The 42,491-nt window shown below is 68.6% G+C and carries 37 protein-coding genes and 8 pseudogenes; 18 read left to right on the top strand and 27 right to left on the bottom strand.

All coding sequences use genetic code 11. The features are described from left to right. Window positions 1–88: 88 nt before the first annotated feature. Window positions 89–1,027 (top strand): annotated as a pseudogene (locus tag SYNGFB01_RS16130) (class I SAM-dependent methyltransferase); the annotation flags it as partial. 162 nt (window positions 1,028–1,189) lie between these two features. Here SYNGFB01_RS16130 and SYNGFB01_RS16125 read toward each other — a convergent pair. From SYNGFB01_RS16125 to SYNGFB01_RS02810, 4 genes and pseudogenes are all read right to left on the bottom strand, one after another. Next, window positions 1,190–1,813: pseudogene (locus SYNGFB01_RS16125) on the bottom strand (hypothetical protein); the annotation flags it as partial. Window positions 1,814–1,819: 6 nt separating this feature from the next. Further along, on the bottom strand, window positions 1,820–2,104 hold the full coding sequence (locus SYNGFB01_RS02820; RefSeq protein ID WP_053068275.1) for a CAAD domain-containing protein: 285 nt from the start codon (window positions 2,102–2,104) through the stop codon (window positions 1,820–1,822). 231 nt (window positions 2,105–2,335) lie between these two features. Then, window positions 2,336–3,315: pseudogene (gene cysK, locus SYNGFB01_RS02815) on the bottom strand (cysteine synthase A). Between the two features lie 62 nt (window positions 3,316–3,377). Continuing rightward, window positions 3,378–3,641 carry a hypothetical protein gene (locus tag SYNGFB01_RS02810; protein ID WP_048016836.1) on the bottom strand — a complete coding sequence of 88 codons (264 nt, stop codon included), beginning with the start codon at window positions 3,639–3,641 and terminating at the stop codon, window positions 3,378–3,380. A 148-nt stretch (window positions 3,642–3,789) separates the two neighbouring features. Here SYNGFB01_RS02810 and SYNGFB01_RS02805 point away from each other — a divergent pair, with 148 nt between their 5' ends. Continuing rightward, the gene (locus SYNGFB01_RS02805) at window positions 3,790–4,002 is read left to right on the top strand and encodes a hypothetical protein (RefSeq protein WP_048016835.1); all 213 of its coding nucleotides are present in this window, start codon (window positions 3,790–3,792) and stop codon (window positions 4,000–4,002) included. Between the two features lie 15 nt (window positions 4,003–4,017). Here SYNGFB01_RS02805 and SYNGFB01_RS16120 read toward each other — a convergent pair whose 3' ends face one another. The 6 genes and pseudogenes from SYNGFB01_RS16120 to SYNGFB01_RS13630 all read right to left on the bottom strand — a co-directional run. Then, window positions 4,018–4,449, bottom strand: coding sequence for a dienelactone hydrolase family protein (locus SYNGFB01_RS16120; protein WP_369795466.1), 432 nt, complete (start codon window positions 4,447–4,449; stop codon window positions 4,018–4,020). Window positions 4,450–4,686: 237 nt separating this feature from the next. Beyond that, complete coding sequence (locus SYNGFB01_RS02795; protein WP_048016834.1) at window positions 4,687–5,427, bottom strand: hypothetical protein; 741 nt, start codon at window positions 5,425–5,427, stop codon at window positions 4,687–4,689. Between the two features lie 26 nt (window positions 5,428–5,453). Then, entirely contained in the window at window positions 5,454–6,554 is a 1,101-nt protein-coding gene (locus tag SYNGFB01_RS02790; RefSeq protein ID WP_053068274.1) for a cell wall metabolism sensor histidine kinase WalK, read from the bottom strand. Continuing rightward, entirely contained in the window at window positions 6,547–7,239 is a 693-nt protein-coding gene (locus SYNGFB01_RS02785; RefSeq protein ID WP_048016845.1) for a response regulator transcription factor, read from the bottom strand. Before SYNGFB01_RS02785 ends, SYNGFB01_RS02790 begins: the two co-directional genes overlap by 8 nt. Before the next feature lie 83 nt (window positions 7,240–7,322). Then, the gene (locus tag SYNGFB01_RS02780; RefSeq protein WP_048016844.1) at window positions 7,323–7,961 is read right to left on the bottom strand and encodes a Crp/Fnr family transcriptional regulator; all 639 of its coding nucleotides are present in this window, start codon (window positions 7,959–7,961) and stop codon (window positions 7,323–7,325) included. Window positions 7,962–8,096: 135 nt separating this feature from the next. Further along, window positions 8,097–8,429: pseudogene (locus SYNGFB01_RS13630) on the bottom strand (ArsR/SmtB family transcription factor); the annotation flags it as partial. Between the two features lie 49 nt (window positions 8,430–8,478). Between SYNGFB01_RS13630 and SYNGFB01_RS02775 the strand changes: the two are divergent. Continuing rightward, window positions 8,479–9,204 carry a hypothetical protein gene (locus SYNGFB01_RS02775; protein WP_048016833.1) on the top strand — a complete coding sequence of 242 codons (726 nt, stop codon included), beginning with the start codon at window positions 8,479–8,481 and terminating at the stop codon, window positions 9,202–9,204. Here the strand turns inward: SYNGFB01_RS02775 and SYNGFB01_RS02770 are convergent. Together SYNGFB01_RS02770 and SYNGFB01_RS02765 are read right to left on the bottom strand one after the other, a co-directional pair. Further along, window positions 9,162–9,527, bottom strand: coding sequence for a CPBP family intramembrane glutamic endopeptidase (locus tag SYNGFB01_RS02770; RefSeq protein WP_048016832.1), 366 nt, complete (start codon window positions 9,525–9,527; stop codon window positions 9,162–9,164). The genes SYNGFB01_RS02775 and SYNGFB01_RS02770 overlap by 43 nt on opposite strands. 289 nt (window positions 9,528–9,816) lie before the next feature. Further along, window positions 9,817–9,993, bottom strand: a pseudogene (locus SYNGFB01_RS02765) (arsenical-resistance protein); the annotation flags it as partial. Between the two features lie 179 nt (window positions 9,994–10,172). Here SYNGFB01_RS02765 and SYNGFB01_RS02760 point away from each other — a divergent pair. From SYNGFB01_RS02760 to SYNGFB01_RS02745, 4 genes are all read left to right on the top strand, one after another. After that, a complete protein-coding gene (locus SYNGFB01_RS02760; RefSeq protein ID WP_048016830.1) occupies window positions 10,173–11,222 on the top strand; it encodes an ArsJ-associated glyceraldehyde-3-phosphate dehydrogenase in 1,050 nt (349 codons plus the stop codon). Window positions 11,223–11,231: 9 nt separating this feature from the next. Next, window positions 11,232–12,485 carry an organoarsenical effux MFS transporter ArsJ gene (arsJ, locus tag SYNGFB01_RS02755; RefSeq protein ID WP_048016829.1) on the top strand — a complete coding sequence of 418 codons (1,254 nt, stop codon included), beginning with the start codon at window positions 11,232–11,234 and terminating at the stop codon, window positions 12,483–12,485. Beyond that, entirely contained in the window at window positions 12,482–12,865 is a 384-nt protein-coding gene (locus SYNGFB01_RS02750; RefSeq protein ID WP_048016828.1) for a CrcB family protein, read from the top strand. Before arsJ ends, SYNGFB01_RS02750 begins: the two co-directional genes overlap by 4 nt. After that, the gene (locus SYNGFB01_RS02745; protein WP_048016827.1) at window positions 12,862–13,233 is read left to right on the top strand and encodes a CrcB family protein; all 372 of its coding nucleotides are present in this window, start codon (window positions 12,862–12,864) and stop codon (window positions 13,231–13,233) included. The genes SYNGFB01_RS02750 and SYNGFB01_RS02745 overlap by 4 nt, the downstream gene beginning before the upstream one ends. Before the next feature lie 77 nt (window positions 13,234–13,310). On the opposite strand, the gene pstS is transcribed toward SYNGFB01_RS02745, so the two are convergent. The 6 genes from pstS to corA form a co-directional block, all read right to left on the bottom strand. Next, window positions 13,311–14,291 carry a phosphate ABC transporter substrate-binding protein PstS gene (gene pstS, locus SYNGFB01_RS02740; RefSeq protein WP_048016826.1) on the bottom strand — a complete coding sequence of 327 codons (981 nt, stop codon included), beginning with the start codon at window positions 14,289–14,291 and terminating at the stop codon, window positions 13,311–13,313. 272 nt (window positions 14,292–14,563) lie between these two features. Continuing rightward, window positions 14,564–16,039 (bottom strand): iron uptake porin, encoded by a 1,476-nt coding sequence (locus tag SYNGFB01_RS02735; RefSeq protein ID WP_048016825.1) that lies wholly within the window; start codon window positions 16,037–16,039, stop codon window positions 14,564–14,566. A 131-nt stretch (window positions 16,040–16,170) separates the two neighbouring features. Then, window positions 16,171–16,368: a hypothetical protein gene (locus SYNGFB01_RS02730; protein WP_048016824.1), complete on the bottom strand. Its 198-nt coding sequence runs from the start codon at window positions 16,366–16,368 to the stop codon at window positions 16,171–16,173. A gap of 29 nt (window positions 16,369–16,397) precedes the next feature. Continuing rightward, window positions 16,398–17,366, bottom strand: a complete 969-nt coding sequence (locus tag SYNGFB01_RS12305; protein WP_152669480.1) for a CHAD domain-containing protein — start codon at window positions 17,364–17,366, stop codon at window positions 16,398–16,400. Between the two features lie 22 nt (window positions 17,367–17,388). Then, window positions 17,389–18,420 (bottom strand): PstS family phosphate ABC transporter substrate-binding protein, encoded by a 1,032-nt coding sequence (locus SYNGFB01_RS02720; protein WP_082325819.1) that lies wholly within the window; start codon window positions 18,418–18,420, stop codon window positions 17,389–17,391. A gap of 78 nt (window positions 18,421–18,498) precedes the next feature. After that, a complete protein-coding gene (gene corA, locus SYNGFB01_RS02715; RefSeq protein ID WP_048016823.1) occupies window positions 18,499–19,611 on the bottom strand; it encodes a magnesium/cobalt transporter CorA in 1,113 nt (370 codons plus the stop codon). Window positions 19,612–19,964: 353 nt separating this feature from the next. On the opposite strand from corA, the gene SYNGFB01_RS02710 reads away from it, so the two are divergent. Next, window positions 19,965–20,195 (top strand): hypothetical protein, encoded by a 231-nt coding sequence (locus tag SYNGFB01_RS02710; protein ID WP_048016841.1) that lies wholly within the window; start codon window positions 19,965–19,967, stop codon window positions 20,193–20,195. Between the two features lie 43 nt (window positions 20,196–20,238). Here the strand turns inward: SYNGFB01_RS02710 and SYNGFB01_RS02705 are convergent, their stop codons facing one another. After that, window positions 20,239–20,469 carry a Nif11-like leader peptide family natural product precursor gene (locus tag SYNGFB01_RS02705; RefSeq protein WP_048016822.1) on the bottom strand — a complete coding sequence of 77 codons (231 nt, stop codon included), beginning with the start codon at window positions 20,467–20,469 and terminating at the stop codon, window positions 20,239–20,241. Between the two features lie 112 nt (window positions 20,470–20,581). On the opposite strand from SYNGFB01_RS02705, the gene SYNGFB01_RS02700 reads away from it, so the two are divergent. After that, window positions 20,582–21,649 (top strand): acetate/propionate family kinase, encoded by a 1,068-nt coding sequence (locus SYNGFB01_RS02700; RefSeq protein ID WP_048016821.1) that lies wholly within the window; start codon window positions 20,582–20,584, stop codon window positions 21,647–21,649. Here the strand turns inward: SYNGFB01_RS02700 and SYNGFB01_RS02695 are convergent. Continuing rightward, on the bottom strand, window positions 21,627–22,865 hold the full coding sequence (locus SYNGFB01_RS02695; RefSeq protein WP_048016820.1) for an FAD/NAD(P)-binding oxidoreductase: 1,239 nt from the start codon (window positions 22,863–22,865) through the stop codon (window positions 21,627–21,629). The two genes, SYNGFB01_RS02700 and SYNGFB01_RS02695, sit on opposite strands and share 23 nt — an antisense overlap. Before the next feature lie 131 nt (window positions 22,866–22,996). Between SYNGFB01_RS02695 and pyrC the strand changes: the two genes are divergently transcribed. From pyrC to SYNGFB01_RS02675, 4 genes and pseudogenes are all read left to right on the top strand, one after another. After that, a complete protein-coding gene (gene pyrC, locus SYNGFB01_RS02690) occupies window positions 22,997–24,064 on the top strand; it encodes a dihydroorotase (RefSeq protein WP_048016819.1) in 1,068 nt (355 codons plus the stop codon). Between the two features lie 69 nt (window positions 24,065–24,133). Beyond that, on the top strand, window positions 24,134–25,639 hold the full coding sequence (locus SYNGFB01_RS02685; protein WP_048016818.1) for a bifunctional orotidine-5'-phosphate decarboxylase/orotate phosphoribosyltransferase: 1,506 nt from the start codon (window positions 24,134–24,136) through the stop codon (window positions 25,637–25,639). A gap of 42 nt (window positions 25,640–25,681) precedes the next feature. Further along, on the top strand, window positions 25,682–25,927 hold the full coding sequence (locus SYNGFB01_RS02680; protein WP_048016817.1) for a DUF3136 domain-containing protein: 246 nt from the start codon (window positions 25,682–25,684) through the stop codon (window positions 25,925–25,927). A 46-nt stretch (window positions 25,928–25,973) separates the two neighbouring features. After that, window positions 25,974–29,164, top strand: a pseudogene (locus tag SYNGFB01_RS02675) (efflux RND transporter permease subunit). Here the strand turns inward: SYNGFB01_RS02675 and SYNGFB01_RS02670 are convergent. Further along, on the bottom strand, window positions 29,118–29,840 hold the full coding sequence (locus SYNGFB01_RS02670) for a potassium channel family protein (protein ID WP_048016816.1): 723 nt from the start codon (window positions 29,838–29,840) through the stop codon (window positions 29,118–29,120). The pseudogene SYNGFB01_RS02675 and the gene SYNGFB01_RS02670 sit on opposite strands and share 47 nt — an antisense overlap. Before the next feature lie 160 nt (window positions 29,841–30,000). Here SYNGFB01_RS02670 and SYNGFB01_RS02665 point away from each other — a divergent pair, with 160 nt between their 5' ends. Beyond that, window positions 30,001–31,122 carry a DUF389 domain-containing protein gene (locus SYNGFB01_RS02665; protein WP_235299877.1) on the top strand — a complete coding sequence of 374 codons (1,122 nt, stop codon included), beginning with the start codon at window positions 30,001–30,003 and terminating at the stop codon, window positions 31,120–31,122. 58 nt (window positions 31,123–31,180) lie between these two features. Here the strand turns inward: SYNGFB01_RS02665 and SYNGFB01_RS16115 are convergent. Continuing rightward, a pseudogene (locus SYNGFB01_RS16115) lies at window positions 31,181–31,354 on the bottom strand (AAA family ATPase); the annotation flags it as partial. Between the two features lie 44 nt (window positions 31,355–31,398). Continuing rightward, on the bottom strand, window positions 31,399–32,142 hold the full coding sequence (locus tag SYNGFB01_RS15150; RefSeq protein WP_255347516.1) for an AAA family ATPase: 744 nt from the start codon (window positions 32,140–32,142) through the stop codon (window positions 31,399–31,401). A gap of 589 nt (window positions 32,143–32,731) precedes the next feature. On the opposite strand from SYNGFB01_RS15150, the gene SYNGFB01_RS02655 reads away from it, so the two are divergent. Beyond that, window positions 32,732–33,241, top strand: a complete 510-nt coding sequence (locus SYNGFB01_RS02655) for a hypothetical protein (protein ID WP_048016815.1) — start codon at window positions 32,732–32,734, stop codon at window positions 33,239–33,241. Beyond that, on the top strand, window positions 33,238–34,125 hold the full coding sequence (locus SYNGFB01_RS02650; protein WP_048016814.1) for a hypothetical protein: 888 nt from the start codon (window positions 33,238–33,240) through the stop codon (window positions 34,123–34,125). The genes SYNGFB01_RS02655 and SYNGFB01_RS02650 overlap by 4 nt, the downstream gene beginning before the upstream one ends. Window positions 34,126–34,190: 65 nt before the next feature. On the opposite strand, the gene bchL is transcribed toward SYNGFB01_RS02650, so the two are convergent. Continuing rightward, window positions 34,191–35,114: a ferredoxin:protochlorophyllide reductase (ATP-dependent) iron-sulfur ATP-binding protein gene (gene bchL / locus SYNGFB01_RS02645; protein WP_048016813.1), complete on the bottom strand. Its 924-nt coding sequence runs from the start codon at window positions 35,112–35,114 to the stop codon at window positions 34,191–34,193. Window positions 35,115–35,314: 200 nt separating this feature from the next. Between bchL and SYNGFB01_RS02640 the strand changes: the two genes are divergently transcribed. Both SYNGFB01_RS02640 and SYNGFB01_RS02635 read left to right on the top strand, forming a co-directional pair. Further along, window positions 35,315–36,433: an efflux RND transporter periplasmic adaptor subunit gene (locus SYNGFB01_RS02640; protein ID WP_082325818.1), complete on the top strand. Its 1,119-nt coding sequence runs from the start codon at window positions 35,315–35,317 to the stop codon at window positions 36,431–36,433. A 144-nt stretch (window positions 36,434–36,577) separates the two neighbouring features. Then, window positions 36,578–37,180 carry a GUN4 domain-containing protein gene (locus SYNGFB01_RS02635; protein WP_053068269.1) on the top strand — a complete coding sequence of 201 codons (603 nt, stop codon included), beginning with the start codon at window positions 36,578–36,580 and terminating at the stop codon, window positions 37,178–37,180. Here the strand turns inward: SYNGFB01_RS02635 and SYNGFB01_RS02630 are convergent. From SYNGFB01_RS02630 to SYNGFB01_RS02620, 3 genes and pseudogenes are all read right to left on the bottom strand, one after another. After that, window positions 37,158–37,433: a hypothetical protein gene (locus SYNGFB01_RS02630; RefSeq protein ID WP_072061519.1), complete on the bottom strand. Its 276-nt coding sequence runs from the start codon at window positions 37,431–37,433 to the stop codon at window positions 37,158–37,160. The two genes, SYNGFB01_RS02635 and SYNGFB01_RS02630, sit on opposite strands and share 23 nt — an antisense overlap. Continuing rightward, entirely contained in the window at window positions 37,430–40,666 is a 3,237-nt protein-coding gene (locus SYNGFB01_RS02625) for an efflux RND transporter permease subunit (protein WP_048016812.1), read from the bottom strand. The genes SYNGFB01_RS02630 and SYNGFB01_RS02625 overlap by 4 nt, the downstream gene beginning before the upstream one ends. A gap of 211 nt (window positions 40,667–40,877) precedes the next feature. Next, window positions 40,878–42,469: pseudogene (locus SYNGFB01_RS02620) on the bottom strand (ferredoxin:protochlorophyllide reductase (ATP-dependent) subunit B). Window positions 42,470–42,491: the final 22 nt, after the last annotated feature.

Genomic DNA, 42,491 nt, shown 5'->3' with positions numbered 1-42,491 from the left:
GGGATCTCCAGCTGCACGATCCGGCCGTGATCGGGGCCGTGATGCGGCGCGGCTCGCTGGGCCTGGGCGACACCTATGTGGATGGGCTGTGGACTGCCAGGCCCTCGATGCCCTCTTCACCCGGCTGCTGCTGGCCCGTGCCGACGACCGGCTCGGTCAGGGCGGCTGGCCATCGGCCGTGGGCCACGTGCTGCGCGACCGACTGATCAATCTGCAGTCGATCGCCCGCTCCACCCAGGTGGCCCGGCAGCACTACGACATCCACCCCGAGGTGTATGCCGCGATGCTCGATCCCTGGCGCCAGTACAGCTGCGGCTACTGGGAGCAGGCCGCCGATCTGGCCGAGGCACAGGAGCACAAGCTGCGGCTGATCTGCGAGAAGCTCGAGCTGGCGCCCGGCCAGCGCCTGCTCGACATCGGCTGCGGCTGGGGCGGACTGGCCGCCTATGCCGCCCGTCACTACGGCGTGGAGGCCGTGGGCATCACCCTGTCGCAGCAGCAGCTGGATGGGGCCCGCCGGCAGTGGGGCGATCTGCCGCTGCGCTTCGAGCTGTGCGACTACCGCAGGCTCGATCGGCTGGGCTGCGGACCGTTCGATCGGGTCGTGTCGGTGGGGATGTACGAGCACGTGGGGGCGCGCAATGCCCGCACCTTCTTCGCCGCGGTGCGGAATGCCCTCCGGGATGAGGGNCTGTTCCTGCTGCACACGATCGGCTACCGCTGCCGCAGCTCCCGCACCGATCCCTGGATCGATGCCCACGTGTTTCCCCACGGCCGCCTGCCGTCACCGGGCGAACTGGCCGGCGCCCTGGAGCACGACTGGCTGATCGAGGACTGGCACAACTTCGGTCCTGACTACGACCGCACCCTGATGGCCTGGCACGCCAACGTGGAAGCCGCCTGGCCCGATCTGGACCCGTTGATCACCGAGCGCAGCGGCGGGGGGGCGGCGGGGCTGGAGGCCGCAGAACGCTTCCGCCGCTTCTGGCGCTACTACCTGCTCTGCTGCGCCGGCTTCTTCCGCTCGCGACAGGGCCAGCTCTGGCAGCTGGTGCTGACCAAGGCCAACGTAGCCGGCGCCGTCAGCCGCCCCCCNNTACCGCTCGATCAGGGCCGGTGCGTGCGCCCTGGCCGGCGACTCGGCCCGCAGCAGGATCCAGACCACCAGGGCGGAGAGCACGGCACTGAAGTAGCACCACACCGAGCTGAAGGCATAGAGAAAGCCCAGCTGGGCCACGGCGAAGGCCAGCGCCAGGGCGGCGGCCAGCAGCCACACCCGCCGGCTGGGGGTGAGCAGCAGCGGCAGGCAGATGATCGTGGCGTAGACCAGGGTCACCAGTCCGTGGCTCACCAGCGCCGATCCAGGCAGGATCACCTGGTAGTCGATCGAGCCCTGCCTCACCACCGGAGTGATCCGCTCCGGGTCGGCCAGCAGCGGCAGCCACAGCAGCAGGGCCAGCACCAGCCNGAGGGCCCAGAGGATCCGGATCACCCGGCGGCGCCAGGGAGCGCCGCCCACGCCGCAGATCCGCAGGGCACTCCAGGGGATCCACACCGGCCAGAGGGCAAAGGCGAACCACAGGTAGGGCAGCGCGACCGGCCTGAGCTCAGCCAGGTCGCCGCTCTGGCCCCCACCGAAGCGCAGCCAGACCAGACCCTCCACCGCCTGCTGCACGGCGAACAACAGGGGCGTGAAGGCCAGCGGCAGCCAGCGGCCGGGATCCCGCGCCGGGCGATCTGAACGGCGGCCAGTCCAACAGGTGTGAGTACCGCCGCGGCACCGAAGCTGGCTGTGGCGGAAAAACACATGCATGGCCTCTCAGCCAAGCAGCCTAGATCGCAGCTGGCGGATGCGCTCCAGCAGCTCAGCCCGTTTCTGCTGACGCAGGGCGTGGCGGGCCAGGAACTGGAGCAGGCTCACGAGCCCCACCAGCTCCAGCAGACCGCCGAGCAGGGGGAGGTCGTTGATGGCGCCGAGGGTGGCCCCGGTGAGCCGCAGGGCCAGGCCGGCCAGCAGCGCCAGCATCAGGATGCGACCGGCGGCCAGCAGATCGTCGAGGGAGCGCAGCGGACTGGCCGAGAGCAGGCCCAGCAGCTGAGCCAACAGCCGCTCGAGCAGGGCCAGCGGCTGCCGCGGGGGGCGTCCTCCCCAGCGACGATGCCAGCCTGGCCTGGCCGGGATTCCTGCAGCACGGCCAGGGGTGCCGCCTCGGCAGCGGCGATCGGATGGGTCTGCAGCGGTTGCGGCGCAGGCTGACCCACGGCGGCGCCGGGCTCAAGCGTGGTGGGGGTCACGGCTGGGGCGGCGCAGTCCGTAGCGGTTATAGGCCGACCATCAGGGCGCGGCCAAGCCCTTCTCGTCGAACATGCCCTCGAACAGCACCGAACTCAGGTAGCGCTCGCCGGAATCGGGCAGCACGACCACGATGGTCTTGCCGGTATAGGCCTCCTCGCGGGCCAGCCGCAGCGCTGCCGTGGTGGCGGCTCCGCAGGAGATGCCGGCCAGGATGCCCTCCTCCTTCATCAGCCGCCGGGCCATCGTCACAGCCTCCTCATCGGAGACCGTCTCGACGCGATCCACCAGCGCCAGATCGAGATTGGCCGGCACGAAACCGGCGCCGATGCCCTGGATCTTGTGGGGACCGGGCCTGAGTTCCTCGCCGGCGCGGGTCTGGCTGATCACCGGACTGCTGGCCGGCTCCACCGCCACCGAGACGAGCGGCTGGCCGAGGGTCTGCTTGATGTAGCGGCTCACGCCGGTGATCGTGCCGCCGGTGCCCACCCCCGCCACCAGCGCATCCACCTGACCCTCGCTGTCGTCCCAGATCTCCGGGCCGGTGGTGTCGTGGTGGATCCGGGGATTGGCGGGGTTGGCGAACTGCTGCAGCAGCACGTAGCGGTCGGGATCGGAGGCCACCATCTCATTGGCGGCACCGATCGCTCCCGCCATGCCCAGCCGCCCCTCGGTGAGCACCAGATGGGCGCCGTAGGCGGTGAGCAGCTTGCGCCGTTCCAGGCTCATCGTCTCCGGCATGGTGAGGGTGAGCGGGATGCCGCGCGACGCCGCCACGAAGGCCAGGGCGATGCCGGTATTGCCGCTGGTGGGTTCCACCAGTTCCTTGCCGGGGCCGAGCAGGCGTCCTGCTCCGCCTGCCAGATCATTGCCGCTCCGATCCGGCACTTCACCGAGAAGGCCGGATTGCGGCCCTCGATCTTGGCCAGCACCCGCGCCTTGCATCCCTGGGTCACCCGGTTGAGTTGCACCAGGGGTGTCCGGCCGATCGTGAGGCTGTTGTCGGCGAAGATGCTGGCCATGGTTGTGGCTTGCGGGCTGCCTGCTGCGGGGCACCCTAAGGGCACCCCCCGGTCGGGCCGGCTCAGAGCTGGGCCGGCTCCCACTCCACCTTCACCACATCCACTGGGCCCAGACCGTTCTGGTTGAGGTCCTGGGCGGCGCGGAGGGCGGCCTCATGGGTGTGAAACAGGTAGGCCTCTGCGGCGCTGCCCACTTCCTGCAGCCGCTGGTCCTCGGGGTTGATGGTGAGGAAGCGGGCGTTGTCGAGGCGACGCACGGCATATCGCTCGGCCTGGGTGCACTCCATCGGGTGGGCCGGGTCGATGTCGGGAGCCCAGAAATGCATGGGGATAGCGGGCGACCATCAAACGCTAGCCAGATCGATCCGAGCCGGCAGCAGCACTGACCCGGGAGGGGCGGCGAACTGTTAAGCAGGCGGGCCAGCGCCACCGACGCCTGCTCAGACTGACCCCAGAACCCCTGGAGGGTGGTCCATGTTCCTGAAGATTCAGCACGACGATGACGCGAGCCTGCTGGAGGTGCTCGATCTCAAGCAGCTGTTCGATCCCTTCGCCACCGACGTGCTGGGCCGCATCCATGCCGGCGAGGAGATGCAGGATCCCCAGGCCGTGGCCAAGGCCTCGCTGCGGTTCCCATCGGGCGAAGCGCTGCCCCGCTGCTGGGTGGATCCGGGCTATGCCCGCTGAGCCGTCGGCGGCGGCTCAGCGACGCCGCTCGGTGAGGTTCTGAGCGAACCAGTTCCGCGCCTGGATCGCCACGTCCTCCAGGCTGCCCGGTTCCTCGAACAGATGGCCGGCACCGGGAATCACCACGAGGCTGTGGGNCGCCTGCAGACGGGCGGCGGCCCAGGAATTGAGCTCCAGCACATCCAGATCCGCCCCGCCCACCAGCAGCAGCACGGGGCAGCGCACCCGGCCCAGGGCCTCCAGTGCCAGGTCGGGCCGGCCACCACGACTCACCACGGCCCGCACCCGGTCCGGCCGGCCGCCGCACCGATCAGGCCGCGGCGGCGCCAGTGCTGGCTCCGAACAGACCGATCGGCAGCGCCGCCAGGGCCGACTCCTGCCGGGCCCAGTCGATCGCGGCCACCACCCGCTCGGCGAGCAGGGGAATGTCGAACCGCAGCGAGCGATCCCGCCGGTCGATCCGCTCCTCCTCGGCGCTCAGCAGGTCGAAGAGCAGGGTGGCGAGAGAGCCCTGCTGCAGCGTCGCGGCCACCGCCTGGTTGCGGGCGCTGAAGCGGCTGCTGCCGCTGCCATGGGCAAACACGACCAATCCCGCGGCGCCCGGCGGCAGCATCAGCTGACCGGGCAGGTGCCGGCCGCCTGCCGGCACCTGCACCTCGATCGGCCCCGCGGGCAGAGGGACAGTCACGGGACGGCCTGACCCGGCACCAGGATCGGGCGGCGATGGGGCAGGTTGCCGAAATGCTCCCGGGCCAGGGCCAGCAGCGACTCCTCGCTGGGACTGGCGTGATCCAGGGTGACCACGCCCACGATCCGATCGAGCAGGTCGCGGCGGTGGGTGCCGAGGTAGGTGAGCAGCACCTGCCGCATGTCGCTCTCGCCGGTGCCATGGCCCATCAGCAGCGTCGCATCGGCCGCCGCGATCGCCTCGGTGATCCGGGCCAGGTAGTCGGTGTCGATCGGGGCTCGCTGACCGGCGATGTCGCGGTCGTGGCGGTGGGTGAGGTTCTCGCCGCTGCCCCAGAGGCCATAGGGCCGCAGCACCGCATGCTCCACCTCATCACCCTCCAGCTGGAACGCATCGGTTCGGGTGTGGGTGAGATGCAGCACCAGCCGGCGGCTCTGGTCGCCGCGGGGTCCGGCCGGCTCCGCGTCCGGGTGGTCGGGCGTGACGCCGGCTTCCTTGAGGAAATGGCGCACCCGCATCACCGCATCGGCGTCGAGGTCGGGCTGACCGACACCGCAGCCGGTGTGGATCCAGGTCTCCGCGCCATTGGGCATCTGGATGCGCAAGCGCCGGCCATCGAGCGGGGTCACCTCCGCTCCGAGGCTGCGGAACAGGGCCTCCACACGGGAGCTGCGCACGCCGTGCTGCAGCGGATGGGCGAAGAGGGCCTGAAGCGTCTTGAGGTTGTGGTGTTTCATCACGCGCTGGATCTCCTGTCTGGACCCTATGCAGGGCCCTGCAGCCCGGAGAGGGGCTGTAACGATTGCAGATGCAACGGCAGCAGCAGCTCCACCACAGCGCCGCCGTCGGGATCGTTGCGCGCCTGCACGCGCCCCCCGTGGCTCAGGGCGATCTGCTGCACGATCGCCAGCCCCAGGCCGCTGCCGGCCCGGGGGCTGCGCACCCGGGCGGGGTCGCCGCGGTAGAAGCGCTCGAACATGTGCTCGAGATCCTCGTCGCTGAAGCCGGCCCCCCGATCGCGGACCACCACCAGCATCCAGCCCACGCTGCTGGCGAAGCTGACCTGCACGGGCTCGCCATCCGGGCTGTAGCGCAGCGCATTGTCGAGCAGGTTGAGCAGAGCCCGGTGCATCCGCGAGCGGTCGGCCTGGATGGCGAGCCCCGGCGACGCGAGCACCTCCAGAACGATTCCCCGCTGCTCGGCCAGGGGACGCAGCCCCGCCCAGACCTGCTGCACCAGATCGGGCAGGTCGACCGTGGACAGCCGCAGGCCACTGCCGGGCAGGGTGTTCTCCAGCCGTGAGAGCTCCAGCAGATCGCCCACCAGCTCCTGAAGCCGCTTCAGTTCGCGCTGCAGGCGCTCCACCAGGTGGGCGTTGCCGCTGTTCACCCGGGCCGCCAGGCTGTCGCCCACCAGCAGCAGGGCCGTGAGCGGTGTCTTGAGCTCGTGGGCCACATCGCTCACCCAGCGCTCCTGCTGCTCCAGCTGGGCCTCCAGGGAGCGGCGGGTCTGCAGCTGCACCCCCAGCCAACCGCCGCTGGTCGGCACCACCCGCACATCCAGGTCCTCGTCGCGGTAGCGCCACTCCAGGCGCTGGGGTCTGTCCTGGCGGCGGGCGATGGCCACACAGGCGGCCAGCTCAGCATCGCTGCAGAGGCTCTCCAGGGGCAGACCATCGGCGGGCAGAGCGATGTTGCTCGCCAGCAGCTGCTCGGCGCGGGGATTGACATGGCGCACCTGGCCGAGCGGGTCCAGGAGGATCCAGCCGGTGGGCGCGGCATCCATCAGGCTGAGCAGCTGGCGGGCGCTGGGAAGCTCCGCCGGCCGCCGCCGCCGCCGCAACCATCCCAGGGGCTCAGCCAAAGCGGTAGCCGAAACCCCTCACGGTGAGCAGGTGAACCGGGGCGGAGGGGTTGTCCTCGAGCTTTTCGCGCAGCCAGCGGATGTGCACGTCCACCGTCTTGCTGTCACCGAAATAGTCGATGCCCCAGACGTGCTCCAGCAGCTTGTCCCGGCTCCAGACGCGGCGCGGATGCTGCATGAACAGCTCCAGCAGCCGGTATTCCTTGGGAGAGAGATTCACGTCGACGCCGTCGCGGGTGACGCGGCACTCCTCCTGAAAAAGGCGCAGGTTGGCGTGGGCGAGAACCCGCGGCTGAGCGGACTGACCGTTGCTGCGGCGCAGCAGGGCGCGGCAGCGGGCCACCAGCTCGCGCATGCCGAAGGGCTTGATCAGATAGTCGTCGGCCCCCACCTCCAGGCCCAGCACCCGATCGGTTTCGGTGTCGCGGGCGCTCACCACCAGGATCGGGGTCTGATCCTGGGCCGCCCGCATCTGGCGGCAGATCTCCAACCCGCCGAGACCGGGCAGCATCAGGTCGAGCACCACCAGCGCGAAGCTCTCCTCCTGCGGACCCTGCTGCAGCACCTGCAGGGCTTCGCGGCCGTTGCCGCAGGCCGTGACCCCGAACCCCTCCTGCTCGAGGGCTTCGCGGATCGTTTCGCGGATCGTTTCGTCGTCTTCGACGAGAAGCAGGCGCGCTGGCATGGCGCCATTCTCGCGAACCAGGGTCGCGCCCCAGAACACCGACTCGGCAGCCACCCCCCGATCCACCTGCCGCCGCTGCCGGTTCAGGCGCGACCGGCGGGGAGATGGCTGATCACCAGGCGCCGCTGCTGATCGAGCTGCAGCCAGCCCTGATCACGCAGGTGGCCCAGGGCCCGGGTCACGGTGACCCGCGTGGTGCTGAGGGCGTTGGCGATCTCCTGGTGGGTGAGGCGCAGATCGAGACGCAGCCCCTGATCGCACGGCTGACCGTAGTCGTGGGCGATCAGCTCGAGGAAGCCGCGCACCCGGTCCTCGATGCGGCGCAGGCCGAGCAGGGCCAGCAGCGCCTCGCTCTGGCGGTAGCGGGCGCCGAGGCCCTGCAGCACCGCCATGGCGAGGTGGGGGGAGCGTGCGATCTCATCACAGCTGAGGCACAGCAGATCGCAGGCGGTGAGCGCACGGGCCTCGTAGGCCTCCAGGCTCGTGAGCGGCTCCCCGAAGGGTTCGTTGGGTCCGGCCAGGCCCACCAGCAGCTCATCGCCCTGGAACGAGCAGGTGCTCAGCCGCACCATGCCGCGCACCACCACCCACACGCTCTTCTTCAGAAGGGGCACACTGCTGCCCGCGGCCAGGTGCACCAGGCCGCGGCGCTGGTAACTGGCCTCCAGCAGCTGACGAAAGGCACCACGGGAATCGGCCTGCGGAGCTGGCGAGAACACCATGTCGGCCTGAGCCGGACTACGGCGCCACGTTATGGAGCGCACATCGTGGCGGGGCAAAGGAGCGGTAGAGCGGGGTTTAAGAGTTGGTAAGCGGCTGGCGGACCGCAGGCGCCGGCGCTCAGGCGCAGCCCGATGGGGCTGGTCGCAGGCGGTGATCAGCGTGCTGAGCCAAGCGCCCAGCGCGGCGATGGCTTCAGGCCGCAGCCGGTAGTAGACCCAGCGCCCGCTCTGACGATCGGCGACCAGGCCCGCCTCGCGCAGCACCTTGAGATGGAAAGAGAGCTTCGACTGGGCCAGGCCCAGGTCGGTCGTGAGATCGCAGACGCAGCGCTCGCCCGCGGCCAGGGCCTGAATCACCTGCAGCCGGATCGGGTCGGCCAGCGCCCTGAGCAGCAGCCGGGCCTGGTCGCTCTCGAGCGCAGCCGGCCCCCGGAAGGCTGCGGCAGGGCTTTCAGGCGCCGATGGCATGCCGCGGCCGGAACTCGAGCAACCTTAGAAAGCGGCCGGGCTGCCACCGATGCTGAAAGCGAGCGAAGCCGGGGTCGCCGCGGAGCTGATCTTCGACGCGGCCTATCTGGTGATGCTGTGGATGCTGGTGCTGGCCCTGGCCGCTCGGCTGAGACGATCAGCGCCGCCCGCCCGCTGGTGCGGCGGGCCGCTGGCGGCGGCATTCGGCCTGCTGGCCCTCGGCGACACGGCCCATGTGGGCCTGAGGCTGGTGGCCCTGGGCCTGGGCGATCCCGGCCTGACGCTGCGGCTGGGCCCCGTCGATCTGCCCCTGATCGGTTTCGGCGCCCTGGCCACGGCCGTCACCGTGACGGGGTTTGACCTGCTGCTGCTGCAGGCCCAGCGGCGGTTGAGCGGCAGAGGCTGGGGTCTGCTCCCCCGGGCTCTGCTGGCGCTGGCGCTGCTGCGACTGGCACTGCTCGCTCTCCCCCAGAACGACTGGGGGGCGGTGATTCCGCCGCAGCCGTGGGCAGCGCTGCGCAACCTGCCGCTGCTGCTGCTCACCCTGGGGTTGGGGGGGCTCTATGGGTGTGCATCCGGCCCCGACCAGCGCTGGCAGCGGGCCATCGGCGGACTGCTGCTGTTCTCGGCCCTGTGCCATCTACCGGTGCTGCTGTGGATCCAGCGGCAACCGCTGCTCGGTCTGCTGATGATCCCCAAGAGCCTGGCCTACCTGGCGGTGGGGCTGATCGCCTATCGCAGGCTGCCGAGCATGGCGCCGATCAGCAGCAGGTGAAGCAGCGCCCCGCCCCAGAGACAGCGGGTCCGAACGGTGAGCACGGCGGTGACCAGGCCGAGCGGCAGGGCCATCAGGGCCAGAAGACCCCGCTCGGCGAGGGCGAGAGGCGCCACCGCCAGGTGGTTGAGGCCGAACGCCAGGGTGGAGACGACCACGCTCCAGACGGGCGTGAGCCCGCTCTCCAGCAGAGCCGAGAGCAGCAGCCCCCGCCAGAGGCCTTCCTCGGCGAGCACAAGCAGCGGCAGCAGCAGCACCAGCCCGCGGCCGAACAACAGCCCCCGCACCGCCTCGAGAGGCAGCGAACCCGGCTCGCTCGCCATGGCGCCCGCATCGCCGGCAGGCCGATCAGGCCAGCGATGAGCAGCACGACCCCAAGCCCCCCGCCCCAGAGCAGCGAGGCCCGCAGCCCCGGCCCTCGCAGAAACAGGGCCTCCGCCTCCTGCAGATGGAAGACCCGCCAGGCCAGCAGCACCAGGCTGCCCACCAGGTAGAGCGCCAGGGCCGCCCAGGTGGCGAAGGGCGTCCAGGGCGTCAGGCCCCCCACCACAGCGATCGCGGCGAGCAGCGCCAGGGTCTGGCGGAGACGACCCTGGCCGGCGGCCTGCTCCATCAGCGATTCAGGCGGGAACCGGCCTCGNCCGGCCAGGGGAACAGCCAGGCGCAGCGATTGCACACGGCCACCGGCGCGAGCATCACCGGCACCTCCACCAGCACCCCCACCACTGTGGCCAGGNCTGCGCCGGAGCGCACGCCGAACAGGCTGATCGCCACGGCCACCGCCAGCCCCAGCAGGGTTCCGGCGGCGATCGCCAGCGCCACCCAGAGGCTGAGCCAGCGCTCGAACACGCCCATGCGAATCCGTCCGGCACACCTGGTGTCACCCGATACCCATACCATCAACCCGTCTTGATGCATCAAATCAACTTGATCTAGTTTGCGGCCGTTCCCGCCTCTGGCCCGGCGTCATGAGAATCGGCATCAACGGCTTCGGCCGCATCGGCCGCCTGGTGTTCCGGGCCCTCTGGGGCCGGCCCGCCCACCGCTCCGCGGAAGCCGGGGGCTACGAACTTGTGCATGTCAACGACAGCGGCGGCGATGCCCGGACCGCCGCCCACCTGCTGCAGTTCGATTCGGTGCACGGGCGCTGGCCCGAGGCGGTGGAAGCGGGGGATGGGGGCTTCCGGGTGGCGGGCCGCTGCGTGGGTTACAGCCAGCACAGGGATCCCACCGCCGTGCCCTGGCGCGAGGCCGGCGTGGAGATGGTGCTGGAGTGCAGCGGCACATTCAAGACGCCCGAAACGCTGCAGCCCTATTTCGATGCGGTGGGCCTCAGGCGGGTTGTGGTGGCCTGCCCCGTGATAGGTGAGATCGCTGGCGCCGAAGCGCTCAACATCGTGTATGGGATCAACCACCACCTCTACGACCCGAGCGTTCACCGGCTGATCTCCGCCGCCTCCTGTACCACCAACTGCCTGGCGCCGGTGGTGAAGGTGGTGCACGAGCGCTTCGGCATCGAACATGGCTCGATCACCACCCTGCATGACGTCACCAATACCCAGGTGGTGGTGGATGGCTTCAAGAGCGATCTCCGCCGGGCTCGCTCCTGCAGCCAGAGCCTGATCCCCACCACAACCGGATCCGCCAAGGCGATCGGCATGATCTTCCCGGAGCTTCAGGGCAAGCTCAATGGCCACGCGGTGCGGGTGCCGCTTCTGAATGCTTCGCTCACCGATGCGGTGTTTGAGCTCAGGAGCACCGTCACAGCGAAAGAGGTGAACCTGGCCTNCGAGGAGGCCGCCAACGCAGAACTGAAAGGAATTCTGGGCTACGAATCCCGACCGCTCGTCTCGGTGGACTATGTCAACGATGCCCGCAGCGCCATCGTCGATGGCCTCTCCACGATGGTGGTGAACGGCACCCAGCTCAAGGTCTACGCCTGGTACGACAACGAGTGGGGCTACAGCTGCCGCATGGCAGATCTGGTCTGCCACGTGGCTCTCCTGGATGCGCGCTGAGTCGACGCCATGGACCGCGCCCTATCAGCCCTCCAGCAGTACGCCATCGTGACGGCCAACTACTGGGCCTTCACCCTCACCGACGGCGCCCTGCGCATGCTCGTGGTGTTCCACTTCCACGAGCTCGGCTACAGCACCCTGGAAATCGCCTTCCTGTTCCTCTTCTACGAGTTCTTCGGGATCGTGACCAACCTCACCGGCGGCTGGCTGGGCGCCCGCTTCGGGCTGCGCCTCACACTCTGGGCCGGCACCCTGATGCAGGTGGCCGCCCTGCTGATGCTGATCCCGGTGGCCGATTCCTGGCCCCGGTGGTGGNNNAGCGTGGCCTACGTGATGGTGGCCCAGGCGATCAGCGGCATCGCCAAGGACCTCAACAAGATGAGCGCCAAGAGCGCCATCCGAACCGTGGTGCCGGAAACGCCCGAGGATCACCGCCGGGGCGAGAGCCAGCTGTTCCAGTGGGTGGCGATTCTCACCGGCTCCAAGAACGCCCTCAAGGGGGTGGGCTTCTTCCTCGGTGGCCTGCTGCTCACCACGATCGGCTTCAATGCCGCCGTGGGGGCGATGGCGGCAGGGCTGTTCGTGGCCTTCCTGCTCACGCTGGTGCTGCCGGCGGAGATCGGCCGCATGAAAGCGAAGCCGAAATTCACGGCGCTGGTCTCCAAGTCGCGGGGCATCAATGTGCTCTCGCTGGCGCGCTTCTTCCTGTTCGGCGCCCGCGACGTGTGGTTCGTGGTGGCCCTGCCCGTGTTTCTGCAGGCGGCCCTCGGCTGGCGCTTCTGGGAGGTGGGTGCCTTCATGGGCCTGTGGGTGATCGGCTACGGGATCGTGCAGGGCTCGGCGCCTGCGCTGCGGCGGGCCTGCGGCCGCAGCGCCCCGCCGGGGCCGGCCGCGGTGCAGTTCTGGAGCGCCCTGCTCACGGCGATCCCGGCAGTGATCGCCATCGCCCTGGCTCGCGAGGCGGGCAACCCAGCCGTCGCCGTGGTGGTGGGTCTGGCCGCCTTCGGGGTGGTGTTCGCCATGAATTCGTCGATCCACAGCTATATGGTGCTGGCCTACACCGAGGTTGAAGCCGTGAGCCTCAACGTGGGCTTCTATTACATGGCCAACGCCGCCGGCCGCCTGCTCGGCACCCTGCTCTCGGGCTGGCTGTTCCTCAAGGGCGGGCTGGAGGCCTGCCTCTGGACCTCGGCGCTGCTGGTGGCCCTGGCCTGGCTGGTCAGCACCCGCCTGCCCGCCCCACCCCGGCAGCTGCCGGCATGAACGGATCCGCTTCCGCCGCGCTGCTGGTGGCGATCGGCGCCGTGCCCGGGGCCTGGCTGCGCTTCCGGGTCGTCAACCACCTGGAGCCGATGCTGCCCCGCAGGCACTGGGGCACGTTCGGGGTGAACGTGATCGCCGCCTTCGCCCTGGGCCTGGTGGTGGGGCTGCAGCAGAGCTGCGGGGTGGCGGCCCAGCGGCTGATGCTGCTGCTGGCCACCGGTTTCCTGGGCAGCTTCAGCACCTTCTCCACCTTCATGGCTGAAGTGCGGGCCGCCCTGCTGCGAAGGCACCACGCCGAGGCCGCCCTGCTGGTCGGAGGGTCGGTGCTGGCCGGTCTGCTGGCCCTGAAGGCGGGCCTGGCACTGGGGCGCCATCCGTGAACCACCGGCTGAAGCGGGAGCTTCGCGATCTGGGCCTCGTGGCCGCCGGGGCGATCCCCGGAGCCCTGCTGCGCTGGCAGCTGGAGCTGACGATGCCACCTCAGGCCATCCTGCTCGCCAACCTGATCGGCTGCCTGCTGATCGGCGTGCTGCTGGGCCAGCCCTCACGCCGCGACAGCCTCTATCTCTGGGGCGGCATCGGCTTCTGCGGTTCGCTCACCACCTTCTCCAGCTGGATGCTGGAGCTGGTGCGTCAACTCGAGACCGGCCGCAGCCTGCTGGCGGCGCTGCAGCTGGCGGTGAGCCTGATGGGCGGGCTGGGCCTGGTGCAGCTGGGCAGCAGCCTGGCCGCCCGGCGCTGGCGGTGAAGCCATGAGAAAAGGGGGCTTGACGCCCCCCGAGGATCAGCACAGCCATCGGAACAGCCGCTGGCTGGTGCTGCGCATCAGCGGCCGATGCGGGCCACGGCTTTCTTCGACTGAGCCAGGATGCTGCCCTTGAGGGGCACATAGCCGAGATTGTCAGCCATGTTCTGGGCGGGGCCCAGCAGGTAGAGCATGGCGTTACGGATATCGCCGGCCTTGGCGCCGTTGCCCTTCTCGTAGGCGAGGATCCAGGTGAGGGTGCTGATCGGATAGCTGTCAGCCCNGGCGGGATTGGGATCCTCTCCGGCCAGGTTCGCGTCGAGCCGGATGTTGTTCAGCGCCGCGGTACCGCCCTTGAGGGTGGGCATCACGAACTTGCCGGCCTTGTTCTGCAGAGCCGCTGCTTTGATCTTGCCCTTCACGAAGGCCTGGTTCACGTAGCCGATGGCCCNGGGGGTGTTGCTGATCACGCCCGCCACACCCTCATTGCCCTTGCCACCCACGCCCACGGGCCATTTCACGCTCTTGCCCTCGCCCACCTTGCTCTTCCACTCGGAGGAGAAGGCGGAAAGGGAATTGGTGAAGGCGAATGTGGTGCCGCTGCCGTCGGAGCGGTGGGCCACCGTGATCTTGCCCTTGCCGCACTTGAGTTGATCCCAGGTGCTGATCTTGCCGAGGAAGATATCCACGGCCTGCTTCTGGGTGAGCTTCAGGCTGGGGCAGTCGGGCTTGTTGTAGGCGATGGCGATGGTGCCGCCCACGGCAGGAAACTGCACCACGCCGCGCTTCACCTTGGCGGCCTCGGAGGCCTTGATCGGCTCATCAGTGGCGCCGAAATCCACCGATCCGGCCACGAACTGACGCACACCGGCGCCGGAACCCACCGACTGGTAGTTCACCCGCACACCTTTGGATGCGGCGCTCTGGAAAGCCGCCTGATAGAAGGGAGCGGGGAAGGAGGCACCGGCTCCGCTGATGGTGGCCTGCGCCAGCACGGGAACGGCAAGGCCGGCGGCAACTGCGAGGCCGGCGGTGCAGAGGGCCTTCTTGGCGAAGGTCATGGGAAAGACTTTTGGGTCAGATCCTGAATAGCAATCGGCGCGAACCTGAGTCGTTAGGCCAAGGTTAAGGAACGCCCAAGATCCGCTGCGCATAGGCGCCACAAGCATCGCCGAATCGAGAGCCGTTGAAACGGCACCGGATGGTCTTGCACACAAAAAANGCCTCTCCGCGCGCGGAGAGGCCAAGAGTGATGTGTGAGGACCGATCGAATCGGATTTTAGCCGAGTCGGATTTTAGTCGGGAGACTGACCTGGCCGATGGCCAGTCAGGCTCAGAACTTGAAGGTGGCCTGGATCACGCCGCCGAAGGTGCTGTCGCCGTCGTTGAGGTCGTTATAGTTGTTGTCGATGTAGAAGACTGCCGGCGTGATCGAGATGTTGTCGGTCACCTGGAACTTGTAGAAGAGCTCATACATCAGGCCATCATCGTCCTCCTGGGTGAACAGGGGCTGGCCGATGGCGAAGCCGGCGCTGTTGCCCTTGGCGAAGACGTCCTTCCACTGCAGACCGCCCATCCACGACCAGATCTCATCCCGGTCAGGCACGCCATCCGAGATATCCGTGTAGCTGAAGCCTGCGGAGATCGAGGGGATCCAACCGGCTTCCTTAGGCTGCCAGAAGGCGCCGAACGACACGCTGTTGCTGCTCTGACCATCCAGCAGGGTGCGGGGAGCACTGTTGGGATCGCGCAGCTGAGCACCTTCGGTGCCATAGCGGTAGGCCACGGCTGCACCCCAGTTCTGGCCCTTCACACCCAGCTGAGCAAGGATGTTCTGAGCGCCGTCCTCGGCGAAGGCACCCACCGTGGAATCGGCGTAGCCATTCTGAGACACCCAGTTGGCATCGAAGGTGAGGAAGGGATTGCCCTTCTTCACCTTCTGCTGCCAGGAGAAGCCGGCACCGGCGCCGGTGGCCTTGTTGTAGGTGCCTGCAGCACCGGCCACGCTGAAGTAGTCGAGGATGTCCGACTTATAGGCCGAGGGCAGGAAGGTGAGCATCTCGGTGTTGCGCACCAGGGCACCCACGGTGAGCCTCACCCGATCGCCGACCGGGAAGGCATAAAATAGACGGTCGATCTCAACAACATCATCACTCTCGTAGGATTTATCGAGTTTGAAGACGTTGCTGGCGCTGCCGAAGGGATCAGCGGAGAAGTTGCCGGCCCTCAGCCGGGTGCGCAGCAGGTCCTTGCCGGAGAAGCTGGTATCGAGACTCAGGCGCGAGTCGTAGTTGAAGGTCACTTCATTGGCGTTGCCGGACCTGTTGAACCAGTCGTCGACGCCACCGATGATGAAGCTGGCCTCACCCTTGAGCTTGGTGGTGGTGGAGAACTGGCTGGCCTCCAGCTCGCCCACCTTGGCCTCGAGGCCATCCACGCGGCCCTTGAGGATGGCGAGCTCCTTCTCGAACTCGGCCATCAGGCGCTTCAGCTCGTCGGTCACCTCGGTGACGCGGTCGAGGCAGGCGTTCAGCAGGGCGGCCGCCTCGAAGCGGGTCATGGCCTTCTGGCCCCGGTAGGTGCCGTCGGGATAGCCGGCCACGCAGCCGTAGCGCTCGATCAGGTTGGAGAGCGCCTGGTAGGCCCAGTCGGTGGGCTTCACATCGCCAAACTGGGAGATGCTGGTGACCTGCTCCTTGACGGCGTAGCGGTTCACGTCGTCGAGATTGAGCTCGGCGGCGGGTGCCGCCGCAGGGGCGATCAGGCTGGTGCCGGCCGCGACCAGCAGCAGCTGTTGGAAGGGTTTCATCGGGTCCTCACACCGATAGATGAAGACTTCCTAAGGAAGTCGCGCCGATCGTATCGATCAGGCGGCGATCGGGGCTATGCGCCAGCCACAGGAGCGTGTATTCCAGAACACCTGGGCCGCCAACCCCCAGTTCAGAAGAACAGGCGGCTGGTGTGCTGCTCGCGAGCGGATTCAGCCCATTCGTCGGGGTCGAGGGGATCCAGGGCAGCGGCATCTCCACCTGCCATCTCCTGCAGCTGGCAGTGGAGCCAGTATCGAAACACCAGCAGGGAGCCCAGGTCCGCCAGCCTGGCATCGCTCTGCAGCAGGATCGAATCCTCGAGGCTCATGGTTGAAAACAGACAGCCCTGCCCCAGCCTTAGCCGAAGACCAGCAGCAGCCGCATTAACCCACCCTTAACCGCATTCAGAGGTCCTACCGGCTGCGAGGCCTGCATCACCGCCAGGGGGAGGCGTCGACGNCGGCGCGGGGGCCAGAGCAGGTCGACCTGCTCCCGCCACAGGGTCCAGCAGCGGCGGCTGTTCTGCTCCAGCAGCCAGTGCAGCTGCGGCAGGCTCTGATCCAGAGCGCTGGGCACCTGATCGTCGATCGCCTTGCGCAGCACCTGGAGATCGTTGAGCTCCCCNAGCAGGTCCTGGCTCAGCCGCAGCCGGCTGATCACGGGGGCGAGGATCCCGCTGGTGAGAGGCGCCAGATTCTCGAGCCGATAGCGCGCCGTCTTGATCTGCTTGCGAAGGTCGTGGAGGGTGTCGGCATCGGCGCTGTAGCTCGGCGCCAGCCAGCCGGGGTGCAGCATCAGGGCCTGCAGGAAGGGCAGCTGCCACTCCACCATCCACTCGCCGGCCGGCTGATCGGCCAGAGGCGTGAAGCCTGGCGCTTTCAGCCAGCGCTGAAGGGCCGCCACGAGCTCCAGGTGGCCGCTGCTGCGGATCACCTTCTCGAGGTGCTCCTGGGCCAGATCGCGCTCGCGTCTGAGGGTGCGCAGCACCGGCCTGAGCGCGGCCACCTCGGCTTCGGGCAGCTGGGGCATGAGGGTCTCCACCAGCCGTCCCTGCAGCACATCGAGATCCCGGGCCAGACCGAGCCGTCGCACTGATTTCGCCAGGCGGCTGTCGGTGACCGCACTGGGCAGATCCAGCAGCGGCGCGAACTGCTGCAGGGTGGTGCGCAGCCGCCGCATCGCCACGCGCATCTGGTGCAGGGNTTCGGGATCCTCGCGATCGAGCACCCGCTGATGACACTTCACCACCCGCTGCAGATGCTGCTCGATCAGGCCGTGGGCCAGCGATCCGTTGGTGAGCACCCGCGGCGGAGATCGATCAGTCATCCAGATCACCCATCCCGATCTCTCAACGGTATGCGGGTTTCTTGAGCGCCTCCAGGCTGCGCTGCAGGGTCTGACTGATGCTCAGCCCAACCGGCAGATCGCCGCCGAAGGCGGTGCCGAGAACATGGCGGTAAAGCTTCGTCTCCACCAGCCTGTAGGTGTCGGGCGGCAGCGGGATAGAGCCGGCCTGCTTCACCAGCTGGAGCCCGTTCTGCAGGGTGAAGGTCACGATGCGACGCAGCTCGGAGCGCTCGAGCAGCTGCCGATCGTTCACGTAGAGAAAGAGAGGGCGCAAGAGCGGCACATAGCGTTGCTGCTGCACAGCCGCCACGGAGGGTTCAACGGCACCGGCAGGGCCGACCACCGCCAGAGGCCTCAGCCGGGAACGATTGGCGGCGTAGTAGGCGTAGCCGAAATATCCCAGAGCGTTGACATCATNGCTGACGCAGCGCACCAGCAGATGGTCATCCTCGCTGGTCGTGACATCACGGCGTGCATTGGCCGGGTCGCCATTGATGGCCTTGTTGAAATAGTCGAACGTTCCCGAATCGGGGCCAGGTCCGCAGAGCCGGATCGGCCGATCCGGCCAGGCCGGGTTGACCTGGTTCCAGCGCCTGATCCTACCCTCGGCCGCCCTGCTCCAGAGGCGGCGGAGCTCCTGGGTGGAGATCCGGGAGGCCCAGGGGTTGCGCGGGTTGACCACCACCGTGATCGCATCGAAGGCGATCGGCAGCTCCACGAAGGTCACGCCGCGCCCGCGACACTGGCGCAGCTCCTGGGCGTTGATCGGACGGGAGGCGTTGGCCAGGGGCAGCGTGCCCCTGCAGAACTCCCGGAAGCCGGCCGTGGAGCCGACCTCCCGCAGGCTGATCGAGACCGGAGGGCTGGGCCAGGTGGCCTGGAAGACCCGCACGGCCTGCTCGAGGATCGGGAACACCGTGCTCGAGCCGCTGATCCGCACCACCGGATCGGCCGCGCGAGCCGGCGGGTCGGCCAGAACCACCGGCAGCGCCACGACGATCCCGGCAGCAAGCGGTGACAGAAATCTCGTCATCCCAGCGGCACGGATGAACCGCACTCGACTCTGGAGGACTCCCCGGGGCCGGCGGGTTAAGGGCAGGTTGTCGGCGGCTCAACGACGACCCGGCCGCACCCGGGTCCAGTCGTCGAACCAGCCCCGCCGCCACAGCCACCAGGCCTGGATGGCAGCCACCGCGGCCATCAGCAGCAGGGCCAGCGGGTAACCGAAGGACCAGATCAACTCGGGCATCACCCGGAAGTTCATGCCGTAGATGCCGGCGATGAAGGTGAGCGGCGCGAAGATGCTGGTGAGAATCGTGAGGGTCTTCATCACCTGATTCATGCGATTGCCCACGCTGGCGGCATAGGCCTGGGTGATCGCATCGCACTGGTGACGCAGCAGTTCGCAGTTCTGGAACAGCAGCTCCACCAGCTCGCCGATCTCCTCGAACCCCACCCGCGCCTCCGGGCCCAGCAGGCCCTGGCCCTGGCGCAGCAGCACGCGGATCTGGTGACGCAGGGGCCAGACCTGGCTGCGGATCGTGCGCAGCGTGGTGCGATAGACGAAACTGCGCTCCAGCAGCTGCGGCCGGGGCTGCCGCAGGGCGCTCTCCTCGATCTCATCGAGAGCATCGGCGATGTGCTCCAGCAGGGGGAACAGTTCATCGAGCAGCGCATCCACCAGGTAGTGGGCGATGTCGTCGAGGTCGCGCTGATCCGCACCACCGGCGCGTGCCTCGAGCCACTGGGTGAGCTCCACGAAGGCGCCGCCGTCGGCAGCCTCCTCCACCGTGACCAGCAGATTCGGCATCAGCAGGATGCCCACCTGGCTGCTGATCAGGTGCTGGCTGTCATGAGCCAGCCGCAGACGGTGCAGAACCACCAGCAGCGCCTCGCCCAGACCATCCACCCGGGGACGCTGGGGCGTCTCCAGCAGCGGCGGCAGCAGCAGCTCCGGAACCCCCAGGGCGGTGAGCAGGGCGTGGATCTGGGCCGGCTGGGCGAGCCCGATCACCCGCAGCCAGATCGGCGTGGCCGACGTCGCCGAAGGCAGCACGGCAGGCGGTTCGTCCCACTCGATCAGCCTTGGCCCCTGCGGTTGCATCAACGCCAGGCAGTAGCGGGTGGGCTGGCGGCCTCCATGCACATAGAGGGCGCTGGGCAGGAGGCCGGGACGCTCCGCCAGCAGATGGGAACTCAGAGTGCCTGGGGTGGCGCGCAGCACGGCAGCTCAGTGGTGGTCCACCGTTGCACCACCTGGCCCCCGGCCACGAGGGCGGCCTACAGGAGCAGACAGCAGAGGATGTCGGTCCAGAGGGTGCGCATCCGGGAGGNCATCGCCAGGGCTCGGACGGTGCCGCATCGTTGCCCCGCCGACCGCCGGCGTCGGTGCCCCAGGNCACAGGCGGCTGGCCGCCGGCGTGCCCTGGGAATCGGATTTACCGGGCCTTAAACCACTGCCGGTAGGGTTGCCTGCGTGAGCCAAGTCGTGTGACCGCCACTTCCGGCCAGACTGGCTCAGACCCTGCTCCGCGGCCACGCCTGCCCATGGAACGCCTGCCCGTGGAACGTCCTCCGATGGACACTCTGCCGATGGAGGCCCATTCGAGCTACCGGGCCGGCGACTGGACCCCGCAGCGCCTTCTGTTCCACCAGAACCTCGAATCCTTCGCCGAACGGGTGGGCCTGCTGGTGGGTCTCCAGAGCAACGGCAAGGTGAGCCAGGAGGAGGCCTTCGCCGAGATCCGGCGCATGTGGAAGGAACTGAAGGACAGCAAATCGACCCTGCTCAACCAGCAGAAACCCTGAGCGGGGCAGAGCCGCTGTCCCTCACGCTGCGACCCGGTGGGCCTCAGGGATCGGCGCCCTCACGCCAGAGCAGGGACCTTGAGAGCCAGTTCCAGTGCTCCAGGGCAGGCAGCGGCCGGGCGGCGAGGAGTTCATCGGCCGAGAAGAAGAAGCCGAAGTCGCGCGCCAGCGCCACCACCTGATCGGCCCGCTCGGCCTGGCGGATGCGCGACTGCAGCTCCACCAGCTCGGCGGCCAGGTCGAGGAAGGCGATCAGATCCCGATGGCCGCTCATCCCGGAAACCGCGATCGATCCACTCAGCCTGGAGGGCAGCGGTTAAGGCGGCACCAAGACCGGCGCGCGGCCGCTGCCGTGGCAGCGTGCCCCCTGCGCCGGTCCCTCGCCCATGCCGTCCGCTCCTCTGGTGCTGGTGCTCAACGCCGGCAGCTCCTCGCTCAAGGCGGCCGTGGTCGACGGCACGGGACAACGGCTCTGGCAGGGCCAGCGAGGCTGGACGATCGGCGCCGCCGACGCAGCCGGGCCCGTGCCGCAGGAGGAAGCGGCCCTGGCCGCCTGGCTGGCGGAGGGGCTGGCGAGCTGGCGGCACGATCTCGCCCTGGTGGCGCACCGGCTGGTGCACGGCGGCGAACGGTTCGTGGAGCCCACCCGGCTCGACCCGGTCGTGATCGGCGAGCTCGAGCAGCTGATCCCCCTGGCCCCGCTTCACAACGGCCCCGCCATCCGGCTGATCCACTGGCTGAACGGCTGGCTGGCCGACCAGACCCTGCCCCTGGAAGCCTGGGCCTGCTTCGACACCGCCTTTCACCGCACCCTGCCCGAGGCGGCCAGCACCTACGCCATCCCGGCCAGCTGGCGGCATCAGGGCCTGCGCCGCTACGGATTTCATGGCCTCAACCATCAGCACGTCAGCCAGGTGGTGGCGGTGCCGCGGCTGATCAGCTGCCATCTCGGCGCCGGCTGCTCCCTCTGCGCCATCCGCGAAGGCCGCAGCGTGGCCACCACGATGGGCTTCACGCCGCTGGAGGGTCTGGTGATGGCCAGCCGCAGCGGCAGCGTCGACCCCGGCCTGATCCTCCACCTGCTGCGCCAGGGGGTGGAGCCGGCCGAGATCGATGCGGCCCTGAACCACCGCAGCGGCCTGCTGGGGCTCTCCGGACTGAGCGGCGACATGCGTGAGCTGCGCCGCGCCGCCGGGGAGGGGCATGCCGCTGCCCGGCTGGCCATCGGCGTGTTCCGGCAGCGGCTGCTCGAGGGCATCGGCGCCATGGCCGCCAGCCTCGGCGGCGTGGACGCCATCGCCCTCAGCGGCGGCATCGGCGAGCACGACGATCAGCTGCTGGCCGAGCTGAAGGCCGAACTGGCCTGGCTCGGAGCGGTGCAGATCCGGCGGATCCCGGCCGACGAGGAGGGCCAGATCGCCCGGCTCTGCCTCAGCGCTTCACGCCCGGCATGAAGCGGCGCTCGTGCTGGNCACCGGTGAGCATGCGGTTCCAGTAGAGCGTGGGCAGCAGACGGCGCTTGATCCACCACATGCTCCAGCGCTCCTTGGTGGGATCGAGCGGGAACGAGGGCACCGGCTCCTGCTTGTAGTTGAACTCGGCCATGATCGCCTTGCCGTAGCCGGTGATCAGCGGGCAGCAGCTGTAGCCGTCGTAGGCCGCCTCCAGAGGCCGCCCGTCGAGCAGGGCCAGCAGGTTGGCCACCAGCACCGGCGCCTGGCCGCGCACCGCGGCGGCGGTCTTCGAATTGGGCATGCCGCTCACGTCGCCGAGCGAGAACACGTTCAGGTAGCGCACGTGCTGCAGGCTGAACTGATCCACCTCCACGAAGCCGGCAGCGTTGGCCAGGGGGCTGCCGGCCACCACGTCCGGAGCCGCCATCGGCGGCGTCACGTGCAGCAGGTCGTAGGGGATCACCTCCTCGCGGGGTTCCGCTTCATCGTTCTGATGGGGACTGGCCGCCTGCACCGCAAACACCGCCTCCTTCCGATCAGCGCGCACAGCGGTGAGCACATGGTTGTAGCGGGCATCGATGCCCTTGCGCTTCACCACCTCCCGCAGCGGCGCGGCATACACGGGCACCCCGAAGATCCCCGGGGTGGCGGTGGCATAGATCACCCTGGCGTTCAGGCGCTTCGTCTTGAACACGTCGTCGGCCAGATAGGCGATCTTCTGCGGGGCTCCGGGGCACTTGATCGGCATCGGCGCGCAGGTGAACACGGCATTGCCGCCCTGGAACGCCTGGATGGCCTCCCAGGTGTAGGGAGCGTGGTCCTTGCTGTAGTTGCTGCACACGCCGCCCTTGCCCAGGGCCTCCGTGAGCCCCTCGATCCTGTCCCAGCAGAGCTTCAGCCCGGCGGCCACGATCAGCACGTCGTAGCTGAGCTGCTCGCCGGCGGTGGTGGTGACGGTGTTGTGGCCGGGATCGAAGCCTGCCGCCGCGGCCTGGATCCAGCGCACTCCCGAGGGGATCAGATCGCGCTCCGCCCGGCGCGTCTCCTCCAGGCTGAACACACCGCCGCCCACCAGGGTCCAGCCGGGCTGGTAGTAGTGATCGCCCGATGGCTCCAGGATCGCCACATCCAGGGCGTTGCGGGCCCGCTTCAGCTGGGCGGCAACCGTGATGCCGGCGGCGCCGCCGCCGACGATCAGGATCTGGTGGTGGGCCATGGCGTGGGGTACGGCGGGAAGCGCTGGAGCGTGACGTCACAGATTTAGTCACAGCATCGGCCCCGCGCAGCCCGATTTGCAGGGAAAGTTCCAGCCCTGTCAGGGTGGGGACACGAGCAGGCCGATCGACCTTGACACCGACGCCCGTACCGCGGATCAGCCTGCGCCAGCCCGACGACTGGCATGTGCACCTGCGCGATGGGGCGATGCTGCAGGCGGTGGCCCCGGTGACGGCCGCCCAGTTCGCCCGGGCGATCATGATGCCCAACCTGCGGCCACCCATCACCACCGTGGCGGCCGCCATCGCCTACCGGCAGCGCATCCGCGCCACGCTGCCCGATGGCTGCGGCTTCACGCCGCTGATGACGGCCTACCTCACCGACACGATCGATCCGGCCGAGATCGAGCGGGGCTTCGCTGAGGGGGTGTGGGTCGCCGCCAAGCTCTACCCCGCCGGCGCCACCACCAATGCCGATTCCGGCGTCACGGCGATGGCACGCATCGAGCCGGTGCTCGCCGTGATGGAGCGCATCGGCATGCCGCTGCTGATCCACGGCGAGGTCACCGACGCCGAGATCGACATCTTTGACCGCGAGGCCGTGTTCATCGAGCGCGTGCTGGCGCCCCTGCTGGTTCGGCACCCGGGCCTGAAGGTGGTGCTGGAGCACATCACCACCAGCGATGCGGCCGACTTCGTGCGCAGCGGGCCGGCCAACCTGGCGGCCACGATCACGCCCCACCACCTGCACATCAACCGCAACGCCCTGTTCGCCGGCGGCCTGCGGCCCGACTTCTACTGCTTGCCGGTGGCCAAGCGGGAGCTGCATCGCCTCGCCCTGCGGGCGGCCGCCACCTCCGGCAACCCGAAATTCTTCCTCGGCACCGATTCGGCCCCCCACAGCCGGGAAGCCAAGGAATCGGACTGCGGCTGCGCCGGCATCTTCAACGCCCCCTTCGCCATCGAGAGCTACGCGGCGGTGTTCGAGCAGGAACACGCCCTGGAGAAGCTGGAGGCCTTCGCGTCCGAGTTCGGCCCGCGCTTCTACGGCCTGCCACTCAACACCGGCACGATCACCCTGGAGCGGCGGCCGCGGCAGGTGCCCGCCATGCTGCACCTCAACGACGCCGCCGGCACCGCCGTGAATCTGGTGCCCTTCCACGCCGGCGAAACGCTGAACTGGCGCCTCGGGCACCAATAAAAGTCGTATCGCTGGCTCGCGCACGGGCGGCGGGCGGGGTTAGTACCAAGCNGCAGCCGCCCATGGCCCATGGGCTTCTTCGTTCAGCTCACCGAGGCGATCGCCGATCGCCAGTCGCTGCTGGTGACCGGGCTCGATCCCAACCCGGAGATGCTGCAGAGCTGGGCGGCACGGCGCGGCATGGCCAACCGCTCCTTCCTGAGCCAGGCGCGCCACTGGATCAAGGCGGTGATCGAGGCCACCGCCCCGCACGTGTGCGCCTACAAGCCCAGCCTCGGCTTCTACCAGGCCCTCGGGCCCGTGGGTCTGGAGCTGCTGCTGGAGGTGCGCGACCTGGTGCCGCGCGATCTGCCGCTGATCATCGATGCCAAGCACGGCGATCTCAACTCCTCCTCCGCCCTTGCCCACTACCTGTTCCGGGAGCTCTGCGCCGACGCGGTGACCCTCTCGCCCNNGGCCGGCCAGGACATCGCCGCACCGTTCCTGCTCTATCCGGACAAAGCGGTGGTGATGACATGCCACAGCTCCAACCAGGCGGCACGGCTGATCCAGCACTACCCCAACGAGGATGCGCCGCTCTACCTGCGCATCGTGCGCGAGACCCTGCTCTGGGCCACGCCCGAGCAGCTGCTGCTGGAGGTGGGCACCAGCGATCCGGCGATCCTGGCGCGGGTGCGGGCCGAGGCGCCGGAGCGGTTCCTGATCCTGCGCAGCCTCTGGGGCGAGGAAGAGAAGCTCGAGGCCATGCTTGAGGCCGGCTTCAGCGCCGCCGGCGACGGACTGCTGCTGCCCNTGCCCCAGAACCTGCTGGTGGAGGACGACATCGCCGAGCGGGCGGCCCGGCTCAAGGCCCAGATCGGGATCAGCCGCGAGCAGTGGCTGGAGCGCAGGGCGGCCGGCGGCAGCAGCGACCGCTGCCAGGTGTGGCTGCCCCAGCTGGCTGCGGCGGNCGCGGGCAGCGCCACGGGCCGGCCNGACCCGATGGCCGAGCTGATCGTCGATCTGTTCGACATCGGCTGCCTGCTGTTCGGCGACTACGTGCAGGCCTCCGGAGCGGTGTTCAACTACTACATCGACCTGCGCCAGATCATCTCCGACCCCAACCTCTTCCACCGCGTGCTGCACGCCTACGCCGAGCGGATGCAGGAGCTAGTGTTCGACCGCATCGCCGGCATTCCCTACGGCTCGCTGCCCACGGCCACGGGTCTGTCGCTGCTGCTGCACAAGCCCCTGATCTACCCCCGCAAGGAGGTCAAGGTCCATGGCGCCCGCCGCCTGATCGAGGGCGACTTCGAGGATGGAGACCGGGTGGTGGTGGTGGACGACATCCTGATCACCGGCGGCAGCGTGCTGGAGGGCATCGCCAAGCTCGAGAGCTCCGGCCTGCAGGTTGAGGATGTGGTGGTGTTCATCGACCACGGCGGTGACCACGACCGCCAGGCCAAGGAGCGACTGGCGGCGGCGGGCTACCGCGCCCACGCCGTGCTCGGCATCGAGCAGATCACCCGGGTGCTGCACCGGGCCGGGCGGCTGAACGATGCCCAGGCCGCCACCCTGGCTCCCGCTTCGGCGTAGGGTGAAACTGCACCCCTGCGACTCCCGGGTGCCACCACCGCCATGAGCAGCCCCGCCGCCCGCGGCAGCACCGGCCTCACCATCGGCGAACTGGAAGCCAACTATTCGCTGTACTGCAAGGCACTGCGGAGGCTGCTCCAGGAGGGACGCAGCCGGACGGCGATCCAGCGGACCGTGTGCTGGGAGCGCCTCAGCCAGCTCCACCTCTGCCTGCCGGGGCGCTACCGCGACCCCGCCTATCTCTGCGCCGTGCTGAAGCGCGACCTCGCCAGCACCGAACTCGGCTAGAACCGAACTCGGCTAGAACCGTCGCTGCTGCCGGGGCCGCCGGGCCGTGATCGACCAGGCCGAGAACCAGCCCAGGGAGCCCAAGCCGGCAGAGCGCCCGCCCACGCTGCGCTCGCTTTCCGAACCCTTCCTGCGCCGGCCGGTGCTCACCCTGGTGCTGAGCCTGCTGGTGCTGCTGGCCGGGTTCGTGAGTCTGCCCGGCCTGCAGATCGAGAACCTGCCGCCGATCGCTCCGGGCCGGGTCACGGTAAGCACCAATTACCCGGGGGCCAGCCCCGAGGTGGTCGAGCAGGGCCTGACCACCCTGCTCGAGAAGCAGCTCAACGGCCTCGAGCGGCTCGAGCAGATCCGTTCCACCAGTTCGGTCGGCAGCAGCAGCATCACGCTCAGCTTCGAGGGTGGCGACCCGGAGATCAACCAGATCAACGCCCAGAACGAGGCTGCGGTGGTCACGCCGCGGCTGCCCGGCCAGGTGGCCCGTTTCGGGGTGCGGGTGCGGCGCAGTTCCGATGACCTGCTGATGGTGCTGAGCTTCAGCGCCGATCAGAAGCTCTACGACGACACCTTCCTGAGCGGCTGGGTGGAGCAGGTGGTGATCGACCGCCTGCAACGGGTCTCCGGCGTGGGCGAGGCCAGGCTGTTCGGTGGCAGCCCGCTGGCCTTCCGGCTCTGGCTGGATCCGGCCCGACTCCATCAGCTGGGCCTCACCATCGACGACGTGCGCGACTCCCTGGAGGAGCAGAACGTGCTGGCCGCCCTGGGCCAGGCCGGCGACGGGCCCGCTCCCGCTGACCAGATGCTCACCCTGCCGCTGCGGATGGAGGGCCGGCTGCGCAGCGTGGAGGAGTTCGAGCGGCTGGTGGTGGCACCGACGCCCGATGGCGGCGTCACCCTGCTCCGCGATGTGGGGCGCGTCACCCTCGGCAGCGAGAACTACGACGCCGTGGCCACCAACCTCCAGGGNCGCACCACGGTGGCGTTGGGGATCTTCCAGCGCGACGGCAGCAACGCCCTGGAGGTGAGCCGCGGCATCACGGCGGCGCTCGAGGAGATCACCCAGCGGCTACCGCCGGGGGTGGAGTTTGAGGTGATCATCGACGAAGCCGAAACGGTGCGCGAGAACATCGATGGCACCCTGGCCAGCCTGCGCGACGCGGTGCTGCTGGTGTTTCTCTCGCTGCTGCTCGGCCTGGGCAACAGCCGTCTGGCGCTGATCTCCGCCCTGGCGGTGCCGGTGGCCCTGGTGGGGGCCCTCACGGTGCTGCGCCTCACCGACAGCTCGATCAACAGCCTCACCCTGTTCGGCATGGTGCTCGCCAGCGGCCTGGTGGTGGATGACGCCATCGTGGTGAGCGAGGACATCGGCCGGCGGCTGGAGCGGGGCCACCCGCCGCTGCAGGCGGCGCGGGAGGCGATGGCGGAACTGGGCGGTGCGGTGGTGGCCACCTCCCTGGTGCTGATCGCCGTGTTCCTTCCGGTGCTGACTCTGCAGGGCAGCACGGGTCGGCTCTACGCCCCCATCGGTCTCACGATCGGGGCCACGATCGTGTTCTCCACCTTCAACGCCCTTAGCTTCACCCCGGTGGCCGCCAGCCGTCTGCTGCACGCGGAGCAGCGTGAGCCGGCCTGGCTGCGGCGCTGGATCGATCCGCCCCGGCGGGCGCTCGAGTCGCTGGAAGGCCCCTACGACCGCTGGCTCACCCGGGCGCTGAGCTGGCGACGGCGCATCGTGGCGCTGCTGCTGCTGGGGCTGCTGGTGACGGCGGTGGCCTACCAGCAGCGGCCCAAGACGTTCATCCCCCAGGAGGACGGCAGCCAGCTGCGCGGCGTTGTGGTGCTGCCCGACGGCATGGCGCTGCCGCGCACCCAGGCGGTGATGGAACGGGTGCGGCAGGTGATCGCCCGCGAGCCCTGGTACTCAGCGGCAACTTCTATGCCGGCCGGTCGTTCGGCGACAGCAGCCCCAACAAGGGCATCTTCTTCCTGCGGCTCAGGCCCGTGGAGGACCGCCCCGGCAGCGACCAGACCCCCGCCGCCCTGGCGAGCAGGCTGAACCGGCAGCTGGCGGCCAGCATCGACGATGCCCAGGTGATCGTGATCGAGTCCCCCACCGTGCGCGGCTTCGGCAGTGAGGGCGGCATCGAGTTCGACCTGCTCGACACCAGCGGCGGACGGCTCAGCCTCACGCAGTTTCAGGAGTCGGCTCAGACCTTCATCGCGGCGGCCGAGGCCAGCGGTGACTTCGAGCGGGTCAACACCCGGTTCAAGGCCGATGCACCGCTGGTGCGTCTGGAGCCTGACCGGCTCCAGCTCGCCACCCTCGGCGTGGATCTCGACCAACTGGTGGATGTGCTGGGCGCCAGTTTCGGCAGCGACTACGTCAACGACAGCTTCGAGGGCGACCGGATCCGGCGGNTGATCGTGCAGCTCGAGGGTTCCGATCGCCGCAGCGTGCAGGACGTGCTCTCCCTGCAGGTGCCGGGCCGCGACGACGAGCTGATTCCTCTCTCCCAGCTCATGCGGGTGGTGGAGAGCACCGGCCCCACGGCCATCAACCACACCCGTCTGGTGCGCTCGATCCCGATCCGCGCCCAGCCCCGGATGGGGGTGAGCACCGGCCAGGCGATGGAGCGGCTGCAGCAGGTGCGCCGCGACCTCGGCAGCAGCGTGATCGACCTGGAGTGGGCGGGCCTGGCCCGGGAGGAGGCCCGCGCCGGCGGCTCCAACGAGCAGGTCTTCCTGCTGGCGGTGCTGGTGATGCTGCTCGTGCTGGCGGGGCTCTACGAGAACTTCATCGATCCGATGATCATCCTGGTGACGGTGCCGCTGGGTCTGCTGGGGGGCATCGCGGGGCTGGCCATGCGCGATCTCCCCCTGGATGTGTACGGGCGCATGGGACTGCTGGTGCTGGTGAGCCTGGCGGCCAAGAACGGCATCCTGATCGTGGAGTTCGCCAACCAGCGGCTCGCGGCCGGCATGCCGCTCGAACCCGCCATCCATGGCGCGGCGGTCGCCCGTCTACGGCCCATCCTGCTCACCGCCATCTCCTCGCTGGCCGGCTTCCTGCCGCTGCTGTTCGCCACCGGGGCCGGCGCCGCCAGCCGGATCAGCATCGGCACCGTGGTGTTCGCCGGCCTGCTGGTGGCCACGGTGCTGAGCCTGTTCGTGGTGCCGGTGGTCTACCGGATCGTCAAGGGCTGGGAGGTTCGTCGCGCTCACGGGATTCCTGCACCGTGAGGCGGCTGATCAGCACGCCCATCACCGCCGCCACATAGAAGGTGCCCGCCACCGCGATCACCATGCTCACCAACTGGGCCAGGGGGGTGAGGGGCAGCACATCGCCATAGCCGGTGGTGGTGAGGCTCACGAAGGCGAAATAGTGGAGCTTCACGAAGCTCAGACCCCACACCGGGGTCGATGGGTCGACGTCGCCTTGGAGGGTCACATTGCTGAAGCTGCCGGGCTGGATCGTCTCCAGCGCGCAGAGCAGCATCCCCGCCGCCAGGCCCAGCATCAGGTAACCGGCCAGAGCGCCGCGCAGCACCGCGCCGGTCACGGCACGCTCCAGCGCCAGCAGACGGATCAGACGGATGGCACTCCAGCCGCTGAAGACCGTCCAGAGCACGATCACCGGGATGCCGGTGCTGCGCACCTCCAGCGGGGTGAGCACCCACAGCAACCACACCAGCAGCGAGGCCACTCCAAGAGCCTTGAACCCCATCAGCGACCAGGGGCCGGCCTGCAGGCCCGACGGCGGGCGGCCCAGTCCCCGGATCAGCACCACGCCGAGCACCAGGTAGCCGATCGAGGCCAGACGGCTCCAGGGGGATGGCAGGGAGAAGCTCACCGGCAGCGCCAGGCACACGGCGAGCAGCCGGTTGTAGTGGCGCTGGTGGGAGGGGNTCAGGGCCATGCGATCGGCTCGGCGGCGGCGTGAGGCGCTGGATGGATCGACCGCCTCAGGCTGGCATCGACCCCGCCGAAGGGCACCAGCAGCCGGCATGGCCTGCTCATCGCGATCAGCCGCGGGCGGGACTCAAGCCCATGATTGGGCTGCCCGGCCGTGCGCATCGATGCAGCCCGCCTCGCAGCCCGCCTCGATGGAGCTCACCCCCAGCCGGCAGATGCTGCGGCGGGAATTCGAGCTGGAATCCCGCTGCGATCGCGACTTCCTGGTGCAGAGCCTGGCGGCCTCCCTGATCGCCAGCCTGGGCCTGCTGGCCAACAGCGCCGCGGTGGTGATCGGCGCCATGCTGGTGGCTCCCTGGATCCTGCCGCTGCGGACCGCCGCCTACGCGATCCTGCGCGGGCGGCCGCGGCTGCTGAGCCAGGCCCTGCTCACCCTCGCGGTGGGTGTGGCGAGCACGGCCGTGCTGTCGGCGGCGATGGGGCTGCTGGTGGGTCTGCCGATCTACGGCAGCGAGGTGATGGCCCGCACCGCCCCCAACCTGCTCGATCTGGGCATCGCCCTGGTGGCCGGGGCGGTGGCGAGCTACGCCAAGGTGAATCCCCGCACGGTGTCGGCCCTGGCGGGCACGGCAATCGCCGTGGCGCTGGTGCCGCCGGTGTGCACCAGCGGCCTGCTGGCAGCGAGCGGGCAATGGGCCCTGGCCGGTGGAGCCGCCCTGCTGTTCGTGACCAACCTGCTCGGCATCCTCTCCGGTGGCCTGATCACCCTGGCCCTGTGCCGCCCCGAGCTGAGCCAGGGCCTGCGCCACCGGCGCCTCAGCCTGGCTAGCCTGGCGCTCACGGCCCTGCTGCTGATCCCCCTGAGCGGCAGCTTCCTGAATCTGATCCGGCAGGCGCGCAAGGCGGCAGCGCTGCACCAGGTGGAGCAGGCGATCGATGCCAGCCTGCGCAACGAGACGATCACGCTGGGTCAGAAGGCCGATCTGGTGGGCCTCCGCATCGACTGGACTCAGAACCCGCCCCTGATCCGGGCCCTGGTGCAGGTGAGCCAGCCGGATCTGCCCACCGCCAAGCAGGTGGCCGCGGTGCAGCAGTTCATCAACGACCGCCAGCCGATTCGCTTCCGCCTGGTGGTGCAGCGCAGCCTGGTGGATGTGGTGGGTCCGGAGTCGGCTCCGAATCCCCAGACTCCCGCCCTTCCAGCCAGGCCCGTACCGCCCGAGCCGTGGCCGCTGGAGCCGCCCCCGCCCCCACCGCCAATGCCCGAGAACGTTCCTGCGCCGTGAGCGGCTCCAGGCTGCGGCGCTGCTGCTCCAGCACCGTGAGATCGGCATCGGAAGGATCCTGCCCCTGGCGCTGCCGCTGGCGGATGCGCCGCCGCAGCACCGCCAGCGGCACCTGGAAATCCAGGATCAGCAGCGGCACGCCGGCGGCCGCGGCCAGCGCCGCCATGCGCTCGCGATCCTGCAGCCGCAGGAAGGTGGCATCCACGATCGCGTTGAACCCCGCCGCCAGCACCGCCGCGGCCGCAGCGGGCAACCGCTCGGCGAACAGCTCCTCGGTCACGGCCGGGGCGTAGAGGTCGCCGCTGCGGGGCGCTCGGTGGCATCGCCCCAGAGCCCGAACAGGCGCTTGCGCTCCACATCGGAGCGCAGGCGGATGGCACCGAGCGGCGCCAGCAGCCCGGCACTGTGGTGCGACTTGCCCGAGCCGGAGAGGCCATGGCAGAGCAGCAGCACCCGGGGCCGGGCGCTGCTGACGGCCAGCGCCCGGTCCACGTAGGCCCGCACCGCGTCGGGCTGGTCACCGAGCGCCGCCACCTTGGCCCGCACCAGGGCCCGGTAGACGCTGTACCAGCACCACAGCCGCAGGCCGGCGTAATCGCCGCTGAGCTCCAGCCAGCGGTTGAGCAGCAGGGTGGCGAACTCCGGATGGCCCCGCTGCTGCAGATCCATCACCAGGAAGGCGAGGTCGCTGATCACATCGATCCAGCGGAGGGCCGGGTTGAATTCCAGGCAGTCGAAGGCCTCGATCCGGCCCCGGTGCAGCACCAGGTTGCCGAGGTGCAGATCGCCATGGCACTCGCGCACCCGGCCGCCGGCCAGGCGGCCCGCGAACTGCGGGGTGAGCGCGGCGAAGGCGTGCTCCTCCCAGGCGCGCAGCCGCTGCAGCGGCGGCTGCAGGGCCGGCTCCACCCGCGGCTCGAGGCTGGCGAAGTTGGCCAGCACCGGCTGGCGCACCGCCTGGGGGGTGCCATAGGGGCCGGCCGCCGGTGCGATGGCGGCGCTGGCGTGGAAGCGGGCCAGCCGATCGGCGAAGGCCTCGATCCGGTCGGGCCGACCGCGCCGCGGGCCAGGGCGGCCGGCAGCAGATCACGCTGCGGGAACTGGCGCATGCGCACGGCGTACTCCAGCACCGGGGCGGCAGCCGCGGCGGCGGCGATGCGGGGCTGCTGGGCCGTGCCGGTGATCGCCACCAGGTCGTCGTAGAGGTCGGCGCAGAGACGCCGGTTGAGCCGCAGCTCCTCGAGGCAGTCGCGGCGTCGCTGCTCGAGGCTGGTGAAATCGAGGAAGCCCAGATTCACCGGCTTGCGGATCTTGTAGGCGTAGGGGCCGGTGAGCAGCACCCAGGAGATGTGGGTCTGCAGACAGCGGATCGGTTCGCGCACCGGATGGGGATAGCCGACGGCACCAGCAGGCCGGCGATCAGCGGCGGATGGCCAGCGGCATCCATCGCCCCCTCCTGCATGGCACCGCTCCACAGGCGCGCCGCCATCCAAGCAGGCAAGGCAGGTCGGCGCCGGTCGACCGGCCAACCCTGAAGCCCATCGGTGCGAATCCCGGCGTCGCCCGCCGCCGGCGCTAGGAGCAGTGCAGATGCGTCCGCGAGGTTGCGATGTCCCGTGCCCTGCGCTGGGTTCTGGGCCTGGGCCTGGCCGCCGTGGTGGTGATCGGCGGCCTGCTGCTGCTCCCCTTCCACGACTGGCTGCCCGGCGGCACCGTGGCCGATGTGCCCACCGCCCTGGTGGTGAACGGCTCGGCCTTCAACCGCCTCTTCCCCCGGCCCGAAACCGGTCGGCAGCTGGTGTTCACCCAGGAGAAGCGCGGCTTCGCCGAAGCCCGCCTCAAGCAGGGCGATGCCGTGCTGGGCCTGCTGGCCATTGCCGACACCACCACGACGCCCGAGGCCCGCAGCAAGTTCGAGGCGGCCCGGGAGCAGCTGGCCGGCTGGCCGCTGGTGGAGCAGGGCGAGCAGGCGAGCGCCCTGCTGGTGGCCGACCGCTTCCAGGTGAAGGTGATCGGCCAGGGCGGCGGCCTCGACCAAGAGCAGCGCCACGCGCTGCTGGAGGACTTTGACCTGCGCGGCCTGGCGGCACTGCAGGCCCCTTCGCTGGCGGGCCGATGAGCCGCACCGTGCTCGAGCGCCTCGAGCGCCTGCCGCGCCGCGGCCTCACGGTGCTGGCCCTGCAGGGCATCAGCACCCTGGTGCCCGGCCGCTGGAGCAACGTCACCAGCGCCGAGGCCCTGATCGCCGAGGTGATCGGCAGCAGCGATCCGGAGCTGATCCGCCAGGTACGCCAGCGTGCCGACCAACTCAGCGTCGCCCGCCACGAGGGCTACGGCCGGGCCCTGAGCCTCTACGACGCCGTCAACCGCTCCCAGCACGCCAGCGGTGGCCTGCGCATCCTGGCCAATGCCACCGCGGGCCTGCCGCTGCTCAAGCGGCTGGCGACGATCACGCCGCCCAGCGACACGCTCCAGGCGGTGGACCTCAGCCTCAAGGTGGCCGCCGAGATGCTCGCCTTCACCCAGGTGAACGGCCTGCCCGGCGACAGCTTCGGCGACTTCGTCGCCGCCCTGGCCGACTACGGCAGCGAGGCGCGGGTGCGGATGACGGCCCTGATCTGCTTCGACGCGCTGCTCCCGCTCGGGGATCAGGCGCTGCAGCGCCTCGACGATCTGCTCGGCGCCGCCAGCCGGCGCGACCTCCAGCGGCTGCCGGCCTACGGGCGCATGGCCGGCCTGATGCCTGGCCGCGGCGATGCGGCCCACCTGAGCTTCCTGCGCCAGGGCGTGGCGCAGTGGTCGGGCTGGGCCGGCGGCTTCATCGCCGAGCTGGGGCTCACCGGTCAGAAGGCGGTGCACGCTCTCGAGGTCAGCCTCGGCCCCTGGCAGGGNCGCATGGAGCAGCTGGCCGCCTTCCTCGACGCCTTCACCGACACCTACGCCCACACGGGTGTGCAGGCGGTGGCGCGGCGGCTGGTGGAGCGGGCTGCCGCCGAGATCTGAGGCCCATCGGCTGGCAGCGCCATCCGGCTGGCGGCAACAGCATCAGGGAGCGGCCGCCCGCCGGCTCAGTCAAACCCCAGCAGGTCGAAGATCTCCCGATCCTTGAGCGATTCGGCCTCCAGGGGCTCGACGCTCTCGAGCATGGCGCGGGCGAGCTTGAGATATTCGTTCTGCACGGCCTCCACCTCCGGGGTGGGCTCCATCTCGAAGATCGTGCACTTCTTGAGGCGGGAGCGGCGGATCGCGTCGAGATCGGGGAAGTGGGCCATGGTCTTCATGCCCACCCGCTCGTTGAAGCGATCGATCTGGTCGGTGTCGCGGCTGCGGTTGGCCACGACGCCGCCAAGCCGCACCTTGTAGTTCTTCGCCTTGGCCTGAATCGCGGCGATGATCCGGTTCATGGCGAAGATCGAATCGAAGTCGTTCGCCGTCACGATCAGGCAGTAGTGGGCATGCTGTAGCGGCGCGGCGAAACCGCCGCACACCACATCGCCGAGCACATCGAAGATCACCACATCGGTGTCCTCCAGCAGGTGATGCTCCTTGAGCAGCTTCACCGTCTGACCGGTCACATAGCCGCCGCAGCCGGTGCCCGCCGGTGGCCCGCCCGACTCCACGCACTGCACGCCGTTGAAGCCCTCGAACACGAAATCCTCGGGGCGCAGTTCCTCGGTGTGGAAATCCACGGTCTCGAGAATGTCGATCACCGTGGGCACCATCTGCTTGGTGAGCGTGAAGGTGCTGTCGTGCTTCGGATCGCAGCCGATCTGCAGCACCCGCTTGCCGAGCTTGGAAAACGCCGCCGAAAGATTGGAGCTGGTGGTGCTCTTGCCGATGCCGCCCTTGCCGTAGACGGCGATCACCAGGGCACCCTCCTCGATGCGCAACGAGGCATCCTGATGCACCTGAACGCTGCCTTCACCGTCGTCTCGCCGGGAGCCGCCCGGATGGCTGGCGGTACCGGGGGCTGGAATCAGGGTGCTGGTCATGAGTCTGGCTGGAGCCGCAAGGCACACATCAAGAGCCTGACGAGGCAGGCTCCCGGCCGTTGGACCGTCGTGCAAAACGAAACATCACCGGTTCGCATCAAACCAGCAGAACTCCCTGCGAATTCTCTGTTTCGAGGGGCGCCCTCATGCCTGCATGCCTGATCCACACCACAATGAGGTGAACTGCAACCAGGCAACGGGTGCGATCGCGTCTCCCCAGGCCGGCTCCCGCCTGGATCGTTCGATGGCTCGGCGGACCGCTGCTGCTCGGCGCGACCATCAGCCTGGCGGGCTGCCAGAGCAAGCCAGCCCCGCCGCCCAGGCCGCTGGCTGTGGAGGTGCAGTCGGTGGCGATCCACCCCTTCCCCGAGGAGATCGCCACCGTGAGCACCCTCGAGGCCCCGGAGGAGGTCAACCTGGCCGCCCAGGCTGGTGGCCGCATCCAGAGCCTGCTGATCCGGCAGGGGGATGCGGTGCGGCAGGGCCAGCTGCTGGTCGTGCTCGACCAGACCCAGCTGCAGGAGGAAGTGAGGNCCCTGAAGGGCCAACGGGATGAAAGCCGGCTGAACTACCAGCGCTTCGAATACCTCGTGCAGCAGGGAGCGGCCAGCGCCATCCAGCGCGATGCCCTGCGCCAGAACTACCTGGCCGCGGACGCAGCGCTTGGGGCCAAGCAGGCCGATCTGGCCTACAAGGATCTGCGTGCCCCGATCGATGGCGTCGTCAGCGATGTGACGGTGAAACCGGGTGATGTGATCCGGGCCGGCACTCCCTTCACCACCATCCAGCGCACAGCGAAACTGCTGGCCCGGGTGGAAGTGCCGTCGCGCTACGGTCGCCGGGTGCGGGCTGGGCAGGTCGTGATGCTGAATGCCCCNTCAGGCAGTGCCGGGGTGAAGGGCAGGGTGGTCTCGATCGATCCGCGGGTGAACAACGCCACCCAGTCCTTTCTGGTGAAGGCGGAGCTGGACAATCCAGCCGGCGAATTCCGCAATGGCGAGCGCGTCGGCACCCGGCTGGTGATCGGCCAGCGCCCCCAGCTGGCCGTGCCGGCTCTGGCGGTGACCCGCAGCAGCGGCCAGGCGTTCGTGTTCGTGGTGGGCGACCTGGAGGATCTGGAGCGCTTCCCCGGCAACGCACCGATCGAGACCCTGCGGGCCCTGCGGCCGTTGCCGCGCTTTGCGCTGCAGATTCCCGTGAAGCTCGGAGCACTGCAGAACGGCCGCTACCCGGTGCTCAAGGGGCTGAACGAAGGGCAGTCGGTGATCGTGAGCAATCTGGTGAGTCTGAGGCACGGCACCCCGGTGACTCCGCAATGAGAGATCTGGAAGGGCAAACGTGGAGCGCAACGCCGGATCTTCACGTGGGTGGTTGAGCCGATCCGGCCAACTCAATCGCTTTCGCCAGCGCAACAAGCTGGCTCGACCACACAGCTAGGCTGACCCAGGATCGGAACCGTAACAGTGGATACGAACGCTGCCGACCGGTCTCCCGAAGCACGCCTGGCGGCCCTGGAAGTGGGCCTGGCGGCACTCACGGAGCGACTGGCCAGCCTCACGGCGCAGGTTCAGCAGCATCAGGAATCTCTCGGGCTGGTCGCCGATGTGGCCCGCTACACACCGCTGCTGCATCATCTCGCCGCAGGGCGGTTTGACGACGCCGATGCGGAGACAGCGAAGGTTCTGTTCGATTCCATCAACACCACTCTGGAATCTGTCACCCCAGAGGAGATCGCAGCATTTCCGATCGGCCCGCTGCGGATCATCAATCAGCTCTGGCAATCCCACAGCGATGGAAAGTTCGGCTTCAGCGTGCAGGAGAAGCTGTATCGCTCTCTTGGTGGCACCCTGGATACGCTGATCGCGCAGGACAGCCGTCTGTATCTCGCCTTCTGTGAACGGGTGGGGTGGCGCCACGACGGTCAGCTCACCGATCCAGAAGCGTCCGACGACCCCCATGCCATGCCGGAGGGAGCACTGCCGAGGCGCTGTTGGTTCAGCTCCTACGGCATGAAGATCACCAATCTGCTGATGGCACGCCTGATCAGCGCCGGGCTGGGGGATTGAGGGGATCGTCCGGGCGGTTCGGGGATGCCGAGCGCCGCCGCGAGGACTGACTGATGACGGCGAAACCGCCACCGATGGCGGCACCAAGACCAGCCCCGATCATGGGATAGGAGCGGTAGAGGCGCTCATAGAGGCCACTCTCGTAGCGGAATCGGCCCACATCTGGCTGGCCGAGATAGGAGAAGGTGATGCCCGTGAGACCGCCCAACACGGCAGTGACCACCGAGGAAAAGACCACCAGACGCCAGTTCATGACTTGCTCCCCTGCAGAGCCTTGTCGCTCATCGGCGCGTCAGTCTCCTTGAGGAGATACCGCCGCTCCAGGCCCTTGATCACGATGAAGAGCACCGGCGCCACTCCCAGGCTGAGAACGGTGGCCACGAGATAGCCGCCGAAGCTCACCGTACCGATCGACCAGCGGCTGATCGCGCCGGCACCGGAAGCGGTCATCAGCGGGATGTAGCCCACCAGTCCCGAGGAGGCGGTCATCACGATCGGCTGGAAACGCGCCTTGGCGGCAGCAATGCCAGCCTGGCTGATCGACATCCCAAGCCGGAGATACTCGTTGGCCTGCTCCACGATCAGGATGGCGTTCTTGCTGGCCATCCCGATCAACATCAGCAAGCCCACCTGGGCGAAGATGTCATTGCTGATCACCGGCCAGAAGCTGCCGGCCTGCAGGCCATTGGCGCGAACCCAGATCGCCGCCATCGCCCCGAGCGCCGCCAGGGGAACCGTGAGCAGAATGATCAACGGGTCGATATAGCTGCCGTACTGGGCCGCCATCACCAGAAACACCAGCACGGTGGCAAGGGCGAAGATGGCGCCGGTGGCACCGCCCGCCGAGCGTTCCTCCAGTGACAGCCCGGTCCACTCGTAACCGAAGCCGGGGTCGAGCACCTCCGACGCCACCTGCTCCATCGCGGCAATTCCCTGGCCGGAGCTGAACCCAGGTGCGGGCGTGGCCTGAATCTTGATCGACTCGTACACGTTGTAGCGGGTGATCGTGGGTGGAGCGAAGAAGGGCTCGATTGTCACCACATCCCTGAGCTGCACGAGCCCACCCTGCCGCGAACGCACGAAGAAGGAGTCGATCACACCGGGATCGGTGCGGTAGACCGAATCGGCCTGGATGTAGACCCGGTACTGGTCCTTGTCGAAAACGAAGTCATTGACGTAGCGGCCGCCCAGATAAGCCTGCAGGGTGCCGAACACCTCGTTGATGTCCACATCGAGCGATTTGATCAGATCCCGGTTCACCCGGATCGAGAGTTGCTCCACACCTGGGGTGAAGGTGGTGGTGACCCGCTCGAGTTCAGGCCGCTGCCGCGCTGCAGCGATTATGGCGTTGAGATTCCTGAGCAGAACCTCCGTGGGCAGGCCGGCGCGATTCTGAAGCTGGAACTCGAGGCCGCCGGTTGCACCAACCCCATCGACCGGTGGAACGTTGGTGGCAAAGGCCAACGAACCCTTCACCTCCTTCTGCAGCCGCTGATTCAGCCGGGCCAGGATGCTGAAGACCGATTGATCCTGATTCGGCCGCTGATCCCAGGCGCTGAGGCGGATGAAAAACAGATACTTGTTGTAGCTGTTGCCCTCCAAACCGAATCCAGCCGCCCCGAGATAGCTCTCCACCTCGGGCTTGAAGTCAGCCAGGATTCCGTTCACCTGTTCCACCTGTTTCTGGGTGTAGCCCAGTGAAGCGCTGGGGGGTGCCTCACCGATCAGGATCATCAGGCCCTGATCCTCCTCGGGGATGAAGCCGGTGGGCACGATGCACAGCATCATCACGGTGGCCAGCAAGCCGGCCACGAACACTGCCAGCACCACGTGGCGATACCTCACCAGCAACTCGATCGTGCGCCCATACCAGGCAAACAGCGCGGCAAAGCCTTTGTTGAACGGTCGGAAGATCCAGCCGAACAGGACATCGATCGCCCTGTCGCTCGGGCCGGGCGGTGACCCTTCGGGCTTGAGGAACAAGGCCGCGATCGTGGGGGAGAAGGTGAGGGCGTTGAAGGTGGAGAACACGATCGCCGCCGCCAGGGTGATGGCGAACTGGCGGTAGACGATGCCGGTGGTGCCGGGGAAGAACGACACCGGAATGAACACGGCCAGCTGAACCAGCGCGGCGGTGATCGTGGGGGTGGCCAGCTCGTTCATCGAATCGAGCGCCGCCTGCAGCGGCCGCATCCCCTGACCGAGTTTGTCCTTGACGGACTGCACAATCACCACGNCATCGTCGGTGACGGTGCCGATCGCCAGGATGATGCCGAACATCGTGAGCTGATTGAGGCTGAAATCCAACCCCAGCACCAGGGCCATGGCGCCGATCATCGCCACCGGCATGGCCAGCGCGGGCACGATCGTGGAGCGCCAGTCCTGCAGGAACAGCAGGATCGTGAGAACCGCCATCACGATCGCCTGAAACAGGTTCGAGGTCACATCCTGCAGCGATGTGGTCACGAACAGGGTGGAGTCGTAAGGGATCTCGTAACGCAATCCCGGCGGGAAATCGGCCGCCAGCTTCTTCACCAGCGCCTTGACGCGGGTGCCCGTATCCAGGGCATTGGCGCCGGGCAGCTGATAGAGAGCCAGACCCGCCGAGGGACGACCTCCGAGGGTGGCGATCAAGTCGTAACTCTCGGCGCNGAGGTCGACACGACCGATGTCGAGGATCTTGGTGGTCTCGCCGCCGGAGCCGACCTTGACGATCAGATTCTCGGCATCCTCCACGCTGGCGAAGCGACTCTCGGCCTTGAGTGGAATGGCAATCTCCTGGCCGGAAACCATCGGCTCCTGACCGATNCGACCGNCGCCCGACTGAATGTTCTGTTCCTTGAGCGCCCGTTCCACATCGAGTGGAGTGAGACTGTAGGCCGCGAGTTTCTGCGGATCGAGCCAGATTCGCAGGGCAAACTTGCGCTCGCCGATGATGGTTGTATTGCCGATTCCGGGAATGCGGCGAACCTCATCAACCAGGTTCTGGTCGATGTAATTGCTGATGAAGAGCGGGTCGTAGAGCGTCTCACCCTGGNCATCGGTGTCGGAGTAGAAGCCGAAGGCNACCAGCAGGCTGGGAGAGGCTGCCTCCACCGTGACGCCCGTCTGCTTGACCACATCAGGCAGTGTGGGTGTCGCCTGATTGACGCGATTCTGGACGTTGACCTGAGCGATGTTCCGGTCAACCGCCACTGGAAACGCCACGGTGATGTTGGCAATCCCGTCGGAGGAGGTGTTCGAGTACATGTATTTCATGTTCTCGACACCGTTGATCTCCTGCTCGAGCACATTCGTGACGGTATCGACCGTGGTACGCGCATCGGCACCGATATTCACCGCCTTGACATTCACCTGGNTTGGTGCGAGCTGAGGCAGCTTCTCCAGTGGAAGCAGCGGGATCGCGATCGCCCCCATGATCAGGATCAGCAGCGAGCACACCGTGGTGAGCACCGGGCTGCGGATGAAGCGGTCGGAAAGGCTCACGGGCGTTCCTGCCTGGAACAGACGCTAGGAGCGGCCCAGGACTCCCGCAGCCCTGGGATCATCAATGTTTCGCAAGCAGGGGATGCCGGGATCGGGATGCTTGTGTGATGCCGCGGAGCAGCAAACTCCGGGGCCCTGCAGCAGCGTGGGCCTGGGCGATGGGGAGTAGATCCCCACTGCAGCTCAGCCACTGCAACTCTGCGACTGCGGCTCAGCGACTGAAATGCGCCTTGGCGTCGTAGAGCACCTCGTCGCTGATCGCGGCGATGCCGCGCTCGCGGGCGAAGGTCTCGGTGTTGCGGCGCACCTTGCCGCGCACGAAGAAGGGGATCCTGGCCAGCTCCGCCTCCCCTGCGGCAGTCCAGTGCAGGCTCTCGTCTGCAGCATCGGCGCCGTGCACCGCGTCGGCCGTGGGGCTGATCGACGGAGCCCCGTCGCCCAGGTGGCTGCGATGGCCGTCCACGAACTCGAAGTCGTGGCGGAACATGCCGATCAGGTGTTCCTCCAGACCCATCATCAGGGGGTGCACCCAGGTGTCGAAGAGCACGTTGGCTCCCTCCCAACCCATCTGGGGGGCATGCCGGGCCGGCACGTCCTGCACGTGCAGCGGTGCACTGATCACGGCACAGGGGATGCCGAGGCGCTTGGCGCTGTGGCGCTCCATCTGGGTGCCCAGCACCAGCTCCGGGGCCACCTCCGCCATGGCGGCCTCCACCGCCAGGTAGTCGTCGGTGATCAGCGCCTCGAGGCCCAGATCCTGGGCTGCGGCACGCACCTCCCGGGCCTGCTCGCGGCTGTAGCTGCCCAGCCCCACCACCGTGAAGGCCAGCTCGCGGCTGGCCACCCGGGCCGCCGCGATGGCGTGGGTGGCATCGCCGAAGATGAACACCCGCTTGCCGGTGAGGTAGGTGGAATCCACCGAGCGGGAGTACCAGGCAGCCGCGAACGCCGCTCCGCCTCCGCCGCAGCCGCCTCGGCCACGGCCCCCTCCAGGCCGAGCACCCGGTCGAGCTCCTCCAGGAAGGCGACCGTGGCGCCGATGCCGATCGGCACCGCACGCACCGTGGCCATGCCGAAGCTCCGCTCCAGCCAGCTGCACACGGTGCCGGCCACCTCCGGGTAGAGGCACACGTTGGCGTCGGCCGCGGGAATGCGCAGCAGATCGGCCGGCCGTGCCCCCAGGGGCGCCACCACGCTCACGTCGATGCCGTGCTCAGCCAGCAGCTGGGTGAGCTCGCGCACGTCGTCGCGGCAGCGGAAGCCCAGCAGCGAGGGGCCCAGCAGGTTGACCCGCGGCCGGCGGCCCTCGGTGCGCCAGCGGCCTGGATCGGGCCTGGGGCTGCCGGGGGGCGGCAGCTGCGGTTTCAGCAGGCCCCGCACCAGCTGATAGAAGGTTTCGGCCGCCCCCCAGTTCTCCTTCTTGGAATAGGCGGGCAGCTCCAGGCTCACCATCGGAATGCCGCCCAGATCCATGCCGGCAGCCAGGGCGCCGGGCTGGTCCTGGATCAGCTCGGCTGTGCAGCTCTCGCCCACCAGCAGGGCCTCCGGCCGGAAGCGCTCCACCGCATCGGCGATCGAGCGCTTCACGAGCTCGGCCGTGTCGCCCCCCAGATCGCGGGCCTGGAAGGTGGTGTAGGTGACCGGCGGGCGCCGGTCGCGCCGCTCGATCATCGTGAACAGCAGATCGGCGTAGGTGTCGCCCTGGGGCGCGTGCAGCACGTAGTGCACCCCCTCCATGGACGTTGCGACGCGCATGGCGCCCACGTGGGGCGGGCCTTCATAGGTCCAGAGGGTGAGTTCCATCGGCGGTCGTGAGCGGAGGCGG

The sequence above is a fragment of the Synechococcus sp. GFB01 genome (assembly GCF_001039265.1).
GTDB lineage: Bacteria > Cyanobacteriota > Cyanobacteriia > PCC-6307 > Cyanobiaceae > NIES-981.
The sequence above is the reverse complement of the archived record's forward strand: the minus strand, read 5'-3'. Positions and strand labels throughout refer to the sequence as shown.

Bases quoted from the DNA above. Each gene is read 5' to 3' on its own strand.
- SYNGFB01_RS02810 (WP_048016836.1), bottom strand. From the start codon at position 3,641: ATGCATTTCTGGGCTCCCGACATCGACCCGGCCCACCCGATGGAGTGC.
- SYNGFB01_RS02805 (WP_048016835.1), top strand. From the start codon at position 3,790: ATGTTCCTGAAGATTCAGCACGACGATGACGCGAGCCTGCTGGAGGTG.
- SYNGFB01_RS02795 (WP_048016834.1), bottom strand. From the start codon at position 5,427: ATGAAACACCACAACCTCAAGACGCTTCAGGCCCTCTTCGCCCATCCG.
- SYNGFB01_RS02785 (WP_048016845.1), bottom strand. From the start codon at position 7,239: ATGCCAGCGCGCCTGCTTCTCGTCGAAGACGACGAAACGATCCGCGAA.
- SYNGFB01_RS02780 (WP_048016844.1), bottom strand. From the start codon at position 7,961: ATGGTGTTCTCGCCAGCTCCGCAGGCCGATTCCCGTGGTGCCTTTCGT.
- SYNGFB01_RS02775 (WP_048016833.1), top strand. From the start codon at position 8,479: ATGCTGAAAGCGAGCGAAGCCGGGGTCGCCGCGGAGCTGATCTTCGAC.
- SYNGFB01_RS02770 (WP_048016832.1), bottom strand. From the start codon at position 9,527: ATGGCGAGCGAGCCGGGTTCGCTGCCTCTCGAGGCGGTGCGGGGGCTG.
- SYNGFB01_RS02750 (WP_048016828.1), top strand. From the start codon at position 12,482: ATGAACGGATCCGCTTCCGCCGCGCTGCTGGTGGCGATCGGCGCCGTG.
- SYNGFB01_RS02735 (WP_048016825.1), bottom strand. From the start codon at position 16,039: ATGAAACCCTTCCAACAGCTGCTGCTGGTCGCGGCCGGCACCAGCCTG.
- SYNGFB01_RS02730 (WP_048016824.1), bottom strand. From the start codon at position 16,368: ATGAGCCTCGAGGATTCGATCCTGCTGCAGAGCGATGCCAGGCTGGCG.
- SYNGFB01_RS02710 (WP_048016841.1), top strand. From the start codon at position 19,965: ATGGACACTCTGCCGATGGAGGCCCATTCGAGCTACCGGGCCGGCGAC.
- SYNGFB01_RS02705 (WP_048016822.1), bottom strand. From the start codon at position 20,469: ATGAGCGGCCATCGGGATCTGATCGCCTTCCTCGACCTGGCCGCCGAG.
- SYNGFB01_RS02700 (WP_048016821.1), top strand. From the start codon at position 20,582: ATGCCGTCCGCTCCTCTGGTGCTGGTGCTCAACGCCGGCAGCTCCTCG.
- SYNGFB01_RS02680 (WP_048016817.1), top strand. From the start codon at position 25,682: ATGAGCAGCCCCGCCGCCCGCGGCAGCACCGGCCTCACCATCGGCGAA.
- SYNGFB01_RS02665 (WP_235299877.1), top strand. From the start codon at position 30,001: ATGCAGCCCGCCTCGCAGCCCGCCTCGATGGAGCTCACCCCCAGCCGG.
- SYNGFB01_RS02655 (WP_048016815.1), top strand. From the start codon at position 32,732: ATGTCCCGTGCCCTGCGCTGGGTTCTGGGCCTGGGCCTGGCCGCCGTG.
- bchL (WP_048016813.1), bottom strand. From the start codon at position 35,114: ATGACCAGCACCCTGATTCCAGCCCCCGGTACCGCCAGCCATCCGGGC.
- SYNGFB01_RS02630 (WP_072061519.1), bottom strand. From the start codon at position 37,433: ATGAACTGGCGTCTGGTGGTCTTTTCCTCGGTGGTCACTGCCGTGTTG.